Annotated in this window: 50 protein-coding genes and 2 pseudogenes (2 of these 52 running past the window's edge); 15 read left to right on the top strand and 37 right to left on the bottom strand. The window is 63.9% G+C overall.

The features are described from left to right. The 4 genes from EYW47_RS23150 to EYW47_RS23135 form a co-directional block, all read left to right on the top strand. Positions 1-1,298 carry the 3' portion of an MmgE/PrpD family protein gene (locus EYW47_RS23150; RefSeq protein ID WP_133197164.1) on the top strand. Its footprint begins 148 nt before the window's first position, so the window shows 1,298 of its 1,446 coding nt (coding positions 149-1,446); its start codon lies beyond the left edge, outside the window; it ends in the stop codon at positions 1,296-1,298. 188 nt (positions 1,299-1,486) lie between these two features. Then, the gene (locus EYW47_RS23145; protein WP_133197163.1) at positions 1,487-2,398 is read left to right on the top strand and encodes an alpha/beta fold hydrolase; all 912 of its coding nucleotides are present in this window, start codon (positions 1,487-1,489) and stop codon (positions 2,396-2,398) included. Between the two features lie 180 nt (positions 2,399-2,578). After that, on the top strand, positions 2,579-4,213 hold the full coding sequence (locus EYW47_RS23140; protein ID WP_133197162.1) for a GMC family oxidoreductase: 1,635 nt from the start codon (positions 2,579-2,581) through the stop codon (positions 4,211-4,213). A 25-nt stretch (positions 4,214-4,238) separates the two neighbouring features. Continuing rightward, positions 4,239-5,717 (top strand): aldehyde dehydrogenase, encoded by a 1,479-nt coding sequence (locus EYW47_RS23135; RefSeq protein WP_133197161.1) that lies wholly within the window; start codon positions 4,239-4,241, stop codon positions 5,715-5,717. Positions 5,718-5,882: 165 nt separating this feature from the next. Here the strand turns inward: EYW47_RS23135 and EYW47_RS23130 are convergent, their stop codons facing one another. The 9 genes from EYW47_RS23130 to EYW47_RS23090 all read right to left on the bottom strand — a co-directional run bounded on the left by EYW47_RS23130 (position 5,883) and on the right by EYW47_RS23090 (position 15,572). Continuing rightward, on the bottom strand, positions 5,883-7,301 hold the full coding sequence (locus EYW47_RS23130) for an MmgE/PrpD family protein (protein ID WP_133197160.1): 1,419 nt from the start codon (positions 7,299-7,301) through the stop codon (positions 5,883-5,885). A gap of 45 nt (positions 7,302-7,346) precedes the next feature. Continuing rightward, positions 7,347-8,276 carry a LysR family transcriptional regulator gene (locus EYW47_RS23125; protein ID WP_133197159.1) on the bottom strand — a complete coding sequence of 310 codons (930 nt, stop codon included), beginning with the start codon at positions 8,274-8,276 and terminating at the stop codon, positions 7,347-7,349. Positions 8,277-8,391: 115 nt separating this feature from the next. Then, entirely contained in the window at positions 8,392-9,540 is a 1,149-nt protein-coding gene (locus EYW47_RS23120; protein WP_133197158.1) for a CaiB/BaiF CoA transferase family protein, read from the bottom strand. A gap of 29 nt (positions 9,541-9,569) precedes the next feature. Next, positions 9,570-10,778, bottom strand: a complete 1,209-nt coding sequence (locus EYW47_RS23115) for a CaiB/BaiF CoA transferase family protein (RefSeq protein ID WP_133197157.1) — start codon at positions 10,776-10,778, stop codon at positions 9,570-9,572. A 61-nt stretch (positions 10,779-10,839) separates the two neighbouring features. Beyond that, a complete protein-coding gene (locus tag EYW47_RS23110; RefSeq protein ID WP_133197156.1) occupies positions 10,840-11,253 on the bottom strand; it encodes a Zn-ribbon domain-containing OB-fold protein in 414 nt (137 codons plus the stop codon). Positions 11,254-11,273: 20 nt separating this feature from the next. Next, the gene (locus EYW47_RS23105) at positions 11,274-12,485 is read right to left on the bottom strand and encodes a thiolase family protein (RefSeq protein ID WP_133197155.1); all 1,212 of its coding nucleotides are present in this window, start codon (positions 12,483-12,485) and stop codon (positions 11,274-11,276) included. A gap of 10 nt (positions 12,486-12,495) precedes the next feature. Beyond that, a complete protein-coding gene (locus tag EYW47_RS23100) occupies positions 12,496-12,993 on the bottom strand; it encodes a MaoC family dehydratase (protein WP_133197154.1) in 498 nt (165 codons plus the stop codon). 82 nt (positions 12,994-13,075) lie between these two features. Further along, positions 13,076-14,221, bottom strand: a complete 1,146-nt coding sequence (locus tag EYW47_RS23095; RefSeq protein ID WP_133197153.1) for an acyl-CoA dehydrogenase family protein — start codon at positions 14,219-14,221, stop codon at positions 13,076-13,078. Positions 14,222-14,417: 196 nt separating this feature from the next. Continuing rightward, positions 14,418-15,572, bottom strand: a complete 1,155-nt coding sequence (locus EYW47_RS23090) for a CaiB/BaiF CoA transferase family protein (RefSeq protein WP_133197152.1) — start codon at positions 15,570-15,572, stop codon at positions 14,418-14,420. Between the two features lie 217 nt (positions 15,573-15,789). Here EYW47_RS23090 and EYW47_RS23085 point away from each other — a divergent pair, with 217 nt between their 5' ends. The 4 genes from EYW47_RS23085 to EYW47_RS23070 all read left to right on the top strand — a co-directional run bounded on the left by EYW47_RS23085 (position 15,790) and on the right by EYW47_RS23070 (position 20,159). Then, entirely contained in the window at positions 15,790-16,785 is a 996-nt protein-coding gene (locus EYW47_RS23085) for an AraC family transcriptional regulator (RefSeq protein WP_133197151.1), read from the top strand. Between the two features lie 132 nt (positions 16,786-16,917). Beyond that, positions 16,918-17,280 (top strand): hypothetical protein, encoded by a 363-nt coding sequence (locus tag EYW47_RS23080; protein WP_205710135.1) that lies wholly within the window; start codon positions 16,918-16,920, stop codon positions 17,278-17,280. A 56-nt stretch (positions 17,281-17,336) separates the two neighbouring features. Continuing rightward, positions 17,337-18,581: an aromatic ring-hydroxylating oxygenase subunit alpha gene (locus EYW47_RS23075; RefSeq protein WP_133197150.1), complete on the top strand. Its 1,245-nt coding sequence runs from the start codon at positions 17,337-17,339 to the stop codon at positions 18,579-18,581. Between the two features lie 81 nt (positions 18,582-18,662). Further along, the gene (locus EYW47_RS23070; RefSeq protein ID WP_133197149.1) at positions 18,663-20,159 is read left to right on the top strand and encodes an aldehyde dehydrogenase; all 1,497 of its coding nucleotides are present in this window, start codon (positions 18,663-18,665) and stop codon (positions 20,157-20,159) included. Between the two features lie 118 nt (positions 20,160-20,277). Here EYW47_RS23070 and EYW47_RS23065 read toward each other — a convergent pair whose 3' ends face one another. The 9 genes from EYW47_RS23065 to EYW47_RS23025 all read right to left on the bottom strand — a co-directional run bounded on the left by EYW47_RS23065 (position 20,278) and on the right by EYW47_RS23025 (position 29,414). Next, complete coding sequence (locus EYW47_RS23065; protein WP_240763869.1) at positions 20,278-21,468, bottom strand: acetyl-CoA hydrolase/transferase family protein; 1,191 nt, start codon at positions 21,466-21,468, stop codon at positions 20,278-20,280. Positions 21,469-21,721: 253 nt separating this feature from the next. Further along, complete coding sequence (locus tag EYW47_RS23060; protein ID WP_133197147.1) at positions 21,722-21,958, bottom strand: hypothetical protein; 237 nt, start codon at positions 21,956-21,958, stop codon at positions 21,722-21,724. Positions 21,959-22,125: 167 nt separating this feature from the next. Beyond that, a complete protein-coding gene (locus EYW47_RS23055; protein WP_133197146.1) occupies positions 22,126-23,439 on the bottom strand; it encodes an MFS transporter in 1,314 nt (437 codons plus the stop codon). Between the two features lie 176 nt (positions 23,440-23,615). After that, positions 23,616-24,728, bottom strand: a complete 1,113-nt coding sequence (locus EYW47_RS23050; RefSeq protein ID WP_133197145.1) for a porin — start codon at positions 24,726-24,728, stop codon at positions 23,616-23,618. 565 nt (positions 24,729-25,293) lie between these two features. Beyond that, complete coding sequence (locus EYW47_RS23045) at positions 25,294-26,052, bottom strand: IclR family transcriptional regulator (RefSeq protein ID WP_338117837.1); 759 nt, start codon at positions 26,050-26,052, stop codon at positions 25,294-25,296. An 82-nt stretch (positions 26,053-26,134) separates the two neighbouring features. Beyond that, a complete protein-coding gene (locus tag EYW47_RS23040; RefSeq protein WP_240763868.1) occupies positions 26,135-26,884 on the bottom strand; it encodes an IclR family transcriptional regulator in 750 nt (249 codons plus the stop codon). A gap of 178 nt (positions 26,885-27,062) precedes the next feature. Beyond that, positions 27,063-27,884, bottom strand: a complete 822-nt coding sequence (locus EYW47_RS23035) for an alpha/beta hydrolase (RefSeq protein WP_240763867.1) — start codon at positions 27,882-27,884, stop codon at positions 27,063-27,065. 151 nt (positions 27,885-28,035) lie between these two features. Further along, positions 28,036-28,827 carry an SDR family NAD(P)-dependent oxidoreductase gene (locus EYW47_RS23030; protein ID WP_133197142.1) on the bottom strand — a complete coding sequence of 264 codons (792 nt, stop codon included), beginning with the start codon at positions 28,825-28,827 and terminating at the stop codon, positions 28,036-28,038. Further along, positions 28,827-29,414: a nuclear transport factor 2 family protein gene (locus EYW47_RS23025; protein WP_133197141.1), complete on the bottom strand. Its 588-nt coding sequence runs from the start codon at positions 29,412-29,414 to the stop codon at positions 28,827-28,829. Before EYW47_RS23025 ends, EYW47_RS23030 begins: the two co-directional genes overlap by 1 nt. 321 nt (positions 29,415-29,735) lie before the next feature. Between EYW47_RS23025 and EYW47_RS23020 the strand changes: the two genes are divergently transcribed. Together EYW47_RS23020 and EYW47_RS23015 are read left to right on the top strand one after the other, a co-directional pair. Continuing rightward, on the top strand, positions 29,736-31,394 hold the full coding sequence (locus tag EYW47_RS23020) for a flavin-containing monooxygenase (protein WP_133197140.1): 1,659 nt from the start codon (positions 29,736-29,738) through the stop codon (positions 31,392-31,394). Continuing rightward, a complete protein-coding gene (locus EYW47_RS23015; RefSeq protein WP_133197139.1) occupies positions 31,391-32,161 on the top strand; it encodes an SDR family NAD(P)-dependent oxidoreductase in 771 nt (256 codons plus the stop codon). Before EYW47_RS23020 ends, EYW47_RS23015 begins: the two co-directional genes overlap by 4 nt. A 77-nt stretch (positions 32,162-32,238) precedes the next feature. On the opposite strand, the gene EYW47_RS23010 is transcribed toward EYW47_RS23015, so the two are convergent. From EYW47_RS23010 to EYW47_RS22995, 4 genes and pseudogenes are all read right to left on the bottom strand, one after another. After that, positions 32,239-33,144 (bottom strand): NAD(P)-dependent oxidoreductase, encoded by a 906-nt coding sequence (locus EYW47_RS23010; protein ID WP_133197138.1) that lies wholly within the window; start codon positions 33,142-33,144, stop codon positions 32,239-32,241. A 62-nt stretch (positions 33,145-33,206) separates the two neighbouring features. After that, the gene (locus tag EYW47_RS23005) at positions 33,207-33,914 is read right to left on the bottom strand and encodes an alpha/beta hydrolase (protein WP_240763866.1); all 708 of its coding nucleotides are present in this window, start codon (positions 33,912-33,914) and stop codon (positions 33,207-33,209) included. 14 nt (positions 33,915-33,928) lie between these two features. Next, positions 33,929-34,219 (bottom strand): annotated as a pseudogene (locus tag EYW47_RS23000) (IS4 family transposase); the annotation flags it as partial. Between the two features lie 85 nt (positions 34,220-34,304). Further along, complete coding sequence (locus EYW47_RS22995) at positions 34,305-35,099, bottom strand: LuxR C-terminal-related transcriptional regulator (RefSeq protein ID WP_133197137.1); 795 nt, start codon at positions 35,097-35,099, stop codon at positions 34,305-34,307. Positions 35,100-35,232: 133 nt separating this feature from the next. Between EYW47_RS22995 and EYW47_RS22990 the strand changes: the two genes are divergently transcribed. Continuing rightward, positions 35,233-36,048, top strand: a complete 816-nt coding sequence (locus EYW47_RS22990) for a carbon-nitrogen hydrolase family protein (protein WP_133197136.1) — start codon at positions 35,233-35,235, stop codon at positions 36,046-36,048. Positions 36,049-36,117: 69 nt separating this feature from the next. Here the strand turns inward: EYW47_RS22990 and EYW47_RS22985 are convergent, their stop codons facing one another. The 3 genes from EYW47_RS22985 to EYW47_RS22975 form a co-directional block, all read right to left on the bottom strand. After that, a complete protein-coding gene (locus EYW47_RS22985; protein WP_133197135.1) occupies positions 36,118-37,236 on the bottom strand; it encodes a polyamine ABC transporter substrate-binding protein in 1,119 nt (372 codons plus the stop codon). A 434-nt stretch (positions 37,237-37,670) separates the two neighbouring features. After that, positions 37,671-38,597 (bottom strand): diacylglycerol kinase catalytic domain-containing protein, encoded by a 927-nt coding sequence (locus EYW47_RS22980; protein ID WP_240763877.1) that lies wholly within the window; start codon positions 38,595-38,597, stop codon positions 37,671-37,673. 2 nt (positions 38,598-38,599) lie between these two features. After that, positions 38,600-39,721 carry an SPFH domain-containing protein gene (locus tag EYW47_RS22975; protein ID WP_240763865.1) on the bottom strand — a complete coding sequence of 374 codons (1,122 nt, stop codon included), beginning with the start codon at positions 39,719-39,721 and terminating at the stop codon, positions 38,600-38,602. Between EYW47_RS22975 and EYW47_RS22970 the strand changes: the two genes are divergently transcribed. From EYW47_RS22970 to EYW47_RS22955, 4 genes and pseudogenes are all read left to right on the top strand, one after another. Further along, entirely contained in the window at positions 39,720-40,469 is a 750-nt protein-coding gene (locus EYW47_RS22970; protein WP_133197225.1) for an NUDIX hydrolase, read from the top strand. The genes EYW47_RS22975 and EYW47_RS22970 overlap by 2 nt on opposite strands. Positions 40,470-40,762: 293 nt before the next feature. Next, positions 40,763-40,993, top strand: a pseudogene (locus EYW47_RS22965) (IS110 family RNA-guided transposase); the annotation flags it as partial. Positions 40,994-41,757: 764 nt separating this feature from the next. After that, a complete protein-coding gene (locus tag EYW47_RS22960) occupies positions 41,758-41,946 on the top strand; it encodes a hypothetical protein (protein WP_133197133.1) in 189 nt (62 codons plus the stop codon). 367 nt (positions 41,947-42,313) lie between these two features. Next, positions 42,314-43,699: a hypothetical protein gene (locus EYW47_RS22955; RefSeq protein ID WP_133197132.1), complete on the top strand. Its 1,386-nt coding sequence runs from the start codon at positions 42,314-42,316 to the stop codon at positions 43,697-43,699. Positions 43,700-44,054: 355 nt separating this feature from the next. Here the strand turns inward: EYW47_RS22955 and EYW47_RS22950 are convergent, their stop codons facing one another. The 12 genes from EYW47_RS22950 to EYW47_RS22895 all read right to left on the bottom strand — a co-directional run. Further along, a complete protein-coding gene (locus tag EYW47_RS22950) occupies positions 44,055-44,357 on the bottom strand; it encodes a hypothetical protein (RefSeq protein ID WP_133197131.1) in 303 nt (100 codons plus the stop codon). Positions 44,358-44,697: 340 nt separating this feature from the next. Beyond that, complete coding sequence (locus EYW47_RS22945) at positions 44,698-44,856, bottom strand: DUF1328 domain-containing protein (protein ID WP_133197130.1); 159 nt, start codon at positions 44,854-44,856, stop codon at positions 44,698-44,700. Between the two features lie 1,294 nt (positions 44,857-46,150). After that, positions 46,151-46,519 carry a hypothetical protein gene (locus tag EYW47_RS22940; protein WP_240763864.1) on the bottom strand — a complete coding sequence of 123 codons (369 nt, stop codon included), beginning with the start codon at positions 46,517-46,519 and terminating at the stop codon, positions 46,151-46,153. Between the two features lie 83 nt (positions 46,520-46,602). After that, positions 46,603-49,626, bottom strand: a complete 3,024-nt coding sequence (locus EYW47_RS22935; protein WP_240763863.1) for an LPD7 domain-containing protein — start codon at positions 49,624-49,626, stop codon at positions 46,603-46,605. Positions 49,627-49,648: 22 nt separating this feature from the next. Beyond that, positions 49,649-50,050: a plasmid mobilization protein gene (locus EYW47_RS22930; protein WP_133197128.1), complete on the bottom strand. Its 402-nt coding sequence runs from the start codon at positions 50,048-50,050 to the stop codon at positions 49,649-49,651. Positions 50,051-50,150: 100 nt separating this feature from the next. Further along, a complete protein-coding gene (locus EYW47_RS22925) occupies positions 50,151-50,477 on the bottom strand; it encodes a TrbM/KikA/MpfK family conjugal transfer protein (protein WP_133197127.1) in 327 nt (108 codons plus the stop codon). A gap of 82 nt (positions 50,478-50,559) precedes the next feature. Continuing rightward, positions 50,560-51,165 carry a hypothetical protein gene (locus tag EYW47_RS22920; RefSeq protein ID WP_240763862.1) on the bottom strand — a complete coding sequence of 202 codons (606 nt, stop codon included), beginning with the start codon at positions 51,163-51,165 and terminating at the stop codon, positions 50,560-50,562. Positions 51,166-51,202: 37 nt separating this feature from the next. After that, positions 51,203-51,991 carry a hypothetical protein gene (locus EYW47_RS22915; protein ID WP_205710134.1) on the bottom strand — a complete coding sequence of 263 codons (789 nt, stop codon included), beginning with the start codon at positions 51,989-51,991 and terminating at the stop codon, positions 51,203-51,205. A gap of 68 nt (positions 51,992-52,059) precedes the next feature. Continuing rightward, positions 52,060-52,551: a hypothetical protein gene (locus EYW47_RS22910; protein WP_133197125.1), complete on the bottom strand. Its 492-nt coding sequence runs from the start codon at positions 52,549-52,551 to the stop codon at positions 52,060-52,062. Then, positions 52,548-53,282 carry a StbB family protein gene (gene stbB, locus EYW47_RS22905; protein WP_238466162.1) on the bottom strand — a complete coding sequence of 245 codons (735 nt, stop codon included), beginning with the start codon at positions 53,280-53,282 and terminating at the stop codon, positions 52,548-52,550. Before stbB ends, EYW47_RS22910 begins: the two co-directional genes overlap by 4 nt. 33 nt (positions 53,283-53,315) lie before the next feature. Continuing rightward, complete coding sequence (locus EYW47_RS22900) at positions 53,316-55,937, bottom strand: DUF5710 domain-containing protein (protein ID WP_240763861.1); 2,622 nt, start codon at positions 55,935-55,937, stop codon at positions 53,316-53,318. 34 nt (positions 55,938-55,971) lie between these two features. Continuing rightward, positions 55,972-57,512 carry the 3' portion of a type IV secretory system conjugative DNA transfer family protein gene (locus EYW47_RS22895; RefSeq protein WP_133197123.1) on the bottom strand. It continues 793 nt past the right edge of the window, so 1,541 of the gene's 2,334 nt are visible here — the last part of the coding sequence; its start codon lies off the right edge, out of view — the gene reads right to left on this strand; its stop codon occupies positions 55,972-55,974.

Raw genomic sequence — 57,512 nt, 5'->3', positions numbered from 1 at the left:
GCATCGGCATCGACTACGCACGCGCGATGGGCGGCAACGGCAACGCGACCATCATGGGCACGGGAGAGAAAGCGTCGATTTTCGGCGCGGCGTTCGCCAACGGAGAACTGATCAACGCGCTCGACATGGACGCGGTCGTGCCGCCCGGCCACGTCACGCCCTATGTGCTGCCCGGCGCACTGGCCGTCGCGGAAGCGAGGGGCGCACCAGGCACGGCGTTGGTCGAAGCAATGGCGCTCTCGCATGAAATGTCGTATCGCCTCGGCAAGGCCATGGACTATCTGCGCGACACCCGGGACGGCAAGGTGTCGCCGCCGCCCGTCTACGGCTACAGCAGCACCGTGTTCGGCGCGACGGCTGCAATCGTCAAACTCAAGGCCCTCCCGCCTGCCGTGCTCCCCAATGCGCTCGGCATTGCGGGCAGCATCTCACCCGTCAATTCGCAGGTTGCGTGGTTCCAGCATGCGCCTAGCTCGACGATCAAGTACCTGCTGGCCGGCGCGCTCACCCAGACGGCAATGACGGCCGCCCATATGGCCGAATTCGGCCATCGCGGCGACATCCAGATTCTCGACGACCGCGAGTACGGGTTCCCGCGATTCATCGGCACGCGACGCTGGGAGCCCGAGCAGATCACCGCGAGCCTCGGTGTCGACTGGCGCTTCCCCACCGAGCAGGCCTACAAGCCCTACCCTCATTGCCGCATTCTCCATGCGCTGCTGGACAGTCTCACGGAGATCGTCGAAGAAAACGATATCGCGCCCGAGGAGATCGACGGCATCAAGGCGTGGGTCGAGGGTTTCGTGGAGCAGCCCGTCTGGCTCAACCGCGAAATCGCGCACGTTCACGACGCGCAGTTCAGCATCGCGCACGGGCTTGCACTCGGCGCGCACCGCATCCCGTCCGGTAAGGCGTGGCAGGACCCCGAACTCGTTTTCTGCGCGTCAGTGATGAACCTGATGGACAAGGTCACGCACGAAGTCCATCCGAACTATGTCGAACTGCTCAGCGGCCACGCCGCCAGCCGCCCCGCGAAGATCGAGGTTCAGGCGCGCGGCAAGATCTTCGTGGGCGAGCGTCGCTATCCGAAGGGCAGCCCCTCGCCGGAGTCATCCAGCTTGATGACCAACGACGAGCTCGCCGCCAAATTCCGCCGCAACGCCGAAGACGTGCTCTGCTCCGCGCGCATCGACGACGTAATCGACACTGTCTTCCATCTGGAGAACCTCGGCGACGTCGCAGTGCTCATGCGCATGCTCGGCCCGGATGACGACGGTGCGCGGGCGAAAATCGACTAGTAATACAGTCTTTCTCGCTGGCTTTCCATTTCGGAGTACGGAACGTGTGAGCCAACGGCATTGACGCTTTCGCGCCACGGGCGGAACTTATGTCTGAGACTTCCGCACTACGAGCTCAATGCCGCATTGCGGAAAACAGTCACTGACCCGCATGGAAATGCACGCAGCGAAGGACAGGTTCGATCGTGATGACTTTGACGCAAGCGCGTGTGCGCGACACGCCCGCCCCAACACACGTATGGAAGAGCGCGGACGGCACACGTCTCGCCGGCGACGTCTGGGGCGACCCGGATGGCATGCCGGTTATCCTGCTGCACAGTAGCGGGCAAACCCGTCACGCCTGGAGCACGACTGCGCGGGCGTTGGCCGCGGCGGGCTTCTATGCGATCGCCTTCGACGCGAGAGGACATGGCGATTCCGACTGGTCGCCGGTCTGCAATTACAGTCAGGGCGCCATGGTCCGCGACCTCGAATGCGTCGCGGCCACGCTCGACGGCCGCACGCCAGCGCTCGTCGGGGCGGGCATGGGCGGCAGCACGAGCCTGCTCGCAGTAGGCGAACGCTATGTGAACGCGCATGCGCTCGTGCTCGTCAACATCGCGCCGCAAACGGAAAGCGCGGCCGTCACGCGGCTGGAGTCGTTCATGCGGCAACAGCCCGGCGGCTTTACGGCACTCGACGAAGTGGATGCCGCGCTACAGGGCTTCCGGGACCATCCGGCGCGACCGGTGGACGTGGAGGGTGTGATTCGGAGCGTGCGCTGCGGCGACGATGGGAAATACCACTGGCACTGGGATCCGGGCTTCGCCGCATGGCCGCGCGACCTCGCGCGCCGCGAATCGCGCCTCTCGAAGTGTGCGCGCAATCTCGACCTGCCCACGCTGCTCGTCCGTGGCCAAAGCTCGGAGGTCGTCAGCGAAGCGGGTGCGCGCGCCTTTCTGCGTTTATGTCCACACGCGCAACACGTGAATGTGCGCGACGCCGGGCACACGATCGCCGGGGAGCATAACGACGTGTTCGGCGATACGGTGCTGCACTTTCTGCAGCGGCATGCAAACTTCGCCTGTCCGCCATCGCATCGCGCAACAGCCTATGTGTGACGCGGCCACGCCGCCCCGAGGTTATCCGCGGCCCTGTCATTCTCAATTAGTACATCAAAATTCCTGACCGATTTTCCAGCATTCCAAAGCACGGAACATTCACCGCTCCGTGCTTGTTTGCGTCAAGGCCGATGCAGTACAACGGCTGGGCAAACCGTCAGTAACGGGAAAACGCGTTCCATGGAAATCTACGACTACATCGTGGTAGGGGCCGGCTCGTCGGGCTGCGTCGTCGCCAGCCGCCTGTCCGAGGACCCCGCCGTGCGGGTGCTGCTCGTCGAGGCCGGTTCGGACATGAACAACTTCTGGGTCCGCACGCCCGCCGGAGCCGGCAAGCTGTTCATGGACAAGCGGTTCAACTGGGCATTCAACACCGAACCCGTGCCGACGCTCGGTGGCCGCAAAGTGTACTGGCCGCGCGGCAAAGGCCTCGGCGGCAGCAGTTCGATCAACGGCATGATCTACATGCGCGGCCAGCCGCCGGACTTCAACCATTGGGCCGCGCTCGGTAACGAAGGTTGGGGTTGGGCCGACGTACTGCCCTATTTCATGCGCTCCGAAACGAATCAACGCGGCGCCGATCCCTGGCATGGCGGCGAAGGTCCGCTCCATGTGAGCGACGCGGCGATTACGCACCCGACGGCCGACGATTTCATCGCCGCCGCGCAACACATCGGCATTGCGCGCCGCAACGATCTGAACGGACCACCGCACGAAGGCGTCGCCTACCGGCAATACACGATCCGCAACGGGCGCCGCCACACGTCTTACAACGCATTCGTCGAGCCGGTGCGTCACCGGCGCAATCTGGTGGTACGCACCGGCGTGCGCGTGACCCGCGTCCTGCTCGAAGCCGGCGAGGCAACCGGCATCGAGGTCCTGGAGAACGGCGAGCGGCACAGCATAGGCGCCGCGCGGGAGGTGATCCTCTCGGGCGGCGCGCTGGCTTCGCCGCATCTGCTCATGCTCTCGGGTATCGGCGACGGCGCGACGCTGCAGCGGCACGGGATCGTTCCTGCCATCGAGTCGCCCGAGGTCGGCCACAACCTGCAGGATCACTGGTTCGGCGCGCTCGCCTGGCGCGTCACCGCGGAAAGCTCCTATAACCACCGGCTGCGTGGCCTGCGCAAATACCTCGAGGGCGCACGCTATCTGCTGACACGGCGCGGCTATCTGGCGCTGGGCGCCGCGCCCGTGACGGCCTACGCGCGCAGCGAGCCCGGACGCCCCGAGGCGGATCTGCAACTGACCGTGAGCCCGATGACATTCAAGATCGCGCCATCCGGCGAACCGGTGATCGACGATTTCCCGGCTATCGGTGCATCGGTCGTCTTGCTGACGCCCGATTCGCGCGGCCATATGGAACTGGTGTCGCCCGATCCGTTACGCGCCCCCGCGTTTCATCCGAATTACCTGAGCGCGCCGGGTGATATCCGCCGCTCGATCGAGGGCATGCGAATGATGCGGCGCATCGCGCAAGCCGAGCCGCTGGCCTCGCGCCTCATACACGAACTCTCGCCCGGCGCGCCCGTCACGAGCGACGAGCAGTGGCTCGAGCACATCAAGACCAACGGCAACAGCGGCTGGCATCAAGTCGGCACCTGCCGGATGGGCAGCGACGCGCAAGCCGTGGTGAATCCGCGGTTGCGCGTACGCGGTGCGCGGCGGCTGCGCGTCGTCGACGCATCGATCATGCCCCGCATCGTGGCGGGCAACACCAACGCGGCCTGCATCATGATCGGCGAAAAAGGCGCGGACATGATCCGGGCCGATGCGCTTTCGGCCCGACCTGCCGCCCGCCCCGCCGCCCACTGACTCCCGATATCAGGACCTCGTCGACATGACTACCAAGGAACGAACCATCTCGCTCACGCATCCCGGCTGCTTCTACATCGACGGGCAATGGATGCCCGCCTCGTCCACCGACGCTTTCGATGTGCTCGACTGCAGCACGGAACAGGTTGTGGCGCGCGTCGCCCGCGCGGACGCCGCCGCCGGCGCGCGGGCCGTCGACGCCGCGCGCCGTGCCTTCGATCACGGCCCCTGGCCCCGCATGACCCCGGGCGAACGCGCTGTCTACCTGGAAAAGATCGCGCGGCGTCTCGAGGAAGCGAACGACGATTTCGCCCGCGGCTGGAGCATCGAATCGGGCATCCTCCACCGGATCGCGCAACCGCGCATCGGCCAATTTCTCGGCGCCGCGTTCCGCCAGTATGCGCAGATGGCCTCCACCCATCCTTTCGTGGAATCGCGCCGCTCGCTGTCCGGGCATCAGGCCTATGGCGTGAAGGAACCGGTGGGCGTCGTGCTCGCGATCGTTCCGTGGAACGGCCCCGCCGCCCTGACGGCGTACAAGGTCGCGCCGGCCCTGCTGGCCGGTTGCACGGTCGTCGTCAAGCCGTCGCCGGAAGCGCCCACCTCCGCGTATCTGTTCGCCCAGATCTGCGACGAAGTGGGCTTGCCACCCGGTGTCATCAACGTCGTGACCACCGAGCGCGATGTATCCGAACAACTGGTCCGCCATCCGGACGTGGACAAGATCACATTCACGGGATCGACTGCGGCGGGCCGCAGCATCAGCGCTGCGGCCGCCGGGCGGATTGCCCGGCTCACGCTGGAACTGGGCGGCAAATCGCCGGCCCTCGTGCTGGACGACTACAACATCGAAGCAGCGGCGCAGCAGCTCGGTGGCGCGTACTTCGGCTATCTCAGCGGGCAGGTGTGCCACAGCCTCACGCGCATCATCGTCCCGCGCGCGAAGCACGATGCGATGGTGGAAGCGTTGAGCGACATTGCGCGCAAGATGGTGCCGGGCGACCCCTTCGACGATGCCACCACAATCGGGCCACTTGCCACGGCGCGTCAGCGCGAGAACGTCGAGCGACATGTGACGAAAGGCATCGCCGAAGGCGCAACGCTGGCTGCCGGCGGTGCACGTCCTCGCCACCTCGAGCGCGGCTTCTTTTTCGAGCCCACTGTGTTCGGCAACGTGGACAACCGGTCGGCCCTCGCGCAGGAGGAGATCTTTGGCCCGGTGCTGTCCGTTATCGCTGCGGATAGCGAAGCGCATGCGATCGACCTCGCTAACGACACGATCTTCGGCCTGAACGCCGCGGTGTTCACTCACGATGCACAGCACGCGCTGGGCGTCGCGCGGCAGCTCAGAGCGGGCACGGTCGGACACAACGCTTCGCGCACCGACTTCTCGATCGGCTTCGGCGGGTTCAAGCAATCCGGCATCGGACGCGAAGGTGGGGCCGAGGGGTTAGATGCGCTTCTGGAGTCGAAGACGGTAGTGCTCGATCAGCCGCTCGCTTGACGACGACCAGCGGCTCCATCACTCACGGGTGCATGGTGGTGGTGACGGTGTGGAAGACCATGTCCAGGTCAAAGGCGACACGCACCCCGATGTCATGGATCGGCTCGTTCGCCGGCACCACGCGCAAGCCGCCCGGCGGGGCAAAGTCGTGCGGCTTGCACTCGGCTACGCACGAGCCAGCGCCAGTGCCAGTGCCCGGCTACCCTGAGCGTCGTCCCACAAGCGTTCCGCCAGCCGGATTTTGATCGAAGGCGCGTGGCCATGTGCAGCCAGACCATCGCCCTTGGCAAGGATCTGCTCGATGGTCAATGGCCTGGCTGGCGTTCCAATGCTATCGACCACGATGCTTGAACGTGCCGTGCCGTCGCTCATGTGCAGCCTGACACCGGTCGCAAACTGAGCCGGGTAGTACTGCGTCAGTACATCGCTGAACTCGAACCGCACCATCCGCGCGATCCGCCGGATCGCGGGATCCTCCAGAAACGCCTCGTCATAGGCGTCGTAGCGATACGGCCCGTAGCGCAGCGTCGCGCCCACGATATAGGGGCAGCTGTATTGCGCGGCCATCGTCGAAGCCGGCTCCGCCAGCATGTGCTGGTCCGCAATGAGATGCGGACCGCTGACGACGATTTCCCCGATTCCCTCCGCGGGCAGGCTGAAGTTGTCCGTCAGTTCCGCCAGCGCATCGATCGTGGAATGGAAAAGGCGACAGCACGCGTACGGCTTCAGACTGATCGCATGGATCTGCAACGCAGCGGACGGCAGCGCCGCGCGTTGTGGCCCGCCGAACAGCGAGGCGACGCCGTAGTCGCCCTCGACCACGAGCCGGGGTGCGGTAACGGCATCCATGAAGGCGAATTGCGCGGCGAGCACGCCGTTGCGGGCAGCCATCCCTGCGTGGACCCGCTTGACCTCGCCGCCCGAGGCTTCCGTCGAGAACTGCATGGACCCGCTCGCCTGCGAGAGCGCGTGCCCCCACGCGCGAACGAGCAGATCCGCAGTCACCGGCATGCCGCGGTCATCCGCATACAGCGCAAGACTGGCCGTCGCAGCCCCGAAGGCGCCAAAAACCGCGGTGGGGTGAAATCCCCGGTGTACGGTTTCCAGACCGCCCGCGGATATCCCGATCAACGCCATCGCTTCGTAGCCTGCCGCAACGGCACGAAACAGTTTGTCCTGCGAAGCACCTGTCGCGGCCCCGACGGCCAGCGCCGCGGGAAGGACCGCTGCGCCGGGATGGCTGAGCGTCTCGTTGTGGGTATCGTCAAGCTCGTAACTGTGCGAGGCCGTGCCATGGACGAGCGCGGCCACGGATGCATCCGCGGACCAGTCGCCGCCCAGTACGGGGCTCGCCCCCGTTCCGGCAAAGCGCTGCGTCCATTGCGCAATCTGGCGGGTCCATGGCCTAGTGCTGCCCCAGAGCGACACGATGAAGTTGTCGAGGAACAGTCGCCGTAACGCTTCGGTATCGGCATCGCTCAACCGTCCATTCGCAACGCGTGCGACGTGCCCGGCAATCGACGCGGTGGCGCCCGCCTGCGCGTTACCCGATGCGGTATCGCCAGAGCCGCGATGGGACTGCATGGTCTCTCTCCTTGCTATGGAATTAGCCTGAGCGTCCAGCCTGGCTCAGGCCGCCGCCTCGTCGCGCGGGCGGTCCAGCAGTTGCCGGATCAGCGCGGTCGCAATGGGATTCACCTCGCGCCCTCGCGCGGTCGCGATATGAATGTGCCGCACCGCCCACGGCTCAGCGAGCTCCACCACCGTGACACGGCCGAACAGTTCGTGGCTCACCAGACATTCGGGCTGAATGGTCACGCCGAGGCCCGCCTCGACGAGACTCACGGCCACGCCCGCGCTGCTCACGGTGTAAGGCGGCTCGAATTCGGCGCCAAGGCGCCGCGCCGCAACCCGCAACGCGCTCTGCATGGCGTTGACGGCGATGAGGTTCTCCGGCAGCAGGTCGGCGAACGAGACGCTCGTGCGCGTGCTCAGCCGATGCGCCTGCGGCACGACGGCGATCAGGCGGTCGGTCCGGTACGGCGTCACGTCCACCCCACCGAGATCCAGCTCGTGCGAGGCCGCGAACACGCCGACGTCGGCCTCCCCGCGCGCGACGGCTTGCACGATGTCGGCATTCTCCAATTCGTGCACCACGAGATCGACGAGCGGATATTCGCGCTTGAAGTCGCCCAGCTCGCGCGCAATGAACGGCACGATGATCGTGCGCGCCGACGCGAGCGCCAGCTCGCCGCGCATGCCCTCGGTAAACGACGCGACTTCGGCGCGCATGTCGTCGAGGTTCTCGAAGATCCGCCGGATGTAGCGCACGAGCACGGCGCCCGCCGGGCTCGGCACGACGCCTTTCGGACCGCGCTCGAGCAGCTTGATGCCGGCGATGTCTTCGAGGTCCTGAATGCGCTTAGTCGCCGTGGACGCGGCGATGTTCTCGCGAATCGCGGCGAGACCGATCTGCTGTTCCTCCACCGCCGAAACGAACAGCTTCAGCGTGAACAGATCGACCTGCCGTATCAGATGCAGCCGGTTGAAGGTGCTCATGTCTCCTCTCTTGCCAGCTCTTTTTGCCCCTCTACGCGACGACGCACAGGACTGACGGGCTCATCGTACACCGTCGGCCCCTGCGGGGCGCCCGGGGCCTCGCCTGGTGTGGCCACTATTGCGGCAACTTCAGCAGGCGTTCGAGCTGGTCGTTGTCGGCGCCGATCTCGCGCGCGGCATGCAGCGGCGGCGGACGCTTGCCGTCGAAGGACAGCGGCAGGCCGACAAGGCCGATCTCGTCGTCGGGCGGCGTTTCGATGATGCCGAGCGCGCGCGTCTGCTCGTGCCCCATGACCTCTGCCGTCGTCTGGATCGGAGCGACCGGTATGCCAGCCGCCTGCAGCCGTGCCTGCCAGGCCGCGCGCGTGTCCGTCGAGAGGCGCTCGCCGATCAGGCGGTCGATTTCCGCGCGGTGCTTCAGCCGCCCGGCATTGGTGGCGAAGCGCTCGTCGCCGGCCCATTCGGGATGGTCGAGCGCCGCACACAGCTTCGCGAACAGCGCGTCGTTAGCCGCGCTCACGATCAGATGACCGTCGGCCGCCGCATACGCCCGATGCGGGACGATGAACGCCACGCCCGACCCGTGCCGGCCGCCCTCCTCACCGTCCGCGCTGTAGTTCGCGATGCCGACCGACATCCACGCAATCGCCGTCTCCAGCAGCGAGCTGTTCACGGTTGCGCCGCAATGCTTGATCTGTCGGCGATAGAGCGCGGACAGAATACCGATCACGGCCCACATGCCGGTGCCGAAGTCGACGATCGACACCCCCGCGCGCACCGGCGCCTGCTCCTCCTCGCCAGTGATGCTCATGATCCCCGAGAACGCCTGCATGAGCGGATCGTAGCCCGGCAGCGTATTCATCGGCCCCGCGTGGCCGAACGCGCCCACTTCGCAGTAGACGAGCTCGGGCTTCGTGACGCGCAGGCTGTCCGCGTCGAGTCCATACCCGGCGCTGGAACCGGGCCGCAGATTGTGGATGAACACGTCCGCGTGCTCGGCGATCAGCCGGTGCAGCGTCGCGAGCTGATCGCGGTCCTTGATGTCGAGGCAAATCGTGCGCTTGCCGCGATTGAGCGCGTGATACGCGGCGCCGCTGCCTTTCCACTTGCTCGGCCCCCAGCCGCGCGCCGAATCGCCCGAAGGCCGCTCGATCTTCCAGACTTCGGCGCCCAGCGCCGCGAGGATGCGCCCGCTGAACGGCGCCGACGCGCTGTCGCTCAGCTCCACCACCACGACGCCCGCCAATGGCAAATCACGCAACATGGTTATTCTCCCTGGAGTTGGATCTGCTCTCACGCGGCATCCGAGCCGGGCGTCCATGCACCGCCCGAGTCGATCATCGCGTCAATCTCATCGCGGCCGAAGCCGTACTCCGCCAGCAACTGCGCCGTCTGCTCGCCCAGACGCGGCGCCGGATAGCGCAATTCCGGTGCGCTCTCACTCCATTGCTGAGGAATCCCTAGCGTGCGGATGGTGCCCTCGGACGGATGCTCCTGTTCCGCGAAGAAACCGACCGCCTTCATGTGCGGGTCGTTGAGTAGGGTTTCCGGCGTATTCATTTCGATGACGGGAATGTCCGCCTCGCTCAGCAACGCGACCCATTGCGCCGATGTCTTCGTTTCGAAGACCTGCACGAGAAACGCGTACAGATACGCGATATGCTCGGTGCGCGCGCCTATCGTGGCGAAACGCGGGTCGTCGGTCATCTCCGGATGTCCCGAGAGCACGAAGAAGCGCCGCCAGTGATGATCGGCATACACGTTGACGCCGATATAGCCGTCGCGCGTGCGATAGGGCCGGCGGTCCGGATTCATCATGCGCGCGTAGCCCCAGTCGCCGAGGGGCGGCACGAATGTATGACCGTACAGGTGATCACCGAGCACGAAATGTGCAAACGTCTCCAGCATCGGCACGGACACCTGCTGGCCCACGCCGCTCTTCTCGCGCCGATACAGAGCCATGGCCACCGCGTTGCTGGTGGCCATGCCGACGACGCGATCCGCGATCGCCGTCGCGACGTAGTCGGGCGGCCCTGACTTGCGGCTTTGCAGGACCGGCATGCCCACTGCGGCCTGGATCAGATCGTCGTAGGCGGGACGCGACGCATAGGGACCGTTCTGGCCAAAACCAAACGCTCCACAATAGATAATGCGCGGGTTGAGCCGCTGCACATCTTCGTACGCGATGCCGAGCTTCGCCATCGTGTGCGGACGCAGGCTGTACAGCAGGACGTCGGCGCTTGCCGCCATGCGCCTGAGCGCGCCGATGCCGTCCGGATGCTTGAGGTCGAGCACGAGGCTGCGCTTGTTGCGATTCAGATGCAGGAAGATCGGCCCCATGCCGGGATGGCGGGACGGCCCGATGTTGCGCGTCGTGTCGCCCTCGCGCGATTCGATCTTGCACACGTCCGCGCCCATGTCGGCCAGCAGCAACGCGGCGTATGGCCCCATGAAGTTGGACGTCAAGTCGAGGATGCGAACGCCCTCAAGCGGTCCGGCCATGATGCCTCCCGCCGTGGCGTGCGCCTTGAATAAGTCTCACGATGTCTCCTCCAATTTGCTGCTATGCCGGCACGAACAGCGGCAGTTTCTGCTCGCCGCGCTGCTCGAAGCGCACCGCCACGCGCTGGCCGATCGCGATGGTATCTGGATCGGCGTCGATCTGCGAGAACAAGAAATAGCCTTCGTCCATCTGGATGAAGCCGACCGTGTACGGCACGATGCCGGCCCATACGGGCGTCGGCCCGCGCATGATCGTGCTGTACGACCAGACGGTGCCGCGCCCACCCGACTGCCGCCAGTCGAGCGAGCGCGACCCGCAGTGCGTGCAGAACGAGTGCGCGGGCCACACGGCTTGCGTGCAGTCGTTGCAGTGCTGGTAGGTCAGCCGTTCTTCCGCCAGCGCGGCCCAGTAAGGCTCGGCGTCCGGCAAGCGATAAGGCTGCGGCCAGCCATTGAGCGAATGAGTGTCTGTCATGGAATGCTCTCGATCGGATATCACGTCGCGGACGACAGCAGCAGCACCGCACCCGCCGCCAGCATCCCGCCCGCGCCCTGCACGAGCACGGTCTGCGGACGGCGCGCGGGTGCAAGGCCCAGGGGCTCGCCGCGTAACTGGCGCACCGCTTCGACGATGCTGTCCATATTGCAAGAAATACCTGGCTGTCCGAATGACAGCCAGCCGCCATTGGTGTCGGTTGGCAGATCGCCATCCACGCCGGTGCGGCCTTCGCGATAGAGGTCGATGCCGCGCCCCTTCTTCGCGAAGCCCAGATCCTCCATCACCATTGGCCCCATGTGCGCGAAATTGACCGAAATCTGCGCCATGTCGATATCGTCAGGACCGAGGCCCGACATCGCCCAGGCTTGACGTGCCGCCTCCGCCGTCGCCGTCGTGGTGAGGTTCGGGAGCGCGCCGAGGCTGCCGAACCGGCACTGCCGCATGTTCATGCGGTCGGTCAGGTATTCGTGCGTGGTCGCCGATCCATAGCCCATCAGGTACACCGGATTGCGGGCGGCGCGCGCGTTCTCCGGCGACGTGACGACGAGCGCCCCGCCCGTGCCGCCGCCCCACGTCGAGCACATCCAGCGGCGCAGCGGCGTCGCCACGTAAGGGGACGACAGGACCTTCGCGCGGTCGATCTCGCCGAACTTCGCTTTCGCCGCGTGCGGATGATGCCGGCCCCAGCGCTGGTTCGCGACGACGACATCGGCAAGATCCGCTTCGGTGATGCCGAACTCGTGGAAGTAGCGATGCGCGGCCTGCGCGTAAAGCGCGGGAATCGTCGGGCCGTAGGGAATCTCGAACTGCGGGTCGGCGTCGGCTTCCGCGCCCATCGCGACGGCGTCGACGAACAGCTCGGTCGCGTCGCTCTGCAGGCACAGCACGTATTCGGCTCGGCCCGCGGCGATCATCTGCGCGGCGATTGCCAGCGTCGACGTCAACCCGGCACCGTGCATCGTCAGCTCGCTTGTGATCGTCACCGGCATCTGCATGTGCGAGATGAAGATGTTGCTCCACTGCGAACGCTTGTCGGCCCACGGCGAGCGGCCCGTGAACACTGCGTCGACCTGATCCTTGCGAATGCCCGCGTCGGCGAGCGCGCCCTGCGTCGCCTCGGCCGCCAGTTGCAACGGATCCTTCCTGTTCGCGAGCGAGGCATAGGCATCGCCCATGCCGACGATCGCCGCTAACGGTTGGGGACTCATGCGTGGCTCCTCAGACCTTGAAGTCGGGCTGCGCTTCGGCGATCAGCGCTTCGAGGTCTGCGCGGCGACGCAGCATCAGCAGGCTCCATTCGCTGCGCTGCACGACTTCGCCGCGCTGGTTGTACGCCTGAATCAGCATCGTACCCACGCCGAACTTCTCGTCCTTGTCCTTCTTCGCGATCACTTCGGCGCTGGCATAGACCGTATCGCCGATCTTGACTGGATTCAGGAAGCGCATCTTGTCCACGCCGTAGTTCGCCTGGATCGCCGGGCCGAACTGCAACAGGCCCGAAATCAGAGAGAACGTCAGCATGCCCTGCACGATGCGCTCACCCCAGCGGGTCTTCTCCGCGTATTCCTTGTTCGAGTGGATCTCGATCCAGTTGCCGGTGAACATGCAGAACATCACCACGTCGCTTTCGGTCACCGTGCGGCCTGGCGAGCGGAACTTCTGCCCGACCTCCAGTTCGTCCAGCGGGATGTTGATGCTGTTGTTAACTACGCTCATTACCACGTCTCCTGAAAATTCTGTGAGCGAGACGGTCAGATCCGACCGTCCTGCGTCTGTGTCCTTGAGGAACGATGCCCCCTTACTGACGCATCGACTTCGCGATGATCGTGCGCTGGATCTGCGAGGTGCCGCCACCGATGGTCGACTGGATGCTCTCGCGCAGATAGCGCTCCATGTCGGCTTCGGGCAGGTTCGCGTAGCCGCCCAGGATCTGCATACCCGCCAGCGCGCACTCCTTGAGCGTTTCGGAGCCGTAGAGCTTCGCCATCGACACTTCGCGGCTGCACGGCACGTGCTTTGCGGCCATCTGCGCGGCGCGGTAGCACAACAGGCGCGCGGCGTCGACCTTGGTCTGGCAGTCGGCCAGCATGTGGCGAATCACCTGGAAGTCGTAGAGCTGGTGGTCGAACTGGATGCGCTCGTGCGCGTAGCGCGTGGCCGTCGCGACGGCCTGCTGCGCATTGCCCGTGTAGGCAGCGGCCACGGCGCAGCGTTCGAGTTCGAGGTGCTCGGTGATGATCTTCCAGCCCTGGCCCTCTTCACCGAGCAGCGCGTCGCCCGGCACGCGTACTTCGTCAAGGAAGATCTCCGTCGTGCCCGTGGCGTGACGCGAGAGCGTAGGCAGTTTGTTGATCACCATGCCCGGCGTATCGTTCGGGATCAGCAGCACGGAGAGGCCCTTGTGCTTGTCGTCCGTGCTCGTGCGCACGAGCATCGCGATGACGGTGTCCTTCGCCGCCGCGCCGCTGCACCAGAGCTTCTGGCCGCTCACGATCCAGTCGCCGTTGCTGTCGCGGCGTGCGCGCGTTTTCGTATTCGCGGCATCCGATCCCGCATCGGGCTCCGAGATCGACACCGAGAAGCGGATCTTGCCGTCGATGAACGGCTGGACGTACTTCGCTTTCTGCTCAGGCGTGCCGAACTTGATGATGTTCATCGCCGTGAAGGTCGGCACGAGCACCGAGCACGCGAAGTCGAAGCCGAACTTGCCGAGCCCTTCGGCCATCAGCGAGTAGTCGAAGATGTCGCCGCCCGAGCCGCCCTCTTCCTCCGGGATCAGGATGCCGAGCCATCCCTGCTCCGCAATCTTCTTGTAGGCCTCGTACGGATAATCGCGATTCATGTCGCACTTGCGCACGTACTCGACGGTGATCTCGTTGTCCATGAACCGGTTGACGGTATCGAGCCACATCGTCTGCGATTCGTCCAGAAAGTTTGCTTGCATTTGTCTTCGCTCCAGTTGACGTGTTTGCCTCGTTCTTGTTCCGGGCATCACTGGCTGTAGATTAGGTCCAGGCTATTGCCGATCCAACTGGTCAATTACGAAGCAACGATTCGAGTTTCCCGAAGATCGGCTCAGTTTCCCATTAATTCAGGATTCCAATGTAATTGCCATGCAATAGCCCGTATATGTCGACGATTCACATGATGACCCGCGACTCGCGCAAGCTGTCGAGTTCCCCCGCACTGAATCCCCAATCCCGCAACGCCTCGTCCGTGTGCTCGCCGGGCTTCGCCGGCGCTCGCTGAATGGCGCCGGGCGTGCGGCTGAAACGAGGTGCCGGCGCGGGCTGCACGACACCATCGCGCTCGACGAATGTGCCGCGCGCGCGCAGGTGAGGATGAGTGGGCGCCTCGGTCATCGAAAGCACGGGGGCGAAGCACACCTCGCGGCCCTCGGCCAGTGCACACCATTCATCGCGCGTGCGCGTGCGGAAGATCGCGGCGAACTTTTCATGCACCTCGGGCCAGCGCGAGGTGTCGTGCTGATCGGGCATCTCGGCTTCGGAGAGTCCCAGCACCTCCAGCGTGTTGCGCCAGAAGCGCGCCTCGTTCGAGCCCACGCTGATCCAGCGCCCGTCCTTCGTTTCGTACACGTTGTACCAGGGTGCTCCCGAATCCAGACGGTTGCTGCCGCGCTGGTCCTTCCAGTAGCCGCTCGCGAGCAGCCCGTAGCACAGCGTCATCAGCGAGGCCGAGCCATCGACCATCGCGGCATCGACCACCTGGCCTTTGCCCGAGCGGCGGCTCTCCAGAATTGCCGATACCACCCCGAGCGCGAGATAAAGCGAGCCGCCGCCAAAGTCGCCGGCGAGATTCAACGGAATGACGGGCGGCCCGTTGGCCGGGCCGATGGCGTGCAGCACGCCCGTCAGCGAGATGTAATTGACGTCGTGCCCCGGCGCCTGGGCGAGCGGGCCGTCCTGACCCCAGCCCGTCATGCGGCCGTAAACCAGCGCAGGATTCGCCGCGAGGCAGGCGTCGGGGCCGAGGCCCAGCTTTTCGGCCACGCCGGGTCGGAATCCTTCGACAAGCGCGTCGGCCCGGTCAACCAGCTTGAGCACCGCGCCTGCGGCATCGGGCTGCTTCAGGTCGAACGCGGCGCTTCGCCTGCCGCGATGCAGCAGGTTGAAGCGCGAGTCGACAGGTACTCCGCCATCGTATCCGGGCGGCCGGTCGATGCGGATTATGTCGGCGCCGAGGTCCGACAACAACATGCAGCAGAAAGGCACCGGGCCGACACCGCCCAGCTCGACAATCCGTACGCCCGCAAGCGGGCCTTGAGTTTCGCGCATAGTCTTCACAGTCCCTGATCGGAATCGCCTCAGGTTACTGCTCACCCGCCGCGCGTCCAATGTCGAAAATTCGAATCGCCACTTCGCTGCGCTCGAAGCGCTCCAACAGGGTTGCCGTCAGCCCCTCTTCCGAATTCCGGAACGAACGGTTCGCAACGTTGACAGCACACGCCGCGCCGGCATAGGGTCTGAATCATCGATCGTATGCAGAATCGTCATGGATCCGCTTTCGGATGTTCTATCGCTTCTGAAGCCGCACAGCCAGCTCTTTGCCGCGTTCGACACCGCGGGTGCATGGTCGTTTTCTTTCCCGCCCTATGACGGCATCAAGATCGCCGCCGTCCTGCAAGGTGGATGCTGGGGAATCGTCTCCGGGATGAACCGTCCCGTTCGCCTGGAGGAAGGCGACTGCTTTCTGCTGAACAGCGGCTACGAGATCGTTCTTTCGTCCGATCTGTCGCTGCCTCCTCAGGATTCTTCGCTCATCATGGATGGGATCGCTCGCGACGGCATCGCTGTGCACAACGGCGGTGGCGAGGTCCTGTTGATAGGCGGCTTCTTCACGTTCTCCAGTGAGCACGCGGCCTTGCTGCTCGATGCCTTGCCGCCGTTCGCCAATCCGCCTCGCTCGTCGAATCAGGCGGACGTGCTGCGCTGGTCGCTCGATCAGCTGAGGTCGGAATTGCGCGACCCGATGCCGGGAGGCGTACTGGTGTCGAACCACCTGCTGCATCTGATGCTGGTGCAAGTATTGCGCCTCCACATGTCAGCGTCATCCGCGGAGTCTCCCGCGGGATGGCTCACCGGGTTGTCCGATCGCCGGATCCGGGCTGCAATCAGCGCCATGCACGCGGAACCAACCCGTCACTGGTCGCTGGAGGAATTGGCTCGTATCGCCGGATTGTCACGAACAATTTTTGCGCAGCGTTTCAAACGGCTGGTCGGAGAAACGACCATGAGCTATCTGATGCGCTGGCGCATGATGATGGCTACGGATCGCCTTCGCCACAGCGAGCAAAGCATTACATCGATCGCCTTCGCGCTCGGCTATGAGTCTGAAAGCGCATTCTGTACCGCATTCAAACGGGCAATGTCCTGCTCGCCGACACAGTATCGGCGGCGCTCGTCCGTGTCGGCGGAAGATACACAATCCGTACGCCCTATAAGCAAAACCGAACGCCTTCGAAATACCCGCTCCCCGACCAAGAACTAATATTCGGCTGCGTCCAGTGCCATTGCGGCGATGCCGTGTGACGATCAAAGGCGATGGATGGATGCCATGTTGTTGACCCACAAAAAATGACGTCTGCGTAATCACCAGGCGAAGACCTATTGGAGGAGCACAATGATCCAGGCTGTATCCGTCAATTCCGGCCGGCTGCCGGAAGGTTTTGAAGAACTCGAACCTTACCTCGACCGTTGGAGCGCGCCGACGTCTCATGAACGGTGGATCAACCGCGCCGCGACAACGTACCCGGAAATCGTGAAGTTTTATGACGCGATGTTCGCCCGCGCGGAAGAGGCGACCGTCTACCTCGAAAAGCTCCCGCTCGACGACATGCCCGAACCGGCACAGAACCTGTTTCGGCTTCTGCTCTCGATGTGCCATGCCGCGATCGCGGTGGAAATGCATCAGGCGCCGACCATCCGCCATGCGCCGCCCGTGCATGCGCTGAAGATCGCGGCCGGCTTTCAGCCGCACGGCTGAGCACCTGCGCGTCGACACTGATCGCTTTGCAATCCTACCCATTCGCAGGAGCCGGCATGAACCACCCTACCGAACACCCCGCCAAACTGACCGAGTCCGCAGGCCTTAACACCGAAGCGATGCCCGTTTCGCTCTATACCGATCCGGCGCAGTACGAGATCGAACGCGAGCGGATCTTCCGCCGCGCATGGTTGATGGCCGGCCGTGTCGAGCGGATTCCCAATCGCGGCGACTTCTTCGTCAAGGACATCGCGATGCTGAAGACATCGATTATCGTCACGCATTCGGAAGACGGGGAAATCCGCGCATTCCATAACGTCTGCGCACACCGCGCGAACATCGTCGAGCACCGTTCGAGCGGCAACACGAAGCGCTTCGTGTGCCGCTACCATAGCTGGGGTTACAACAACTCGGGCGAACTTGCGCACGTGCCCGACGAACCTGGCTTCTTCCACCTGAACAAGAAGAAGTGCGGGCTGACACCGGTTACCGTGGCGCTCTGGGAAGGCTGGATCTTCATCAACATGGCGGCGACGCCGGAGATCAGCCTGAAAGAATTTCTCGGACCAATGGCGGACGCGCTCGCCGGCATCGAATATCCGAATCCGGATCACGCGCTCGTGCTACGCGGCGAGTTCAGGGCGAACTGGAAAGCCGTGGCCGAGAACTTCAGCGAGGCCTATCACATCTCGTCGATTCACCCGAAAACGCTCGGACCCATTTACGCCGGGCCGCTCAATCCGTTCAGCAGGCCAATTAGCGCGAACGTTTACGGCGCGCATCGATCGATGTCGACATGGCTGAATCCGGCCGCCGCGCCATTCGCGAATGCGAAAGTCGCGAAGTGGCTCTTCACGGCCGATCACTCGGTCACCGGCACACGGAAGGAAGGTCAAACCAATCCGCTCGTCGAGCACAAGGGGCTCAACCCGACGAAGAGCGAACGCTGGGCAAGCGACGTAAACTGGTTCTTCCCGAACTGGCACCTCCAGATATCGGCGAACCAGTTCTGGACGCATGAGTTCTGGCCGACGTCGGCAACGTCGACGATCTGGGAAGCGCGCTTTTACTTCAAGAAAGCTCAGGCGGTGCGCGAGCGTCTGCAGCGCGAGCACTTCACATCGCATATCACCGATACGATGCTTGAGGACCTGGGCAATATCGAAAGCATGCAGCGCGGGATGGAATCGGGCGCCAAGCCGTTCATCCACTTCAACGAAAGCGAGATCCTGTGCCGCCATGGGCTCGAGCAGGTCATCAAGTGGTCGGCAGCGACGACAGCCAGGGATGCACTGACCTGACCCGACTGACGCGGCGCGGCCAATCCCGTATGCCGCGGAGCAGTCTGGCCGACAACCTACTATTTTCACATCGAGGCATCCATGCCCCACGAATCTCGCGCGGCGCTGCCGCGCTACGAGCATCTGTACATCAATGGAGAATGGGTCAAGCCGCTCGACGGCGAACTCATCGAGAGCATCGATCCGGCCACTGGCAGGCCGTGGGCCATCGCGCCGATGGGCGGCCGTGCGGACATCGACCGTGCCGTGGCAGCCGCGCGTGCGGCCTTCAACGGGCCGTGGCGGCGCATCCCGGGCCACGAGCGAGCGGCGTTGCTGCGCCGCTTCGCCGATCTCTTCGCCGCGGCGATTCCTGAGCTCGCGGTGATCGAATCGCGCGACAATGGCAACCTCGTGCGCGAGCACCGTGCGAGCCTCACCGCGCAGGTCCAGTGGTATCAATGGTTCGCCTCCCTCGCGGACAAGGCGCAGGGCACGACGATCCCGATCGACGACAGCGTGCATGCGTTCACGTCGCGCGTACCTGTGGGTGTCGTCGGCGCGGTCATCCCCTGGAATGCGCCGCTGCTCGCGACCTGCCTGAAGATTGGCGCGGCGCTAGCGGCGGGCTGCACGCTGGTCGTGAAGCCCGCCGAGCAGACGCCGGTTTCCGCACTCGAGCTCGCGCGCCTGATTCACGAGGCCGGATTCCCGCCGGGCGTGTTCAACGTGGTGCCGGGCTTAGGCCGCACGGCCGGCGCGCATCTCGTGATGCACCCCGACGTCAACAAGATTTCGTTTACGGGCTCGACCCAGACGGCGAAGCACATGGTCCGTGATGGCGCCGACAACCTGAAGCGTTTCACGTTCGAGCTCGGCGGCAAGGCGCCCCACATCATCTTTGCCGACGCCGATCTCGAGAACGCGATCAACGCCGCGACGGCGTCCGCCTGGCGGCTCACGGGGCAAAGCTGTGCGCTCGGCTCGCGCGTGCTGGTCGAGCGGCCCGTGTACGAGCGCGTGGTCGAGGCGTTCCGCACGCGCGCGCGTTGCGTGCGCGTCGGCCTGCCTTCGATCGACTCAAACCACATGGGCCCGCAGGCGCACGAAGAACAACTCAAGAAGACACTGTCGTATATCGAATTCGGCAAGGAGGACGGCGCCGAGCTCATCGCGGGTGGGCATCGTATCGCGACGCCGGAGCTCGCCCCAGGCTACTTCGTCGAGCCGACCGTGTTCGCGGGCGTGAACAACGGCATGCGCATCGCGCGCGACGAGATCTTCGGGCCGGTCGCTTCGCTGATTCCGTTCGACGGAGAGGACGAGGCCATCGCCATCGCGAACGACACGCCGTACGGCCTCACCGCCGGCCTGTGGACGCGCGACGTGGGACGCGCCCACCGCGTCTCGAACCGCATCGAAGCCGGCATGGTATGGGTCAACACCTACTCGTTCCTGCGCTGGTCCACGCCTTATGGCGGATTCAAGTCGAGCGGCTGGGGCCGCGAGAACGGCATCGACGCGCTCGACCCGTACCTCGAAACACGCACGACCGTCATCAGCACAACCGGGCAGTTCCCGAATCTTTTCGCAAACTGAGCGCATGGGCGGCGGTGCCGAAAGCGATAGTGCTGCCGCCGGCGAACGCCGCGAGCATGAAAAAACGCGCCGTGCGCGAGGTTGACGACGCCCATCGCGCCCCATAGCCTGTCACCGCTCAACGATTCATGCGCGCGTCCTGCTCGAGCCGCTCGCGATGATCGGGATGCGCGACGGCGATCATCCGCGAGACGCGTTGCGCAAGCGACAGGCCCCGCAGATCGGCCACGCCGTATTCGGTGACGATCACGCAGGCATCGCTGCGCGGCACGGTCACGGGCCCCGAAGCACGCATGACGATGCGGCTGTGCGCGCCCGCCGTGGAAGGCAGCGCAACGATCGGCACGCCGCCGGGGCTCGACTGCGCCGCGCGCAGAAAGTCGCCTACGCCGCCCACGGCTCCCACGTAGGTGCCCGCGACCATTTCGGCATTCACCTGGCCGGTCAGGTCGACCTCCACCGCCGAGTTGATCGCGACAAAGCGCGCGATCCTGCCAAGCACCTTGGGATTGTGCGTGTATTCGGTGCCGCGCAGCTCGAGTGCGGCGTTACGGTGTGCGAACCGGCGTATGCGCTCCGAGCCGATGATGACGCCGCCCACCGTGACGCCGGCGTCGATCGTCTTTCTCGCATTAGTGACGACGCCCGCCTCGCACAGCGCGGCGACACCGTCGCCGATGCTGCCCGTGTGCACGCCGAGATCGCGCCGGTCGCGCAGTTGCGCGAGCACGGCATCCGGAATCGCGCCGATCCCCGTCTGCAGCGTCGCACCGTCTTCCACGAGGGTCGCGACGTGTCGGCCGATGGCCAGTTCGACCTCGCCCGGCGCCGATGCGGGCGAGTCGGCGAATGGCGTGTCGGACGCCACGAGCAGATCGATATCGGATGCCTGAAGCCATGGGCCGCCATAGGTCCACGGCACCTCCGGATGCACTTCCGCGATGATCGCACGCGCATGCTTGAGCGCTTCGACCAGGTATTCTCGAGCCAACCCGAGGCTGTAGCGACCCTGCTCGTCGGGCGGCGAAACCTGCAGCATCACGACATCGATACGCAATGCGCCGCTGCCGATCAGTGCCGGCAATTGCGAATAGTGCACTGGCAGGATGTCGAGCACGCCTGCGCGAGCGAGCTTGCGATTCGCGCCGCTGCCGCAGTACGCGAGAAAATCGAAGGCGTCCGCGTGCTCCGGCGCGAGCACGTCAGCAAGACCAATGCCGAGAAAGAGACGGACGCGCCGCAGCCGGTCGCGCTGCGCCACCAGCGCGCGCATGAGTGTTACCGGCTCCGCGTGGGACTGCCCCCACATCACGGTGTCGCCGGAACGGATCAGACCGGAAAGATCAGGAACGGGGGTCGTTTGGTCCGAGGCTTCAACAGACTCCGAGGCTTGAAGAGGCGAGGATTCGTCGTGTTTCATGCAAATGGAAAATGGGGGAGCTAAGTACGATGGTCCATTACAAAGGACTCCAACATAATCAGTTTGACCCTGCGCGATGTCATGATCATTGCATCATCGGCCTGCGCAGGCGTCAACGTAATCTCGACGGCCGTTCCGTACTTCACGCGGCACGCATCGTCAGCCGGCGCGGCAAAGGCGGAAATACGCGCCATGCGCCATCGTCGTGCCGGAAAAAGCAGAGGGTGATATTGCCACACGGGGCGCGCGCCTCCACCTGAACGCAACGGCCACGCGCCGCGTTCCCGTTCCGCAGCGGGCGAACCCGGAACGGCACCGCGTGGTTAGGCATCATCCAACGCTCCACGACCTCGCGCAACGACATTCGAACCGTTTCCATCCACGTCTCCCTGCTCTTGCCTACCCAATCACGACCGCGGGTTCGTCCGCATGTTCATCGTGCGATTCGTCGCCCGCCAACGTCAACGCCCGGCGCGTTGACGTTCCGTACTTCGGATTGAGCTGCCACAGGTTTCACCGCCCACCGATGCGCTCCGTGCCGACTCTTCACGCGTCCGCGTAAGACACGCGCGGCGGCGCGGTCTCCCGAATCTGGGCGACGACCACGGCCGCCAGCACCGCCGGCACCGCAAACGTGTAGAAGTTCCATTGCGGCCCCAGCTTCGCGCCGATCACCCAGCTGCCCACCATCGGTCCCAGAATCGCGCCGATACGCCCGAGGCCCTGTGCGATGCCGATGGCCGAGGCCCGGCACGATGCGGGAAAGTAGGTGGCGATATAGCCATAGCTGAGCGTGGAGGAGCCAATGGAGCCCAATCCGGCACCGAACACGCCGAGCATCAGCCAGACGTAGCCGGGCTTCTGGCTCAGGACGAGCAAAGAGAGCCCGCAGACGAGAAAGAACGGTATGAGAACTTTCTTCGATCCCATTCGATCGGCAAGCCATGCGCCGAACAGGTTGCCCGATACCGCGCCGAACTGCATCACCAGCAGAAACTGCAACGAAGAACCCAACGGATAGCCGGACTTGCGCATCAATAGCGGAAGCCACACGTTGAGACCATAGACGACCAGTTGCATGCAGAAGGCCATCAGCGCGAACAGCAGCACCGCCGCGCGCCACTCCGGCGACATCATGAGCCTCAGGCCCCGCACACGAGGTGCGGCCGGATGCGAATGATGCGCATGCTGCTGTTCTTGCAGAACCTGATCGAAGTCGATGCCGTAGCGGGACGCCAGTGCGCGCGCTTCATCTGTGCGGCCGCGATCGACGAGGTAACTGGCGGACTCGGGCAAGAAGAAATACATCGCCGGCAAAATCAGAACGTAAAGCGCGCCCATGGCGTAGAGAATGCGCCATCCGTGGCTTTCGAGCAGCGCGATGGCGAGCAGCGCACAGATCACGCCGCCGAACGCGTAGCCGGTGAGCCCGAGCGCACTGTAAAGCTGCCGACGATTGCTGGGCGCGTACTCGACGCTCAGCGCCACCGAAGACGGGACCACGCCGCCGAGCCCGATGCCGGTTGCGAACCGCGCCACGCCAAAGGCAAACGGCGAATGCGCGAGCGCGCAGAAGAGCGCACCGACGGAAAACCACAGCACACCCAGCATGATGAGTCTGCGACGGCCGATACGGTCCGCGAGCGGCCCGGCGCCGACGAGGCCCACCATCAGTCCCGCCAGCGTCCAGCTTCCAATCATGCCAACGCCGGTTGCATCGAGTCCCCAGCCGGGTTCCGCGAGGAGGCGCGGAACGGTTGCGCCATAGACGATGAGATCATAGCCGTCCACGGTTATGGTCATGAAACACAGCAGCACGACTAATAGACGCCTTCCAGTTTGTGCAGACGAATCGTTCACGTTGTCTCCTGTCCTCTCACGGCCACGCTGGCCGTGCGGTATTTATGATTTTGGGTTAGACCCACTATAGGGAGGCAAAATCGCCCGTCCAACTGGCAGATTTCGAAGCGGTGCTTTCCAGAATTCGAATTGCGCGAATCGCGGGCAGCCCGACGCCTCATGGTCAGGCATCGCGGCTAGAACTTGTGGAGAATCCCTACCCCACCGCCGACCGTCGTGCCGGGCGCCCCCTGCAACGCGCCGTCCACGTCGAGACCGAGTGTGGACCGGCCGTGGTTATTGGTCACGCCGACCTGCGCATACAACGAAGTACGCCGCGACAGCGAGTACTGCGTGCCCAGCGCGAAGAGCAACCCGTGGGTGCTCGAGTCATGCGGGTCCCTCAGGTACCAGACGCCTGTGTTGACGTTGAGCGCCGGCGTAACGTAGTAACTGGCGCCGAGGTTCCAGACATCGTGATTGCCACCGCCCACCAGGCCATTGAGCGTGGTCGCTGGCGCCTTGTAGTTGGTAAACGAGCCCTTCACCGTAAAGGACGAGATGGTGTAGCCAAGGCCAAAGGTCTTCGCGATGAGCGGCACCTCGAACAGCGTGCCGTTCAAGGTCGCATCGTTGCCCGCGCTCGCGTCAAAGATCGCTGCGTTGACCAGCACCCCGGCGCCCTCGAACTTCAAACTGGCGGAATACTGGCGTCCCGCCTTGAAATCTCCGGCTTCGCCGCCGAGCGCGTACAGGAGACTCGCCGTAAACCCTGCCAGCTTCGGCGAGGTATAGCTGACTGCATTCTTGACGAACGTTCCGGTGAAGGTGTTGTTGGCGTAGACGGTGATGTTGCTGCCGAATTGCGCCATACTGCGCGGGTCGGAATCATAGAGCGCGAGAATGAACGGCGAGAACTGCAAGCCCGCCTTCAATTCTCCTGCGTTGCTGGCGAGGGAGATCCACGCCTGGCGGCCGAACAGCCCCCCGGTGGTGTTGTCGAAGCCGCCGTTGGAAAGGCTGATCCCGCTTTCCAGCTTGAACTTCACCTTCATGCCGCCACCCAGGTCCTCCTGTCCGCTCAAGCCGAACACGGACGGCTCAAACCCGCTGCTGATCATCTCGAACTGTTTGCCGCCGTTCTGCCCGGTCGCCGGGTTGTACGACTTGTTTGTATAAATCAGGCCCGCATCGAGCACGCCGTAGAGCGTCACGCTGGACTGTGCCCACACAGTGACCGGCAACGACGACACTGCCACCAGAACGGCGATTCGCTTGAGTGCGAACCTGAATACGCCGTACGAACTCATGTCTGTCTCCTTGATTTCGAAATCGTTTTGTTTTTTTCATTGACGCCATGGCAAGGAGGAATCCCTCAATCCGGAGGCTTCCGGTTCCATGGCAATCGCTCCAAACCCGTAGTACGGGAGCACAAGCCATTTCAGTCTGGTGTTGGACCTCCACTCGAATCGCGCACGAAAGCCTGTATTGCAGGCTTTCCGATACTTCATATACAAATAGGATGCCTAACCAAATAATCTGGAAAGCGTGCATGTATTCGCGGGCGCGGCATTCCGGAACAGGAATTCGAATGTCCATGGCTCGCGTCATTTCCGTCGATTAGAACAATCGGAAATACGACGGTCAACGACGCTCTTCGAAACGTTCCGTACTTCGGGGAGTCGGCGGCGACCCGCTTAGAGTAAGGGAAGGAGCGTTCGCACAGCCACTGGGAGTGAACGGCTGTGTGCACAGAGGACGCACCGCTACGACGATAGCCCGGTACGCTGACTGCAGCCTCGTCGATCGGGCAGATCCGTGGCGCTCAGTTGCAGCGTGACAGCGCAAAGCGGCCGTGTAACAGTTTGCGCTCCGCTACGGCGCCTTGAACTCGACCTCGCAAAGTAGCGACTCGAGCTCGACCGCGGTCTGTCTGAGTTCCGGCACAATCCGGTTTCTAGCCGCGTCGATATCCAGTTTCGTTTCAACCGCACCGCAACTCAACGCCATCAATGTTTGAGCGCGCTGGAGCCGGATCGGCAGCGCGATACCATAAGCGTTTCGCTGATATTCCCCTGCCGACATGCAAACGCCATCTGAACGGAGATCCTCCTGGGCCGTCTCGATGCCTGCCCTGAGAGCCTCGGCGTGGGGGCCGGCGGCCGCCAGCAGTCGAGCGATATAGCGCCCCCGCATACTCTCGGACAGCCCGCCGAGCCAGGCCCTGCCGATTGCGGTCGTTCCCATTGGCAAAAGCGAGCCGACACCCAGTTGCAGCGTCGATATTCGCGCGCCGCATTGGTATGCGATATAGAGCATATCTAACTGATCCGGCACGGCAAGGGCGACAGAGACGCCGAGTCGGTCTGCAAGTCGTTGCATCAGAGGTTGGGCCAATTGCGTGACCAGACTGGTGGCCAGGTACGACTGGCCGATTGCGAACACGCCCATCGTCAGTTCGAATTGAGGGCCGCCCGCAACTCGCCGAATATAACCTTCGTGAATGAGCGTCGATGTGAAACGGGAAACCGACGAGCGCGATAGCCCGGTGCGGCTGGCCAGCTCTCCATTCGTCAGCGGCGCGCGATCGGCATGAAACGCCCGCAGTATCTGGAGACCGCGGTCGAGCGTCAAGGTGACTTGAGTGGGGCGAGGCATCGAGGATCCCGTTTGCGTCAGCCGGTGGCGGATGTTCTGGTTCAGGATTCGTGCGGTCTCACCGGCGTGCAGGCAAGCGCTCCTGCAGGACCTGCGCTGTCGCGACAAGCCGCGGCCCGAGTTCCATCTCCATGCGCACCTGCGCCATACGCGCCGTGCGGCCCACGCAGCCCAGCACCAGCGGGGGGCGGCCGGGAATGGAGACGGGCGTGGCAACGCAAGCAAGCTCCGGTTCCCAGTCGCCATGCAGCATGCCGAAACCCAGTTCATGCACCTGCGCAATCTTCTCGCTCATTCTGCGCCGGATCGAAGGTGGCCATGCCCCTCCAGCCTTGCCCTCTACCTGGCCCTGCAAATACCGACGCTCTTCTTCCGGGAGCACCGCGAGCAGAGCCCAGCCCATCAGTGAATACGCAATCTGCATGCGCACGCCCGGCAATAGCCGCAAGTCCAGCACGGCCCGGCTGCCTCTCTGCGTATCGAGCACGATGATGTCAAGTCTGTCCCGGGTGCCGAGCAGCACGTACGTATCCGTTGCCTCGGCGAACTTGCGCATCTCCTCGCTCGCCAGCCGGAGGACGTCGGGATCGGCAACCGCAGCATAGCCCAGCGCCAGTGCGGCAGGCGCCAAAGCGTATTTACGGCTCGACGTGTCATGATGAAGATAGCCAAGAGCCACCAGGGAGCGCAGCAGTCGCAGCGCAGACGGCGCGGGAATACCCGTTGCCTGAGCGATCTCCTGATTGGTGAGCCACATCCTCCCGGGGGCAAATGCCGAGAGGATCGACAGGCCGCGCGCGAGTGGCATGACCATAGCCTGGCTATCCGCCCGCCTTTCCTGCGGTGGCTTCGGCCACGCGGTATCGACGCCATGCGGACCATTGCGTGACCTCGCACGGGTATGCGGCGTCGTGGACCTGCCGGAATGCATGTCTGCCTCAGCCTCCGTTGCATAAGAGACCGTGTTCTGGTCCTGCGCCCTCATTCTACTCCGCCTGTGTCCTGGCCCCGCTCCTTGAGCGCGCCGCTAGCGCCCGAAGCCGGCCGCAAACGAACGCCAGACCGTCACGGCTTCCGGGGAGAATGCCAATCATCATCAGAAAGCCGTGCATTTGGCCTGCCGCGCGAAGATGATGTACCGGGACACCGGCCCCGGTAAGACGCTCAACGTACGCCTCACCTTCGTCACGCAATACGTCGTGCTCGGCCGTGACGACGATTGCCTCTGGCAATCCGTCGAGCTCGGGTTCACGCAGCGGCGACGCAAGGCTCGACTGCCTGGCCGTATCCTGCGGCGCATAGTGTGCCCAGTACCATTTCATCGCTTCGCGGTTGGTGAGCAGTTGATTATTCGGATCTGCATATGACTGCCGCTCGAAAAGACAGTCGGTCACGGGATAAACAAGCAACTGAGCGTCGATCGATACAGTTCTGGTTTTGCGGGCCAACAGCGTCACTGCAATCGCCAGATTGCCGCCTGCACTATCGCCGCCTACGAAGAGCGGTACATCGGCCGGGAGCAATTCCGCCCGCTTTCGGGCGAGCCACTGCGTCGCTTGCCATGCGTCCTGAACCGGTCCGGGAAAAGGGTGCTCGGGCGCTTTCCGGTACTCGACGAGCGCGACGGCAACACTCGCGCCGGTGGCAATTTCACGGCACAGCGGATCGAATTCGTCGATGCCGCCCACCACCCAGCCGCCGCCGTGAAAATAGATGAGCAGCGCCTGTGGATGCTCATTCGGCACATAGAGACGCGCGCGCAGCGCTCCGTTCTCGACGGGAATGTCGAGCGGGACGACTTCGCGCATCTCGGGGCCAGGCGCGAGGATCGCCGTGATCTTCGAGAAGGCGGCGCGAGCCTCGCCAGGCGTCATCAGATGGCGCGGCTTCGACGCCGACGAAGCGAGCTTCTCCATGAATGCGCGGGATTCGCGATCGAGGCTCATGCCGATTCTCCCACTAACCTTCAGCCTGAAGCGCGGCAAGCACCGCATCCGCGCCCCCGAACAGATTCCAGCCGAGCGCGGCAATCGCGCCCGCGTCCACCACGATGTTTGAGCCCGTGATCGCGCAAGCCGCATCGGAGAGCAGGAATTCGATCGGCCCGGCCACTTCGGCCGGCGTCACGACGCGCCCGAGCGCGGTCTGCCTTGCCATCACGGTGGGATCACGCTCTCCGCGCGCGTAGCTCGCCTCGATCACGGGCGTGCGTACCGGCCCCGGCGACACCGCATTAACGCGCACGCCCTTGCGGCCGAGATACACCGCCAGCGCGCCCGTCAGGTTGATGAGCGCTGCCTTCGACGGACCGTAGGTGAGATGCGGCGTCGGGGTCATGCCAGCGAGCGACGAAAGCAGGACGATGCTGCCCCGCCCCCGCGCCGCCATGCGCTGGCCGACCGCGCGGCATACGGCGTAGGCGCCGCGCGTGTTGATATCGAAGATGCGATCCCAGCTCTCGATGTCGGTCTGCTGCGGCCCTTGGGCCCGCGGTATCACGCCAGCCGCTAAGACGAGCCCGTCGATATCGCCGCATTCGCGCTCGATCCGTTCGATACACGGCTCGATGCGCCCGGCGTCGCCAACATCGAGCCCGTACGCGCGGCCACCGGTCTCCGCTGCCACGCGTTCGGCGGCTTCCAGGTCCCGGTCGGCGACGACCGGCACCCAGTTCGACGAGAACGCGGCACAACAGGCGGCACCGATTCCTCCTGCCCCGCCCACTACGAGAACATTTCTGCGTGTTGCCATCAGCGCCCCCCCGCCTCGCGCAACCCCGCATCGGCAAGCAAGAGAAAAACGGGATCCTGTGGATCGCGCCGGCCCAGCGTCCAGGCAGAATTCAGCGCGCTGCCGGCCGCCTCCACGAGATGAGACTGCATCGCGTCGAACACCGTACGGCGTTGCGCGACGCGCCATTCGTCGTTACGTTTCTCGAAGCGGTCCACGTAGCGCCCGAAGACCTCGACGCGGCTGATCCCCGGGCTCTCGAGATGCTTCGCGTCGAGCATGGTCCGGTGGCCGCTCGCCTCGGGCGCGATCTCGAGCCGTGCCACGAAGTACGTCTCAACCACCGCGATCGTGTCGGAGGCGAATTCCACCAGACAGTTGCCCAGAAAGTGCGTGGACTTCAACAATCCCGGGCTGTCGTGACGCTCCCTGACCCACTCGATGAAATCGTCGCGACGGCCCTTGAAGTCCGCGTGATCGTCGGTGCAATCCTCGAAGAATGCGCAGCGGACGAGTTCCCAGTCGCGCCGGTCCACGCCGCGCGCGTAGCGCAGCATCACATCGCGAATCTGGTCCTTGTCGATAAGACGTTGCAGTGCAGTAGACATGGTGAACGGCTCTTTTCGTGACGACGCGCCAACGATGACCGCCCACCGCAAGCTATGTCAACGCGCGCGCGAATCGTCTCCCGTACTTTGAAATTTCTCGTGACGCACGCTCGCCAACTCCGCGCCCACCGTGCGCTTCGTCGTTGCACGCAGGGTAAAACACCGATTTCAAAGTACGGCAAAGCCCTTTCGTTCCCATTGCCGTGAAATCCCGCGTGCCATTCAATGGAACCCGGCATGAGAAGTATTTTTACCAACCATCTGGCATGGGACCGGAGTCAGTGCAGAAGCACTCACTCCGGTACACAGGAGACAACTGCCATGAAAAAGGAGTCGAACGTTCTGGACGCCGTTGTCGTCGGCGCAGGCTTTGGTGGGTTGTACGCGATCAAGCGGTTGACCGACGCAGGCTTTCGCCTGCAGGCATTCGAATCGGGCGACGGCGTGGGCGGCACGTGGTACTGGAATCGCTATCCCGGCGCGCGCGTCGATCTCGAGTGCTGGGACTACTCGTATTCGTTTTCGCCGGAACTGCAGGACGAATGGGATTGGCCCGAGCGTTATCCGACGTCATCCGAGCTGAGGAAGTATCTGAACCACGTCGCCGACCACTTCGATTTGCGTCGGCACATCCAGTTCAACACCCGGGTCGAGTCGGCCGTGTTCGACGAACGCGAGAACCTCTGGGTCGTCACGACCTCCGACGGCAAAACCACGAAGGCGCGCTTCTTCGTGCCGGCGACAGGCGTGCTTTCCGTGCCGAAGCCGCCAGAAATTCCGGGCATCGAATCGTTCAGGGGCGAAAGCTACCACACGGGCCGCTGGCCGCATCATGATGTCGACTTCAGCAACAAGCGCGTCGGTGTGATCGGCACCGGCTCGTCAGGCATTCAGGTGATTCAGGCGCTTGCTGGCAAATGCAAGCATCTGAGCGTATTTCAGCGCACGGCCGTGTACGTGGTGCCCGCCAAGAATCATCCCCTGACACCCGAGATGCGTGAGCGCGTGCGTGCCACCTATGCGGAACGCCGCGCGGTCAGCCGGCTCACGCGCTTTGGCATTGCCGTGCCGTTTCCGGTGGAATCGGCGCTCGACGCCACACCCGAGGAGCGGCGAAAGAAGTACGAGAACGCGTGGGAGAACAGCCAGTTGCTGGGTTTTCGCATGTGCTACGGCGACATCCTGTCGAACGAGGAAGCCAACGACACAGTGGCCGAATTTATCCGCGGAAGGATCCGCGAGACGGTGAAGAGCCCAGAAATAGCAGAAAAGCTCATGCCGCGCGGCTTCCCATTCGGCACGAAACGTCCGTGTCTCGGCGACACCTACTACAGCGTCTACAATCGCCCGGACGTGACGCTCGTCGACCTGAAGGCAACACCGATCGAGCGCATCGTGCCCGACGGCATCGTCACGAGCGAAGGCTTGCAGCAACTTGACTGCCTGATCTATGCAACCGGCTACGACGCACTCACGGGCGCGCTCACGCATATCGACGTCCGCGGCATCGGAGGGCGCCAACTGGCCGACAAATGGGCAAGCGGCGCAAAGACCTATCTCGGCCTCGTCACCAGCGGCTTCCCGAACCTCTTCACGGTCACGGGACCAGGAAGCCCGGGCCCGCTCGCAAACATGTCGATGAGCATCGAGCAGCATGTCGACTGGATCACCGCGTGCATGGTCCACATGCGCGAACGTGGTATCCGCCGGATCGATGCCGACCATCAAGCCGAAGAAGGCTGGATGCAGCACGTCCAGGACGTCGTGTCGAAAACGCTCTATATGAAGGCGAATTCCTGGTACATCGGGGCGAACGTGCCGGGCAAGGCGCACGTATTCCTGCCGTATCTCGGTGGCCACGGCACGTACCGCAAGAAATGCGACGACATCGCGGCCGCCGGCTACCCGGGCTTCGTATTGACCACGAACGGCGAAGCGCAGGTCGAAACCTCCAGTGAAACGATCGGAGACGCAGCATGAGCAATGGGAACGGACGACTCGCAGGCAAGATCGCGTACATAACCGGCGCGGGCACTGGCATCGGGCGGGCCGCGGCGCAACTTTTCGCGCACGAAGGCGCCACCGTAATCATTGCGGAGTTCAATGAGGAAAATGGGCAGCTCGCCGCAGAGTCCATCAACGCAGTTGGCGGCCGGGCGCAGTTCATTCGTACCGACGTGACGAGCGAGGACAGCGTGCGTGAATCGATCGACGCCGCAGTGCGCTACGCGGGCGGTATTGACGTGCTGTACAACAACGCCGGCGGCTCAACCTCGATAGACGCGCAAGTGACGGACTGCCCCGCCGACGAGTTCTGGCGTGCGGTCAGGCTCGATCTGTTCGGAACGTGGATTACCTGCAAGCACGGCATTGCGGCAATGATGAAAAGTGGCGGCGGCTCAGTCATCAACAGCAGTTCGGTCTTCGCGCTGGTTGGCACGCGTGGGAAAGACGCGTACACGGCCGCCAAGGGCGGGATATCCGCCATCACGCGCTCGATGGCCGTGGAGTATGCGCCGCATCGCATCCGCGTGAACGCGGTCGCGCCCGCCGTCACGAAGACAGCTCGCGTGCTCGGTCTGCTGGAGACGCAGCCCGGCGTGGTGAACAAGACCGGCGAGCGCCAGCTGCTCGGCCTCATCGAACCGACGGAAGTCGCCATGACCGCGCTGTACCTGGCGAGCGACGAGTCGAAAACCACGACCGGCCAGATCTTCGCCATCGACGGAGGATTTTCGATATCCTGAACGCGAGGCGATAGGGCGTCGCGCAACAAGGATCTCGCTGCGTTGCGCGCGCGGGGCGCCATCGAAGGCGCCCCACTTCACACGCCGCGCCCCCTCACATTCGTGCCGTTCTCATCGGCAACGAACTTCAGGATCGACGTGAAATCGTCTCTGCCGAGTCCGGCATTGTAGGCGGCATGCCAGACGTCGCGCGCGCGTTCGATCGTCGGCAACGCGACGTTCAGCAGCTGCGCTTCGTCGAGACCGAGGGACATGTCCTTCTCGATGATCGCGAGCGCCGCACCGTAGTCGAACTGCCCTGATACTGCCCGGCTCAGCATCTTCGAGCAGGCGAAGCTCTGCGCCGTTCCAGCGTCGAGCAAGCGCATCATCATGTCGGCGTCGAGACCGGCCTTCGCGCCCATTACGAGGCCTTCGGAACACACGACCAGGTTCGTCGCCATGATCACGTTGTTCACAATTTTCATGATCTGCGCCATGCCCGGCCGCTCGCCCATGACGAACACTTCCTTGCCGATAAGCGACAGGAGCGGCGACACCTGCTCGACGAGGTCCGGCGCGCCGGACACGAGCATCGCAAGCGTGCCCGCGCGTGCTGCCGGCCCACCGCCGGAGATTGGCGCGTCGACCATGCCGATTCCCTCTTCCGCGAGAGCACGACCTATCTGCTCGACGATATCCTGCCCGATCGTCGACATTTCCGCGTAGAGACGGATTGCCGAGCCGTGCACGACGCCGTCCGGCCCGAGGCCCACCGCGAGCGACACGTCCCTGCCCGGCAGGCAGGCGAACACGATGCTGGCCGCGTCAGCCACCGCGCGCGGCGAATCGTGCACGATGGCGCCGCCCGCCGCGAACGGGGCCAGCGCCACAGGCGACGGGTCGTACACATGCAGACGGAACGATCGCCCGAGCAGGCGTTCGGCCATCGGACCGCCCATCTGACCGAGCCCAATAAAGCCGATGTTTTCCATTGTTTCCATTCGGACCTCAAACAAATCCATGAAGCAAGTAGCGCGTGTGAGCGCGATGGCCGTGTCCTGCATCATCGCTCCATCGCGTCGCGTATCCAGGCGGCCGAGCGCAACAGCCCTTCCTTCGCTTTTGCACATACGAGGCCCATGCGGAAGAAGCCGTGAATCAGCCCGTCGTAGCGCCACAGCGTGACCGGCACGCCCGCGTCGAACAGGCGGTTGGCGTAGGCCTCGCCCTCGTCGCGCAAGGGGTCGAACTCCGCCGTGACGACGAGCGTGCGGGGCAACCCCGCCAGCGATGCTGCACGCAGCGGGCATGCATGCAGATGGCGTGTCCCCCGTTCGTTCGCGACATATTCGTTCCAGAAGCGGATCATCGCCGCGCGGGTCAGCGAATAGCCCGACTGGTTGTCGATGTATGAACGCGTCGGCGGCGTATGGTAGTCGGTTACTGGGTAGACGAGCGCCTGTGCCCGCAATGCAGGTCCGCCTTCGTCGCGGATCCGCAGCGCGGTCACGGCGGCCAGATTGCCGCCGGCACTGTCACCGGCCACGACGATACGCGCGGGGTCTATCGAGAGCGCTTCGGCGCGCTGCCCGATCCAGCGCACGGCTTCGAGGCTGTCGTTCACTGCGGCCGGGAACCGGTGCTCGGGCGCGAGCCGGTAGTCCACCGCGATCACGGCGGCGCCGCTTCCGGCACATAGATCGCGGCACACGTGATCATGCGTGTCGAGGTTGCCGATCACGAAGCCGCCGCCGTGAAAAAACACCGTCACGCCCCTAATGCCGTTCAGTTAAGGTCTTTTTTGAGGTACCGAACGGTGTAACGGTGTGGGCGTGATTTGACGACTCGGTCGCACGCGCGACCGGGTCGCTTTTCAATTGGCAATGCCTTGAGACGTTCCCGCAGTCGTTGAAGGCATGCGGGCAATTTGGCAAAGGCCGGTGTGACGGCGGCCCACATCATCTCGTGCTGGATTGTGTGGACTGCACGCACAAAGCTGATATCCGTCGGCGCGAGCTCGGCTTCAAAGGCGGCATTGGCGATCTCACGCCGAATCAGGTTGTAGGCGATCAAAGCCCGCCCGGACAAGGGACATTCCCGCGTGGCCCGGACCTGCTTGTGCGGCGAGGGCGTACGCAGCACGGGCTAGGCGGACCGATCGCTACGACTCGATCTGTGCCTTCAGGAAAAGCGAGAAAAGCTCGGACTGCGATTTGATATCGAGCTTCCCATAGACGTTCCGGCGGTGGACTTTCACCGTCTCGGCGGAGATCGCGAGCTTGTACGCGATCTCCTTGTTCGAGCGGCCACTCAGCATCAGTCTGACGACATCCAGCTCGCGCGCCGTGAGCGGCGTGCCGCGCTGCTTCATCGCCTCTTCGAGGCTGCCTTGCCACTGAGGCGTCTGCGGCGCGGCGCTTTTCTCCGCAAGTACTCCTTCGAAGAACATCCGTTGCCGCATCAACGCGGCCACCCAGGGCCGCATCAGGTCGAGCAGGGCGATCTCCTCCGGACTGAAGCGCTTCTTGCGGCCGAGCGAAAGACAGAGCGTGCGCGAGTCGTCGAGCTGGACGTTGTATTGCACCTCGTCCGAGACGACGTTGTGCGTGAAATAGAGCTTGTAGTAATCGGTCTGGTCGAAACACTCCGGTGCGACATCGGACAGACGGAAGAGCCCGCTCTTGAGCACCTCGCGATTGGCAATATAGAACGGATCCAGCAGATACAGGCCCTTCACGTAGTCGTTAAAGAGCGGATCCGAGCCGTCGCCTTCATACTGCGATTCGGCGAACACGTGCGGGCGGCCGTTGCTGAATAGCAGCGCGACCCAGCTGTCAACGTTCACGTACTCGTCGAAGTGTCGTGTCAGCGCAAGCCAGAAGCCCGGACGATCGACACACTCGATGAGCTGGCCGACCGACCGGTGCCACGCCACGTCCTGCAAGGTGAGATTCATGCGCGTACCCCCGTCGGGTTAACCAATCGACGTGATTATTAAAAGCGGCGGCAAAAGTCATACTTGAATTCGCCCCTGGGCGAAGGCTCAAGAGTATGCGGGAAAAGATCCGCTCACCAAAAAAGGTCCAACCATGAAGATTGAAATCGTACAACTGGCCGGTCGCGACGGCGACACGGTCTACAACTTGAACCGTACGTTACGGGCAATCGCCACCTGCGCCGCAGACACCGATATCGTCCTGTTCCCTGAAGCCCAGATGACCGGCTTTCTCGAAGTCGAAGAGCTTGCTGCGCTGGCCGAGCCGCTCGACGGCCCGAGCATTCGCGCAATCAAGGACGCCGCGCGCGAGCACGACGTCGCCGTGGTGACGGGGCTGATCGAGCACGATCGCGGCCAGTTCTACAACACGACGGTTTTCGTTACGCCGGAGGGCGTCGCGCTCAGCTATCGCAAGACGCACCTGTGGGTCTCCGAGCATGGCGTTGTGCTGCCCGGCGATCGATACGCGACGGTCGAATGGCGCGGCGTGCGCCTAGGCCTGCTGATCTGCTACGACATCGAGTTTGCCGAGAGCGCACGCGCGCTCATCGATCTTGGCGCAGAGCTGTTACTCGTGACGAATGGCAACATGGAACCGTTCGGCCACGTCCACCGCACGGCCATCATGGCGCGCGCCCAGGAAAACCAGGTCTTCGCCGTAATGGCGAACCGGGTCGGCGAAGGCAGGGGGGACCTCACGTTTGCGGGCGGCAGCGCAGCCGTGGATCCGTTCGGGCGCATGCTGTTCGAAGCGGGACGCGAGGAGAGCCGCCACGCCGTCGAACTGGACTTCGCGCAAATCGCGGCAGCGCGAGCGCTCTACAATTATCGCGACGATCAGCGCCTGCCGTTCCCGGGTGAGCGCGTCGAACATCATGATGGGTGTCGCGAACTGCTGATTCCCTGAGCGATATTCGGATCGATCAACTCCTGCCCGGCCGCTCGGCCGGGCGCGGAGAAAGTACGAGTGGCAGGATCAATCGGTTTTGAGCTTCGCCCAAAGACGGTTCTCGAGACGCTTCAGCTGCGCTGTCATCGGCTTGCTGATGACCAGCTTGCGATACACCTCAGGCGGGGGGAACACGGCCGGGTCGGCGAGCACCTCGGGACGCACCAGATGCCGCGACGATGGCACCGCGGACGGATACGACGTGTCGTTGGTCAGGGCCGCGCTCTCCTTCTCCGATAGCACGAAGTTGATGAACTTTTGCGCGGCATCGGGATGCGGCGCGTCCTTCGGGATCGCCATCATGTCGAACCAGATTGGCGTGCCTTCGCTCGGAATCAGGTACTTGACGTGATACGGCTTGTGGGCGTCGGCGGCGGAGATGCGCGCGGAGTTGACATCACCCGACCAGCCGAGTGCGATGCAGATGTCATTGCCCGCGAGGTCGTTGATGTAGCCGCTCGAGTTGAACTGCGAGATGTACGGGCGGATCGCCTTGACCGCCTCATAGGCGGCCTGGATGTCGGCCGGATTATCCGAGTTGGGGTCTTTCTTCAGGTAGATGAGGGCGGCGGTGAAGGCGTCGGAGGGCGAATCGAGGATCGAGATGCCGCAGCTCTTGAGCTTCTGCGCGTACTTCGGGTCGAACAGCAGCGACCAGCTATCGAGCGGAGCGTCGTCGCCGAGCAGGGCCTTCACTTTCTCGACGTTGATACCGAGGCCGTCGGTGCCCCACGACCACGGAATGCCATACTGGTTGCCCGGATCGTCCTTCGCGAGGGTCTTCATGATCTCGGGGTCGAGTAGCGGGTAGTTCGATATGTGCGACCGGTCAATCTTCTGATAGATGCCGGTCTGCAACTGACGCGCCCAGTAGTAGTCAGACGGCACCACGACGTCATAACCGGAGGTGCCCGCCAGCAGCTTCGCCTGAAGCGTGTCGTTCGAATCGAACTCCTGATACACGACCTTGATGCCGGTGACCTTCTCAAAGTTCGCGACCGTACTCTTGCCGATCGAATTGCCCCAGTTGTAGACGTTGACTACCTGGTCCTCGGCCTGTGCGCCCGGCATGCCGTGCCATACGAGCCCGCTCAGTACGAGCGCCGCGCAGGCCGTTTTCAGTCCTTTCCTTTTGTCCCCTACCATTCCACTTTCCTCCGTCGATGTTGTCAGCGAATGAGGACAAGTATGCGGTTCGCCGTTGATTTCAATAATCACGTCGATCGGTTAACCCGGGAGGGGTACATCCCTGAATTAAACCTTACAAAACGGGGCTGTGCGGCCGCTCCGAACCGCTACGCCAAACAGGCGAACCTGACCTTGTGGGGCAGATATTCGCCTTTCTGAACACGTGGCATTTGCCATGCGTCACGGTTAGATTTTGAATAGGTAAAGCCGTTTGTTTGTTCGATTCTTCTGCGGCAAGGCGCTCGTCCTGATATTCCCCAATGTCCGATGCGCCTCCGTGAACGGACCATCGTCGAACATAACGTCGAAGGTCTCTTGTGGGTCGAACTTGGACAAATGTACCATGCGACTTGCTGCTGGACATTCCACGCAAACCTGCGCGTCGAAGATTACTAAACGACCAGACAGCCCTGTGTCGCAGCGATGGTCACTGTCGCCTCCATTCCGGCCGTGAAGCGTAAATAGTCGTCCTCCATACCATCGGAAAAGATGACACCGTTCTCTGGCATACGCGAGCGCAAGCGCAGCGGTTGCCCCGCGCTCACATGGCCGAATACCAACTCGGTCTTCGATGCTCGGCTCGGAAACGGCTCCCGCACGGCGAAGGTTAGTTGAGGGCTGTCCCAGGGCTGGGGCTGATACCTGAAATTTGGGTTGAATCCCTGCACAGCTTGCATCACGCCAATCGACCCTGTCACCACGCTCTTGATCCACGCGGTCGAACCAAGGCCCGTGGACACGATAATGCCCGACGACGACTGTGATTCGCGGTGCCCACCCAGCTCGATCTCATAGAGCGCGGAAGAATGCGAGCGCGGCCCGACAAACAGATCGTTGACGGCGCGCAGCACCTGCCCATCCGAAAGCCGCGCTTCCGCCATTGTGACCGCCTTCGTCGGACGGCGGCCGCTGGCGACGTCCGTGAGCACGGTCCTGAGGCCAGGTGGCTCGAACGGCAAGAGCACGCCATCCCACCTGCTCAGTTCCGGATTCAGGCCGATCAGCGGCTGGCCATCGAGGTATTTCATGGCGTTCGCCACCAGCCCGTCCTGCCCGAGCGCCACGACGATGTCGTCGGGTGCGAAGATGAAATTAGGCAGGTAGCTTCGATCAACGATCTGGTAGCGGCCCCAGTCTTCGAGCGCGCGGACCGTCAGATCGAGGCTGCGCGCGTACGCGGCATGCTCGGCGAGGTAGTCGGAGAAGTCCGCACCGAGGTGCTCGATGTAGAACTTCGCCTGCGCGAGCGTGTGGTGCCGTGCGATGAGATCTTCGTAGCGTGTGCGGCGCGTCACGAGCACGACTTTGCGCGACTCCATATTCACGCTGCCTTCCTTTCGCCGCCACCGATCAGCCCCTGGAGCAGGTCGGGCGATACATTGAGCTGCCCGATTCTCTCCGCGCGTTCCGCGATGCCGCCGAATGCCTGAGCAATCAGTTGCCCCGGCTGCATGCCTGCGGACGCGAGCGCGCTGACGATGCGCGGATCGGCATTCTCGAGTGCCTGCATGACGGCTGCGAGCCGGTGCGCTTCGGCCTCCGCGAGAGTGCGGCTGTTCTGCGCCTGCCCGGCCACGAACGCCTTGCGCTTTTCCTCCAGTTCGATGTCCGACGCCATCTGCTCGTTGCGCAGTTCGTTTTCCTTGCGCATCAACGTGGCCTTCGCCTCCATCTGCGTTTCGCGGATCTGCCGCTTCTTCTGCTCCACCGCGATGTCAGTGTCCAGTTCGTTCTGCCGGATCGCGCGCTCGTTCTCCACGGCCGACATTCGCCGCAGATAGACGGCATCGTCGGCCGCCTTGAGGTTGGATTCACGCGCTTCGGCTTCGAGGGCCCGCGCAATGTCCGGTGTCGGCTTCACAGCCATCACGGAGACCCCCAGAATCTCGAGGCCGAGTGCCTCGATCTCGGGCTGCCCCGCGAGTCCTGTCTGAACTGTCTGCGCGATCGCCGCCGAAGCACGCAAGGCCTGCTTCAGATCCAGTGCCTGCACGGTCTGCTGGACGATCACCTCGACCTGCATTGCGACGCGATCTCCGAGCCGCTTCGGATCGTCGGACACATACGTCCGGCCGTCCTTGCCGAGCGAGAAGTCCATCATCGCGGCCGTGCGGCGCGGGTCGCGAATGCGGTATGTCACTTGCCCCTGTGCGGTGACGCTCTGGAAGTCCGCGGTGACCAGTTCGAGGATGAACGGACGATCCTGGCTGGCAACCGGCACCGAGACCAGTGTCGACGCGGGGGCGTAGTAGAAGAACGACAGGCCCGCGCCTTCGCGCACCATCTGACCAGCGCGGAACTGCATGAGGTGAACGGTCGGCTGTGACTTGATGAATCGGATGCCCAACATGCTGTGCTCCCTGCTTCGGTTGTACAGTGCAACTTGCACGAGTTGTACAATACAACCTAGAATGAGGGTCGTCAAGCTTTTCAGGTTTGCCATGACATACACGAAATCCACATCCGGAAAACGCGCACGGAAAGAACGTGAGTTTTCCCAGCCCTATACAACCGTCGATGTCGTGATCTTCACGGTGATCGATAACGCGTTGCAGGTTCTGCTGGTCCAGCGTCGCGCCGGTGCTGGCGAGCCGTTTCCGGGACGCTGGGCGCTGCCGGGCGGCTTCGTTGACGTGGCGGTCGACGCGACGCTCGAGGATTGCGCGCGCCGCAAGCTGTTCGAGAAAACCGGCGTGAAGAGTCCGTATCTGGAGCAGCTAGGCAGTTGGGGCAGCGCGACGCGTGATCCGCGTGCCTGGTCCGCCACACATGTGTGGTTCGCGCTGATTCCCGCCCAGGACGTCACGCTCGCGAAGGGGGCCAATGCCGCTGAAGTGGCATGGTTCGCTGTCGATTCAGTAATTCAGAAGGACGGACTTGCGTTCGACCACGACACCATTCTTCAGGCTGCGGTCGAGCGGCTGCGCAGCAAGGTCGAATACACGTCCCTGCCGGCGTTCCTGCTAACGGAGCCTTTCACGCTACCGCAGCTTCAGCGCATGTATGAGGTCGTGCTCGGTCGGCCGGTCGATAAAAGCGGCTTTCGCACGCGGATGCTTGCTGCAAGCTTCCTGAAGGAAGCTGGATATGTCGCCGGGGAATCGAATCGACCGGCAGTGGGCTATCGCCTTGCGGATCGGCAGACGCCAGCTGTATTTCCTCGCACCTTTAGCCCCCGGAGTGGCCAGTAGTTGCACGAGACCAAAGCCTTCCAATGGCTTCCGCTCGTCGCCAAGCCAAGCGACTTCATTCCGTCAAACTTGTCCTGTGGGTGCCGGGTGAGGCTGACCCGGACCGCCTCTTGTCGGCCACAAGCGATCGGTTGGCTGGCCGGGTAGATTGTTGACAATTGGTACCGTACCGCCTTCCGCTCTAGGTTAAAACGAAACCGTCGGTTTGCTAAACTGGCCCGTTCAGGGGGTGTCGGGTTTTATTGGCCTCCGTTGTGAAAGCAGTCCAGGCATTGGATGGCCGTCCCCAACAGGGAAACCGGCGGGTGCGCGCGCTGCTGATCGAGATCGCATGGACCTGGCTGCGCTACCAGCCTGACAGCGCATTAGCGAAATGGTTCGACCAACGCACACAGGGCACGGGACCGAACCGACGCGCACGACGCATCGCCATCGTTGCGGTAGCGCGACGTCTTGCCATTGCGTTGTGGCGCTACCTGAAAGATGGAGTCATTCCCGAAGGTGCGCACCTTAAGTCAGCTTAAGTCCCCCTCAGGCTTCGCAGGAAAGAGGTAAAGGTTTAGCCAGGCGGTTAAGTAGAAAACACGGTTGGAGTGAACATGCCCGTGATCACGCTGGGTTGCTGAAGCAACCGAATATTTTCAGATGGGGCATGTTCCCGGAAAACATTCCGGCGTAATGCGCATGCAGGATAAGGCTGGTGACACGACAGCGGATAGAAGGTGGTGAGATGCTGGTTCTTCTCACGAGCGCAACGGCGACTTCCGACCGGTCCGACCGGAGTCACGTTATGAAAGTTCGGGAAAAAGCGATCTTGACAAGAGCAACGCTCATAGAAGTGTGATCCACCGTCGGTTTTACTTCTACGTCGCCCTCAGGAAATTCGAATACCTAATCGAAAAAATTTGAAAACCGATCGTGCTTGACAAGGAAAGTCGTATCAGTTTTCATATATCAAATATCTGAATTAGTTGTCAGGATTTGCTCGTCTCGATTTCCACCTCTCGACTGTCATTATGCATACCTAATTTAATAAATAAGCCGATAGAAATTTTTAACATGGACGGCTATCGTCCTCTTACTTTAAGCAATGTGACAGGCGAGCTTCCAGTTGTCGCTGGCTGTTTTTTTGGCGCCTTGCGGGATATTTTTCGGCGAATTTCCCCCGACCTTATACAGGCAAACGTCAGGCGGCAGCGGCCATCCTTATAGGGACGGAGGAACAATAAAAAGCCAGCAGAAAACATGGGGGATGAATAGAATCAACTCACGACACGGGGAGAGCGCAATGCCCAAAGTTCGCGTGCAGCAGTTTCATGAGACGGATGACGAGTTCCACGAACTCGGTGGTCTTCAAGTTATTGATCTGACCGAAGTGGAGCTAACCGCGCTCCAGGACCACGACGGGGAAATCACATGGCTCGAAGGCCGAAGGGGATATTTTGGGCTCGCAGACGAGGAGCACGTGAAGAAGTGAGAGCCGCGCTGCAAGTCCATGCATGCGTACCGTCCCAGGGCAAGGTTACGAGAGCTCGCCCATACCGACACGGCAAAGTCGAGGTCGTGAGTAATTCATGACGCGCGATTGTGCACGCTTTTGTATAGGACACGCACGACCCGGTCAGCGCGTTCCCGGTGGCCAGGTGCGTGTACTGTGCATCAGAAGCTTCGCTCCAGTTTGCTTCGGTGGTCCAGCTGCGCCATCGAGGCGGCCGCAAGGGCGAGCAAGCTTCATAGCCCTGTAGCGCGCCGCCGGCGTCGTCGAGCGCGTCGTGCAGGGGCGAGAGACGTGCTGTCTATAATGGCAAACTCACGATGCCAACGATTGCATGGAGCACTACTTTATGAGTCAAGCCCGCGGGCGATATGCGGGATCCCGGGACAGCGGCCAACGCCAACCTCGCCACGAAAAGCAATCTCCGCCCAACCGGCAGAGACAACCGTATGTGAAGGCGCCTCCCCGAGACTCCACCCAGTCTGCCTCCATTTTCAAAACACGATCGTTTCAGTTTCTGGTCGATGCGGTAGGCGCGGAGAATATCGCGATAGCACTTGAATCCAGCATGACGCGCGTGGCCGAACTCCTGAAGGGCGAGAGGTTCACGCCAGAGACCGCCTTTCATATGGAAACCACGCTTGGGTTACCGCATGGCTTTTTTGACCAGCCCAATCCTGGGCTCTCGGCCGAGACCATCGCGCGTCTGAAGTCACCGCTCGACCTCATTCAATCAGACGACGGAGCAGACGACGTGTCTGAAGCACTGGAGCCGGCTTCTGCCCTGGACGTCGGCCAGCAACCCCTTTTTGAAAATAGTTTGTCCGAGGAAGCACACATGCCGAAGAAAGCAACTGCCGGATCGCCCACGGCCGTCAAGAATCGTCGAAGCGAAACGGCCGGACAGACCAAACCTCATGCGCCGCGAAAAGCTTCGCCATCGAAGGACAAAACGTCGCCTGAAACGACCCAACAGCAACCGCTGGCACTGAACGATGGCGCGGAGGTAGAAAACATCCGGCGCGCTAACCTTCACGTTCTCACGAGTCGCAACGGATCGAAAGCAAGACTGGGTGTGGTCATGGCGATGAGTGGATCCAACATGGCCCATCGGCTACATGGCAAGAAGCGCATGGACAGTGTCGAAGCAAACCGGTTCACGGAGCGCCTTGGTTTGCCAGTTGGCTGGCTAGACGCCCCACGCTCCGAAGCTGAGATTCCGGAGTCGGTATCGCGTATGCTCGCCCCTACTCCGCGTGGTCGCGTTTCGGCTCAACAACACGAGCCGCTTGCGCCCGTAACAAACGATGGCGTGCCAGGGAAGTCCGCCGATGCGAAGGCGCACAAGGGACGCGGGCGGACCCGCGCCCTGGGCGATTCGGAAAGCCCCTCACCTGTGTCGGCGGATGTCTCAGGAGAGAAAGACACGATCGCCGTCAGCCTGCAGGACCCGGTCAGTGATCTTCCCGACGACCTTGCCGGTCGCTCACCGGAAGAAAGTCATGGTGAGGCCCCGGCAGCCGCACCGGCAACCCTGGAGTCGTTCCCCACCTCCGCAATATCGCCGCGAAAACCGGTACCCCTCCCGGTCGCTTCGGTGACCAGCCTGGACAACCTTCTCGGTATCGAACCGATAGCGGAAGCATTGCTCAAGACGCTGGCAGGTAAGGCACGCACGGGTCGCCTGGACGAATTGAAAGCGCTGGAACTTTTGCAGCAGGCGATCTTGTTGTGAGCCGCTGGTAGTGTGCCAGGCCCCCTCGCGCTACAGCGCATCGAGGTGGCCGGGGCCGGTGTCCGCGAAGAATTGCCTCGTTCCGGGTCGACGAGGTCACGCCGAATCCCGCCGAAGGGTTCATCTTTTCCGATGCTACTTCGCGCGGCACCCGCTGCCTCATCGCTGAAATGCAGCGCGTCAGCCAGCGCGAGCAGGTCAAGGTCGCGACTCCCATATGTGGTTACCATGCACGAAGGCTGGCACGGGCGGCCACGGCGATCCAGGTTTGTCGTGCATTGGGCCCGGCCTCCCGCCGGGCCACTTGTGACTGCCGACCGGTAGATCGCTTTGCGCGCGACCTTCATCGCGCCGTTTATACGCTGCCCCTGCGTGTAATCCATGCCCAGCCCTCGGCGAGGGCATCAGCATGCGCGTGCTCACGCAGAAACGCACCCCACGCATCGACGGGCCGGACGCTCTTCGCCTTCTCGAGCCAATGTGCGCGCTCATGCTCCGCGAGCCCGTTCCACCAGTCAATGCCCTCCTCGGGCGCGGCGTCGGGGTCAGCCGGATAGACACCGCTGCCCATCTCCTCGCCATCCATGTAAAAGCGAAGGTGATAGCCGCCACCGGGTTCAGCGGTGCGCGGTGAGACCCGGTAGGTGTATTTGGGCATGCGGGTCCTCCGTGATCAATCATGGGTGTACCCACCTTGACCCGTGAACGTATCGCCGTGTCATGGTAGTTCGGGTTGGCGTTTCCCGCCGTCACCCGATGCCTGCCGGCTGAATGCCTTTCGGTCCGGAAATGCGCGTCCGTAAGATGGTGCGTCCGCATCGTGTCGTTTCCGTGTCGATTGCGAGTGCAGCGGCCTGAGATCCGCTCCTGCGCCGGATTCACACCCGTCGTCCATGTTGTGCACCCCGACGATGGCTGACGCCTTCAGACACCGATGCCGTCGGTGCGATCAGCGGCAGCCAGTCGGCGGCCACGCCCTGACAGCCGTTTGCCTGAAATCAGCGCTGCCTTCTGCGGAAGTCCAGGGCAAGCGCGAAAAGCATGACAAAAACAATGAAAACCGCCCTGGCGAAGCTCTCCGCCTCTCTGGCGAAGCCACTGAAAGCATACACGGCCGAGACGGCCGCAACCAGGAAAAAGGCAATGGAATAGATCACTTAGTCATCCAGAATTAAGGCATCGATTGCGATGGATCAGCCCGCTTCGGGCGTCGGGAGAGGGCCACTGCACCAGAAACGGCGATCCACGTCCCATTCGGGGCAATCCATCGTCAGGCCGCACCGTTCCCGTCGCGAACGGCCTGGCCGGCGGTCGGGCCACCGTTGCCCGACCCAATCAAAAACGGCATGCGCTTGCACCAGGGCACGAGGGGACGCCGTTGTCCGGGGTAAGGCGCCTGCGCGCCCTTCGTGGGCCGCGCAAGCCCGATGTTCTTGCACCCGGCACCGTTGCCGTGCACTCCACGCAGCAAGCAATATTCGCGCCATTTTATGGAACCCTTCCACTGCAAGGAATTCCGCAGCAATGCACCACGGACCATGCATCCCGCTGCCCCGAAGCGGTGCGGCGCGATGCGATCCGCACCCGTTCTGCGCGGCGCGCGTCGTCCGGGTGGCGAAGGAGGCGCACGGCGCGCAGATTCACGCAGCGCCGGAAAGGGGCCGACAGGCGCCCCGCCATCGCCGCCTGTCCCCTGTCACCCTGCCTGCCCATGGCCTCCTGCACCGATGGCTGATTGATGCCTGCATTCCTGATTAAATATCCGACTGGAATCCGGCAGTCCGGCTTCCGACGTCGACAGGAGACGGTCGCGACTGACTGGCGCCGGGGCCGTCGACCGCTCTGCAGGCCGGAAGACTGTTGACCATTGCGGGCCGCGCAGCGGAGGGTGGGGAACCGGCCGAATGACCGTTAGTTGCGACGCTGGCCCGGCCGGCCGGACGACCGGCGTTTCACATAGTCCCGCATTATCGCATTTCGGATTGTAAAATCGGACAATCGTTCGATTATCAGACAACTATATTTATAATATAAATCAACATGTTGCGCCGTTTATTAATGTAATTTCTCAGGATTCGCCTAAAATCTAGGCGTGCGTGAGGTACCCCGACCCGCGCACACGCTCAAAGCCCGCGCCCCTGTGCGGGCGTTTTTTCGTCGGCCCGGACAATCGCCAGCCTCGCGGGGCGCTCCGGGGTCTCAGCGATCACACCTGTCCCGGGCGTTCGCGCGTGCACCCGTCCTGTCACGTTAGTAAGCACTCACCAGGGCGGCGCATTCCACGCATGCCCCCGGGGCCGCCAGCGCGCCGCGGCATACGCCCAGATTGGGGCAAACGGACAGGCGGCCACACCTAAATCGGGGCGTTCCCGTGCGGACCTCGGATGACGTTGCGCACCTGCAGGTCATACAAGCGACCGGAGAGACGGCAAGGTGCACAGCTATGGTTCTTCAGGGGCCTTGCTGCGCCGTGACCAGGCCGGCGTGCAACAGGTCGCGCATCGCTCGCTCGGCCCACCGCACGGCCCGGCACGCGTGCCGGGCGAGGAAGGGCAGCGTGAGACTCATGAAGCAGCCGTCGCGCTGCGGGATGCCGATACGCTGGCTCGCCAGGTCGAGGTAGCTGAGCATCGCGCGCAGCAGCTGGACGCATGCCATGCGCCGCTCGCGGCGTTGCTGGCGATGACTGCCGTTCACCGCGTTGAGCGTCGGCAGATACCGGCTGGGCTCGTCCAGGTACACCTCGAGGCGATCCTGCATTTCCAGCAGGATACGCGGGCGGTCCTCGCGACGAGCAGTGCGATTGGGCGCCTCGTGCATTGCGCCCGCGCGTGACTGTCCCTGCCCGGCATCGGGCGGCTGCGTGGCGCAGGAGGCGGAAACAGGCTGTGGCCGATCGTGCATCAATGGTTCGGCTTGCCGTCGTCGGAGAGTGTCGGCCAGTCCTGTGCCGGGCGTCCGGGTTGCGGCTGTGGACGAGGATCGGCGGACGGGCTGGCACCGGGCGTGCCAAGCATGTCCTGCACCTGCTGGTTGACGCGCGCGTGGCGATACTGATCCATCGCCCGGTTCAGTCGCTCGTCACTGAACTGCACACGCAGCCCGGCATCCACCACCACCCTCGCGGCCGCCAACTGGTGCGCGTCGTCGCCGGTCAGTTCGAGCGTGCGGCCGAACTTGGCCTGCGCGAGGCGAAGCCCGGTCTCGATGGCGGCCCGGTCAACCTGCAGCACCTGCACGCTCGTGCCGCGATCGCGAACGACGTCGCGGCCATCGTGGCGGTATGTGACGTGACCACGCTCATTGACCGACCACGACAGCTGGGGCGAGCGAAAAATGATCGCGTTGCACTCATCGTGCCCATGCGGGCGCGGCGTGTTCGGCCGGATCACGTTGAACGCCCCGTCGCCGGCGTCATCCTCGAGCGCAACGGCCAGCCGCTCCGGTCCCGCGGTGCGGCGCAGCTCCTCGAGCGCCCGCTCATCTCCCTGTTCGGCCCGCGTGCGCAGCCAGCCGGAAAAGCTCGGGCCGCCCGCGGATCCGAATTCGGCCCTGAGTGCCGCCCGCTCGCGCGCGATGGATTCGCGCAGCGCGTCCTCACGGCCAAGGCGATCGGCACGGGCGAGCGACGTCGCCGCACGCCGCCCGGCCGGCTTCAGACCCACGTCCTGCCTGATCGCCGCCCGTCTCGTTTCGAACGCGGCGCGGATCTCACCGCGGCGCTGCTGTTCGCTCGCGCGCTGTGCAAGCCACGCGTCGATGCGGGCCGCGACATGCGCTTCGCGCGCGACCGAATATTCACGCCAGAGTGCGGCGCGCGGCAGCTCGCACGGGGCCGGGACCGGCTCTCCGGCCTGCTGTCGCTGCCAGACCTCGCGCAGCAGCGGAGCCGCTTCCCGCCACGACAGATTCAGTTCCTTCGTGAGGAAGTCCGACACGTTGAGGTTGCGCGAGCCTGCGCGGATGCGATCGGCGCCGTCGCGGCCGGTGACAACCGGGTATTTCGCCGGCCGCACCCCGTGCGTGTGGGACAGCTCGGCCAGCAGACGGCGGGCGTCGAGACCCTGGCGGACCTCATTAAATTCGGCATACTGATTAACTGACTCGTCACGCTGTCGAATCTCGCGCGCCAGCTGCGACAGCACGTTGTCGGACACCCGTCCGGTGTGGCGCGGTGTAGCAAACGCGGCGTCGCCAGCGCGCGAGCGGCGCGACCGGTACGGTGGCGCGTCGTCTGTGAGCACGGGCGGTGGCAGGTTGAATGGCCGGCCAGCCTCGAAATCGAACGGCACATCGATCGCGTCAAGCCGGTCCGCAAACGGATCGTGTCGCAGACCGGCAAACCAGCCAGGCGGCGACATGCCGGCCGGTGCGTCTGTCGCCGGAGATCGCATCGGCGGCAGGCTGTTGAATGGATCGATGAGCGGATCGCCGAACGCGTAGTGCGCCTCAAGCGCACGGTGGTACGCATCCAGGTGGCCGGGAGGCGTGGCAAATGCAGGGGCAACTGCGGGGCCGCCTACTCGTTGCGCTGCAGGCTCTCCATGGCGATCTGCAGTCCATCGCAGGCGATCCGCGGATACGGCGCCGTCTGACTCCAGCTGGTAAAGCGCATCACCCGGCAATAGCACTGCAGATCGATGTCCGATGCCGTCCACAGGGCGGCCGGACAGGTCTCGCAAAGCGTCGAAGGGTTCGGGCGACGGGTACGCCCCACCTGCGACAAGGTCAAACTCGGCATCGAGCCCGCCGTATCCATCGTCGACGTGTCCCGCGGCGTCGAGGTCGGTTTCGCGCGCGCCGGGCCCGTCGACGGCGTAGGACGGCTGGGCGCCGAATTCAAATGCGCGTCCGGATCGTTGAAGATATCCGTCGAGGCCTGGGAGGGAGTCGTCTGCTCGGTCATGATATGCCTTCAGATGTTGTGCGTAAAAACCGCGTTCAAGATCCGCGAGCATCAGCTCGCGGTCGTGGGGGGAGGATTCCTGGTAGCGCTGGTACTGACGGCTGCCGCTGTTGAGATACTTCACCTCGCGCGCGCGCCTCGCGTACCACTCGTTGAGTACGGCGGTGATGTGCCCGGGCGTGCGTCGCGGCGCAACACCCGTTTCGTAACGGTCGACGGCATCGGCCGAGAGCGCCTGCAGCTTTTCGGCGGTCGGCAGTTCGATGAATTCAGGCGTGAACACGTATTCCTTGAGGTTCACGCCCTTGCCGGCGCCGGCGGGCTTCACGTTCGGATAGGCATTGTCGCGGCCGGCGTTGCGCATGCGTACGGCGCCGTGCTCCTGCAGCAGCGCCATGAAGTCGGCGTGGTTCTCGATCTGGCGATCGAGCACCGCGTCGAGAATCTGTTCCTTGAGCTCGCGGCTGTTCGCGCGGAACAGGTCGCCGCGGTAGCGGCTGATCATTTCCGACGCATCGGTGAGCAACGTGCGCCGGTTGTCCTTCGGGCTTGCCAGCCCGTATTTCGCGTTCACGTGCTCCTGGAATGCGTCGATGAAGCTCAGGTTTGAACGCACGTAACCAAGCGGTTCAAGGTGCTTTTCGGCCAGCAGGTTCCAGCGCGGAATGACGATATGGATATGCGGCTTGCGCTCGACCAGTTCACCGCTCGACTGGTCCACATAGCTCTTGATGCGGGGCAGGTGAGCTTCCGCATAGAAGCTGTATTCGTCCGGGCCGTATGCGTGCAGCGCGAACGCTTCGAAGTCGCGCACGATCTGGAACAGCGTCTGGCGATCGACGTGATCCTCCTTGAAGGAGAGCGTGATCGACAGGTAACGCTCGACACCTGGCGCGGCATTGATCGACTGGATCACCGCGTTGGTCAGGTCGAGATCGCCGGCGAGCACCACGCGCTCGTCGAGGTCGTCGCGATCGATGTCGCGGTCGACCTTGCGGCCTTCCTCCAGATACTGCTTCACGCCGTCGTGGCGGCCGGACACCCTAATCAACACGATGGAGATGCGCCTTCAGCAGTTGGGTGATCAACTCCAGCTCGTCGACCAGCGCAACGAAGGTGGATTCGGACAGCCTGCCGGACACGCGCGCGCTGTTCGCCACGTGCGCCAGCTGGTTGAGGTTGTTGCCGGTCCTGTTGATCACGTATATGATCCGCTGCCGCTCGACCGTCGCCGGCGGCCGCGCGACGATCTGCGTGCGGTTCGTGAGGATGCAGTCGCGCAGGAACTCCGACGGCCTCATGCCCGAACGCTCGACCTTCTCATTGAAGATCCGCCACTGCTCGTCCGTCAGGCGCGTGCTGACCGGCTTGCCGAGTGCCGGGTGCGCTTTCCTGCGACCGCGGCGTTTCGGTTCGGTCACGACATGGAGATCGTCAGCGCTCATGGCAGTTGCCGTCCGTGGCTGTCAATGGCGTGGAGTCGATGCCGGCTGCGATCTGCTGCGGCCGGCGCGGGCGGGTTTGACCGGGTCAGCAGGACGCCGGTCAGGGTCCGTTCTGGACAGCGCCATATTTCGAGTTGACCGGCCCCTTCACGTCGCTGCCGACCGACTGGCACTGGTTCAGGAAATCGCCACGCGCACTGGACGTGCCGCTCAGGTCGAAGTGCCCGTTGCGAAATTTCACGATGGAAAAGTACGAGGCCTCGTATTCTGCGCACGTCTTGCCACCGTTGCCGCCCAAGATCAGACCGGCGAGACAGAGCACCGCGCCACACGCATCCTGGTTATCCCCGGCGCGTGCCGTCGGCGTGGCGAATGCACAGGCCAGTGCCGCGCTGCTCAGCGCGGCTGCAATCGATCGTCGTTTCATGGCATGACTCCTGGTTACCTTATGGTCAGTGAATGGGTGTTCCATCGCGGTGCGCCTCGAGACGATGCGCATCCCAGTCTCCCTATCGATGCTCACGGGAATCGTCCGGGACGTTCGCGATGAAGCGCCGGTACGCCGCGATCCAGTCGTGCGCGATCATTGACTGCGCGTCAGCGAGCGGCAGCTTCCCGCGGCAGACCATCTGGTTGAATTCGTTTTCGAGCCGGTCTTTGGCATACGAGCACCATCCACCCATCACGTGATGTGGCTCCGGCCACAGATTGCGCGGATCGGTCGGTGAGCCACCCAGCTCCAGACTCACGAGGTGGTCCTCCTCGTAGTCGCGCAGACGGCGATCGTCATAGCCGTAGGCCGCGATCTGCTCACGCTTGAGCCCTTCGGTATATTGCGCATCGGGCCGGATCGTTCGCGTGTACCCTTTCACGCAGATCGTCGAATGAATATTGGCCTGCGTCACGTCGGGGTTGAGCGCGCCTGGCGTCATGCGCGGGTCCGGCTCGGCCTGGGCCAGCGGAAACACAACGCCCCAGGCTCCGTCCGCGCTTTCCACGCCGCCTGCGTTGTATGCGGCACCGTGCAGGCCCCGGCTCCAGTCGCCCGCCTGCGCCTGGGCACAGGCACACAGCAATCCAGCCACGAGCATGAGGGTGGAACCGTCTCTCATCATCGGTGTTCTCCTGTTGATTCGCAGTCCTTCCGGTCCATCAGCCAGGGTTCGCCATGCCGCGACGCAGCTGCCCGGTCCGGGCGGCGCGGCGGGCTTTCGCGCGGGCGCGCCACCAGCCCGGCATGTCCGGCTGGTATTCACAGTCCCGGCCGGCCGCCAGGCACGAGAGCGTCTGCGTGCCGGTCGCGGCCGCCCCAAGATGCCGGCGCACGCGATCACCGAAGGCTTCGCTCGCGACGCTGTGCGTGCCGGATATCCCGCGACCAGTAAAGAACAGGGCGAACAACGGCAGAACGAGCAAAACGATGGGCATGCTCGAGACAAACTGCCGAAGCTCGTGCGGCGAAGCTGTGCGGAACGCCGTGAAAATCGGGGCGACGGCAGCAGGATTGAACAGCGCAATCGCACCCCCCACCTGGAACGCGATAACCGGCCCCAGCAGCAGCACGTTGCCGGGCGCCGCGAGCGACGCGTTAATCAGGATGCCGGGATGACTGACCCGGATGGGCCAGTCGCTGGCCACTTCCCGCTGGATTCTGGCCACCTCGCGGTCCGTGGGCTGCCCCACATGAACATCGTTCATGCGCACGTCCCACACGATTTCCGGCAACGGCCCCTGCGCCGCGCGCCGGACGAGCGAGGCGCGATAGTCACGCTCGCTTCGCAGCACCAGCGTGCTGGTCAAGGACACCGCGCCGCCGGTCAGCGCCGCATACCGCGCCTTGCCCGTGACCATGTCCCCCCAGATCGAGCCGGCCACGCCGGGCGTCAGCGTGGCAAAACACAGCATCGCAACCCTCTTCCAGCTCTCCTGCCTGCGTTCCATGATGTCGTTCTCCACCAACCCTGAAAGATTCCGGTCGCCTGCGACCGGCCGTCCAGTTCGATGCTTCGCTAGATCAGCGTGTGTGCCAGACGCGCGACGATCCAGATGAGCGCGGCGCCTGCGCAGAATGCAATGCCCATGCGCGCGGCAATCGAGCCGGTTGCCGGCACCACGGGCTTCGTGTTGACCGCGCGATCACGCGATTCAACGGCGACCCGCAGCCGCGCGAGTTCGTCCGCCACGTCCGCGGTTGCGGCGCGACGTGCCTGGTCGGCCGCCTTCGCCGCGATCTCGCCGATGAAGGCCTGACGCGACTGCGTGAGCAGCTTCGCCAGCTGCGCGTTCTCCTCGCGCAGCGCCTGCACCGTCGCGGTCAGCTTCTGGTCGGTGGACTCTATCAGCGCGACAACATGGTGCTGCGCGTCCACCACCTTCATCTGCTCAATCAGGATCTCCGCGAGCACGGCCAGCTCGTTGGACGCCGGCATCGTGGCGATCAGCTGGCCCAGGCGCTCCGACGCCTTGCCCGCGTGATCCGGTTGCGGCGTCGGCTCGTTCATGCATCGACTCCCGCCATCAGCGCGTTGAACGCCTGATCAAGCAGCGGCTCGATGGACAACGCCTTGCGTTTGAGGCCGACCAGCCGCACGAGACGGTCCTTCTCGGAGGCGGTCGGGGCGTCGATCAGCTGCGCCTTGTAGTCCACCCCGTCTGTCGCGATATCGTGGATCGTGCGGCCCGCTGCCGCTGCAAGCGTGAAGACGTCATTCTTCGGCACAAGCGCATCGTGGTTCAGCCAGAAGGAAGCATCGTGCTCGTGCAGCTCAAACAACTGTCCGAAGAGCCGGCGCAGCGTCACCTCGCGAGCCTCGCTCTTCACCAGCTCGACCTTGTTCAGCAGCACGCGGATTCGTTTGGGATCCACTCCGAGATCCGCGAGCAGGTTGATCGTCTTCATCGTGTCCTTCATCTGCTTGCTCTCCGGTTCGACCGGCACGATGAAACACGTGTAATCCTCCTGCGCCCCTTCGGACGAGTCGAGGCGATTGAGATATTCCTCGACGTTCGACGCACCGATATCGACCAGCAGCGCCCGGCCGAGCATCAGCTCGCCGTGCAGTTCGTCAAAGCGGGCGGCAATCATCACCTCGACCCTGGGGCCCGCCGAGTCATCGGTATTGATCGACTCGACCTGGCGCACCGACATATGCGGCATCCGTGGCGCGAGCAGTTCGCGGGTCACGGTGGTCTTGCCGACGTTGCCGGAGCAGTTCACGATGGCAATATTCATTTCGGAATCCTCATAAACTGGAGTGGGTGACGCCTACATTGCGATCGTCGCCGGGTCACCCGTCTGCTGCTGATCAGGCTTCGGGCTGTTTGACGGTCCCGGCGCCGGCGCGGCCTTCGGCGCCGTCCAGGCTGCGTGCAGTTCGGCCGCGCGCCGGTCGATCTCGGCGGCGCCGGCGTCACGGCTCAACTCGCCCCGGGTAATACGCGCCTCGATCTCGGTGCCCGCCTGGATGCGCGCGTCGAACCGGCGAATCACCTCCGCCCGCATGCGCGCGGGCGCCCGCTCGAGCGACTTTTCGAGCACCTCGCGCAACTGCGCGACGGTCTTCGGTGCTTCGCCGGGCGCCGCCGCTGCGCTCGCCGCTACCGGCGCGGTGCTGGCCGTCGCCTGCGGTTTCGTGTTTGCCTGGGCGGGCGACGGATCCGCGCCCGCCGGGCTGGCCTTCGGCGCGGGGGCCGGCGCAGGCGACGCCCCGGCCCGGATCGTCAGCGCCGCGCGTTCACGCCTGGCCGCCTCGAGCAGGGCCTCGTCGCTTTCGGCCGGTTTGAAGCCCTTCACGTCCACACCCGCGAGGGACGCTTCGATCCACGCATTGCGGCGGAACGTTCCGCTGCCGCGCACGACGATCATGTCCCAGTTCTTGGCCTTCGCCACCGCGACCATGTCGGCAATCGTTGCGCGATCGTTCTGCCGGGAGTTCAGGCGTGCGCCGACGTCCTCAAAGTGCGGCTGCGTGACCGGTGTCGCATCCGGCTGCGTATCTGATTGCCCCGCCGGCTTCGCCTCCATGGCATCGAGCTTCCAGAACCGGCCGTCCTTCACCATGTAGCGCGACGCAACGTGGGCAGGCACGTCGTAGCCGTCTTTCGTCACCACCGGCTTGCGGGAGGCCGGATCGGTGCCGATCTGGTTGTCGCGGGTGTCGGTGCTACGCGCCTGGCCTGCCCGGCGCGAAGCGGCCGGTGCGCCGGCGCCGCCGCCCTCCGGCACTGGCGCCGGCTTGCCCTGTTCGCGCAGCAGCTTCCCGGCGGCTGCATGATCGCCTTCCCGCACCGTGCGCACACGCTCCAGATCCTGCGCCGACACGGTGTCAGCCTCCGGCCGCTGCGGGTCGTTCGCCGGATTCCTGGCGTCGGGTTCGTTCTGCGCAGGCGTCTGCGCGCGCTGGACCTGCGTGTCGAGCACGCCGGACACCGCCGCAGCCTCCATCGCCGTATCGTTGGCGGCCTGCCCCGGCCGGGCGACGGGCTCATTCGCGACCGCGGCAGTGGCGGCCGATGGCTCAACGTGCGGGTTGCCCGGCTTGCCCGGTACCGCGCTTTCCGTCAGACCGCGCCGGCGCATCGCGTCATCAATCGCCGCATGGTCAATCACCGTATCGCCGACGTCGGCAAACGTCACCGCGTCGCCCCCGGCCTTGACCGCCGGCGCCTCCTGCGGCACGGACGGGACGTCAACCTGCCGGTCAAGCGCTTCGCGAACGTGCGACACGAACGCAGTCCGTGCGGGCGGGGACAGGAACGCAAGCTCCTGATCGAGCGCTGCGGCAACTTCAGGCGCGCTCCGGCCTTTGCCGAACTCATCCTGGATACGCCCGGTCAGCCCGCGATAGTCGGCAAGGTCCTTTGCCACCATCGACCAGTTGGTGCTGTCTGCCTGGTCACGACCGGCAGCAAATACCGCCTCCCCAGGCGCGAACACTTCGGCGATGTCCGCGAAGGTGGCGAAGCCGTCGTCGCGCTCCGGCTCATGATGGCGATGCGGGTGTTGCGGCCCGATACCGGCCACGTCCACCGGAAGCTCGTCCTCCGGCGGCCCGGAATCCGTCACGTCGCGCGCGGGCGTGCGCCCGTCGACCTCCATCGGGCTCAGCCCTGCCTCATCACGGAGCCTGTTCAGCGCCTCGGCCGCGCGCGGCGGCAGCGCCTGCGCCGCAAACCCGGTGCCGGTGCGGATCTGCTCACCGATCGCGCGCTCACCGTCGACCGGGTTACCCGACCTGCGCCACGCGTCGCGATGGATCGTTTCGAGCCGTTGTTCGAGGGCCAGTATCCGGGTGACCTCGGCCCCATGCAGCGTGACCGCCGTCGTGATGGACTGGACCATTTCACGATAGCGGCGGCCAAGCGCTGCATCGTCGAGCTTCGGACGTGCAGCTTGCTGGTCAGCCCGCGCGCCCGGTTCCGGCGACCGGGACTCGCCTTGCGCATACAGATGCTGCCGGTCGGCGAAATACCGGTGCCGCGCCTGCAGGCCAGCCTTGCGTACCCCGTCGATCATGTCGAACGCCGACGCGCCCTGCGCACGCAGGCGGTCCCGGGCTTCCAGCCCCGCCTTTTCCGCGGCGGCCTGCACGGAGTCCCGCACGAACGCGCGGGACTCTTCGAGCGGTTGCCCCATCAGTGCGCTCAGCCGCACGGCTTCGCGCTCGATGTCGGCCTCACTCCCCAACCAGGCCCGCGGCTGGTCCCGCGCCGCGTCAGGTGTACCTGGCGCACCCTGCGCTGCCTGCAGTCCGGCTGCCGTCATCCAGCGTGCAAACGGCGCAACGTCGGCCCCGCCCGGCACGTACCACTTCTTCGAGCGCCGGTCGAATTTCGCGCCCAGCCCGCGTGCCGCCTCTTTCTCCCTGAAGGGCACGTCCAGATACATCCGCCCGCCTCGCTGTGATTCAGGCCTGTTCCGGTCAGCCATGTGATACCTCCTTTACCTCGGTGTCCGCCGGCGCCGCAGACGCGGGCGCCGGCCCAATCTGCCCCTGGTCAGCGTCGTCCGCTTCTGCCACGCTGAAATCGATGCGGATGCCGGCGAGCATTTCGCGCACGTCGTCGCGCATCACGACGCCGAGTTCGCTCAGATCGGCCTCGAAGCCGGTGAGCACCATGCCCGTTGCTAGCGGTCCGGGTGTGCGCTGGTCGAGCGCGAGAAGTTCGGCCGCGGTCAGCGGCTTCGCACCGGCCTGCCGTGCAAGACGGATTTCGCCCGCGGCCTTCGCAGACAGCGCCGCGTGATACGTTGCCGGGTTGTGCGTCGGGATGCCGGTCGCGCGCAACTCCCCGGCCTGCCAGGCGGCCTTGATTTCCTCTTCGGTGGGCAGGCGATTGTCGATCGCGGCGAGCAGCGGACTGACCGAGCGCATGCGGTCGATAAAGAGATCGTCCTCGTAATAGGTCGCCTTCTCGCACAGGATCGGCCGCTGGAAGCCGAGCACGATTTCCTCGTGCTGCTCCATGCGCTTGAGTTCCTGGTCGAGCATCAGCGCGCGGCCCTGATCCGATGTGCTCGTGCCCGTCGACGTGTTGCGGCCGTGGTTGCGGCTCTTCGAGGTCGCCTTCTCGGTGAAGGTGCCCAGCGTCTCGGACAGCTCCTTTGCGTCGGCCTGATTGCCCGGCGCATATGCGACCAGTACCGCGTGATTGGTAATCAGCGTGCGCGCCCCGGCCGGGCCGTACAGCTCGTTCGGCTCCAGCTGCGCCTTCGACTGCAGGATCGTGAGCAGGCGAATCCAGTAGCCCGCGACGAACGCATTGCCCTTGTCGAGCACTTCGATGCGACCGAGCGCCGTAATTTCGTCCCCGACAGCCAGGCACTGATATTTGATCGCCGGATCTTCACCGGGTAGCACGTCGAGGTTGTCCTCGATCAGCTGCGTGTAGAAGAGATTGCCGAGGAGGCTCGCGACAGCGAGCTCCCGCACCGGCAGCACGATGTAGATCGACATCAGTTCCCGGCGCACACGGTCCAGCTCGAAGTCGCAGGCGCTCGTCGCCTGGTCGACGATCGGGTTGCTGAAGAGGCGCAGCCCCGCATTGAACGTCGCGACGATGTTCAGCATCGTCTCGTCAGGCGAGGCCAGCACGCGCGAGAGCGCACCGAGGCAGTCCCCCGACAGCGGCACGCCCTTCTGCGGCTCGTGCTGCATCAACTCCGACAGGTGCTCACGCACCTTTTTGTCGGGCGTGGTCGCAAGGCGCAGCACCTGGCCGAACGTGCAGTCGCCAGTCATCTCCATCAGATACAGCGCAAGCCCCATGAACAGGTCGGCAGCCTGTTCGTAGAAGAACTTGTTACGCCCGTCGGTGGTGTGATACAGGCGCGCGGCGATCGCCTGCAGGCGACCCACGCGCACGAACGCCGGACTCTTCGCAATCTTGAACAGGGGATTCCAGCGGTGCGTCAACCCCTTCTGGTCGAACGGGGCCCAGCGGACCACCTGCTGGCCGCAGG

The sequence above is a fragment of the Paraburkholderia silviterrae genome, assembly GCF_004353915.1.
Lineage (GTDB): Bacteria > Pseudomonadota > Gammaproteobacteria > Burkholderiales > Burkholderiaceae > Paraburkholderia > Paraburkholderia silviterrae.
This window is presented reverse-complemented; position numbering and strand designations above follow the sequence as displayed.

What these genes read in the sequence shown, in the direction of transcription:
- EYW47_RS22970 (WP_133197225.1), top strand. Translation starts at nt 39,720, where the DNA reads ATGACATACACGAAATCCACATCCGGAAAACGCGCACGGAAAGAACGT.
- EYW47_RS23100 (WP_133197154.1), bottom strand. Translation starts at nt 12,993, where the DNA reads ATGAGCGTAGTTAACAACAGCATCAACATCCCGCTGGACGAACTGGAG.
- EYW47_RS23030 (WP_133197142.1), bottom strand. Translation starts at nt 28,827, where the DNA reads ATGGCAACACGCAGAAATGTTCTCGTAGTGGGCGGGGCAGGAGGAATC.
- EYW47_RS22910 (WP_133197125.1), bottom strand. Translation starts at nt 52,551, where the DNA reads ATGAACGAGCCGACGCCGCAACCGGATCACGCGGGCAAGGCGTCGGAG.
- EYW47_RS23090 (WP_133197152.1), bottom strand. Translation starts at nt 15,572, where the DNA reads ATGCGCGAAACTCAAGGCCCGCTTGCGGGCGTACGGATTGTCGAGCTG.
- EYW47_RS23060 (WP_133197147.1), bottom strand. Translation starts at nt 21,958, where the DNA reads ATGGAAACGGTTCGAATGTCGTTGCGCGAGGTCGTGGAGCGTTGGATG.
- EYW47_RS22900 (WP_240763861.1), bottom strand. Translation starts at nt 55,937, where the DNA reads ATGTATCTGGACGTGCCCTTCAGGGAGAAAGAGGCGGCACGCGGGCTG.
- EYW47_RS23025 (WP_133197141.1), bottom strand. Translation starts at nt 29,414, where the DNA reads ATGTCTACTGCACTGCAACGTCTTATCGACAAGGACCAGATTCGCGAT.
- EYW47_RS23015 (WP_133197139.1), top strand. Translation starts at nt 31,391, where the DNA reads ATGAGCAATGGGAACGGACGACTCGCAGGCAAGATCGCGTACATAACC.
- EYW47_RS23115 (WP_133197157.1), bottom strand. Translation starts at nt 10,778, where the DNA reads ATGGCCGGACCGCTTGAGGGCGTTCGCATCCTCGACTTGACGTCCAAC.
- EYW47_RS22940 (WP_240763864.1), bottom strand. Translation starts at nt 46,519, where the DNA reads ATGCACGAGGCGCCCAATCGCACTGCTCGTCGCGAGGACCGCCCGCGT.
- EYW47_RS22915 (WP_205710134.1), bottom strand. Translation starts at nt 51,991, where the DNA reads ATGGAACGCAGGCAGGAGAGCTGGAAGAGGGTTGCGATGCTGTGTTTT.
- EYW47_RS22980 (WP_240763877.1), bottom strand. Translation starts at nt 38,597, where the DNA reads ATGGAGTCGCGCAAAGTCGTGCTCGTGACGCGCCGCACACGCTACGAA.
- EYW47_RS23095 (WP_133197153.1), bottom strand. Translation starts at nt 14,221, where the DNA reads ATGCAAGCAAACTTTCTGGACGAATCGCAGACGATGTGGCTCGATACC.
- EYW47_RS23010 (WP_133197138.1), bottom strand. Translation starts at nt 33,144, where the DNA reads ATGGAAACAATGGAAAACATCGGCTTTATTGGGCTCGGTCAGATGGGC.
- EYW47_RS22975 (WP_240763865.1), bottom strand. Translation starts at nt 39,721, where the DNA reads ATGGCAAACCTGAAAAGCTTGACGACCCTCATTCTAGGTTGTATTGTA.
- EYW47_RS23050 (WP_133197145.1), bottom strand. Translation starts at nt 24,728, where the DNA reads ATGAGTTCGTACGGCGTATTCAGGTTCGCACTCAAGCGAATCGCCGTT.
- EYW47_RS22920 (WP_240763862.1), bottom strand. Translation starts at nt 51,165, where the DNA reads ATGATGAGAGACGGTTCCACCCTCATGCTCGTGGCTGGATTGCTGTGT.
- EYW47_RS22955 (WP_133197132.1), top strand. Translation starts at nt 42,314, where the DNA reads ATGAGTCAAGCCCGCGGGCGATATGCGGGATCCCGGGACAGCGGCCAA.
- EYW47_RS22930 (WP_133197128.1), bottom strand. Translation starts at nt 50,050, where the DNA reads ATGAGCGCTGACGATCTCCATGTCGTGACCGAACCGAAACGCCGCGGT.
- EYW47_RS22985 (WP_133197135.1), bottom strand. Translation starts at nt 37,236, where the DNA reads ATGGTAGGGGACAAAAGGAAAGGACTGAAAACGGCCTGCGCGGCGCTC.
- EYW47_RS22925 (WP_133197127.1), bottom strand. Translation starts at nt 50,477, where the DNA reads ATGAAACGACGATCGATTGCAGCCGCGCTGAGCAGCGCGGCACTGGCC.
- EYW47_RS23065 (WP_240763869.1), bottom strand. Translation starts at nt 21,468, where the DNA reads ATGTGGGGGCAGTCCCACGCGGAGCCGGTAACACTCATGCGCGCGCTG.
- EYW47_RS23020 (WP_133197140.1), top strand. Translation starts at nt 29,736, where the DNA reads ATGAAAAAGGAGTCGAACGTTCTGGACGCCGTTGTCGTCGGCGCAGGC.
- EYW47_RS22960 (WP_133197133.1), top strand. Translation starts at nt 41,758, where the DNA reads ATGCCCAAAGTTCGCGTGCAGCAGTTTCATGAGACGGATGACGAGTTC.
- EYW47_RS23145 (WP_133197163.1), top strand. Translation starts at nt 1,487, where the DNA reads ATGACTTTGACGCAAGCGCGTGTGCGCGACACGCCCGCCCCAACACAC.
- EYW47_RS23125 (WP_133197159.1), bottom strand. Translation starts at nt 8,276, where the DNA reads ATGAGCACCTTCAACCGGCTGCATCTGATACGGCAGGTCGATCTGTTC.
- stbB (WP_238466162.1), bottom strand. Translation starts at nt 53,282, where the DNA reads ATGAATATTGCCATCGTGAACTGCTCCGGCAACGTCGGCAAGACCACC.
- EYW47_RS23035 (WP_240763867.1), bottom strand. Translation starts at nt 27,884, where the DNA reads ATGCGCGAAGTCGTCCCGCTCGACATTCCCGTCGAGAACGGAGCGCTG.
- EYW47_RS23120 (WP_133197158.1), bottom strand. Translation starts at nt 9,540, where the DNA reads ATGTTGCGTGATTTGCCATTGGCGGGCGTCGTGGTGGTGGAGCTGAGC.
- EYW47_RS23085 (WP_133197151.1), top strand. Translation starts at nt 15,790, where the DNA reads ATGGATCCGCTTTCGGATGTTCTATCGCTTCTGAAGCCGCACAGCCAG.
- EYW47_RS23070 (WP_133197149.1), top strand. Translation starts at nt 18,663, where the DNA reads ATGCCCCACGAATCTCGCGCGGCGCTGCCGCGCTACGAGCATCTGTAC.
- EYW47_RS22990 (WP_133197136.1), top strand. Translation starts at nt 35,233, where the DNA reads ATGAAGATTGAAATCGTACAACTGGCCGGTCGCGACGGCGACACGGTC.
- EYW47_RS23075 (WP_133197150.1), top strand. Translation starts at nt 17,337, where the DNA reads ATGAACCACCCTACCGAACACCCCGCCAAACTGACCGAGTCCGCAGGC.
- EYW47_RS23110 (WP_133197156.1), bottom strand. Translation starts at nt 11,253, where the DNA reads ATGACAGACACTCATTCGCTCAATGGCTGGCCGCAGCCTTATCGCTTG.
- EYW47_RS23080 (WP_205710135.1), top strand. Translation starts at nt 16,918, where the DNA reads ATGATCCAGGCTGTATCCGTCAATTCCGGCCGGCTGCCGGAAGGTTTT.
- EYW47_RS23130 (WP_133197160.1), bottom strand. Translation starts at nt 7,301, where the DNA reads ATGCAGTCCCATCGCGGCTCTGGCGATACCGCATCGGGTAACGCGCAG.
- EYW47_RS23140 (WP_133197162.1), top strand. Translation starts at nt 2,579, where the DNA reads ATGGAAATCTACGACTACATCGTGGTAGGGGCCGGCTCGTCGGGCTGC.
- EYW47_RS23135 (WP_133197161.1), top strand. Translation starts at nt 4,239, where the DNA reads ATGACTACCAAGGAACGAACCATCTCGCTCACGCATCCCGGCTGCTTC.
- EYW47_RS22950 (WP_133197131.1), bottom strand. Translation starts at nt 44,357, where the DNA reads ATGCCCAAATACACCTACCGGGTCTCACCGCGCACCGCTGAACCCGGT.
- EYW47_RS22995 (WP_133197137.1), bottom strand. Translation starts at nt 35,099, where the DNA reads ATGAATCTCACCTTGCAGGACGTGGCGTGGCACCGGTCGGTCGGCCAG.
- EYW47_RS23040 (WP_240763868.1), bottom strand. Translation starts at nt 26,884, where the DNA reads ATGCCACTCGCGCGCGGCCTGTCGATCCTCTCGGCATTTGCCCCCGGG.
- EYW47_RS23105 (WP_133197155.1), bottom strand. Translation starts at nt 12,485, where the DNA reads ATGAGTCCCCAACCGTTAGCGGCGATCGTCGGCATGGGCGATGCCTAT.